The following is a 56,896-nucleotide window of genomic DNA, read 5'->3' as shown; positions in this document are numbered from 1 at the left end:
CGCCGCCGTACGAGCAGGTGCGGGTGCAGATCTCCGAGCAGGCGCGGGCGGGGGTGCTGCCGGTGGGGTACCGGCTGCCGACCGTGCGGGGGCTCGCGGAGTCGCTCGGGCTCGCCGCGAACACCGTCGCCAAGGCGTACCGGGCGCTGGAGAGCGACGGGGTGATCGAGACACGCGGCCGCAACGGCACGTTCGTCGCCGCGGCCGGTTCGGCGGCGGAACGGGAACTCGCGTCGGCCGCCCAGGCCTACGTGGAGCGGGCCCGGCGACTGGGGCTGACGGAGGGCGACGCCCTGGCGGCCGTACGGGACGCGCTGCGGGCGGCCTACGGTCGGGGCTGACCCAGAGACGCGAACAGCTTCGCGTTCCGCACGGCGGCACCGTTCGGATCGTTGTTGAAGTACACGTAGACGTCCTCGTCCCCGGCCCAGGTGTCCCCGATCCGCCCGGCCCAGGTCTCCAGGGACCGTCTGCCGTAGTGCGGCCACGCCTGCGCCCGGCCCTCGTGGAAGCGGACGTACCCCCAGTCGGTGGTGCGCCACAGGGGGCTCACCGGGCGGGCCCGGACGTCGGCCCAGCACAGGGCGGCACCGCGGGTCTCCAGGACCTTGCGGGTCCCGGGCGTCCACCAGGAGGCGTGGCGGGGTTCGACCGCGACCCGCGTCGACGCGGGGAAGCAGGCCAGGCAGGCGTCCAGCAGGTCCGTGTCGGCGCGCAGGGTCGGGGGCAACTGGAGGAGCACCGGGCCCAGTCGGTCGCCCAGCCCCTCCGCGTGGCTCATCAGGCGGCGCACCGGCTCCTCGGGATCCTTCAGCCGCTTGATGTGGGTCAGGTACCGGCTCGCCTTCACCGCCACCACGAAGTCCCCCGGCACCCGCTCGCGCCACGTCTCGAAGGTCTCCCTGCTCGGCAGCCGGTAGAAGGCGTTGTTGATCTCGACCGTCGGGAAGTGCTCCGTGTACTCCTCCAGCCAGAGCCGCACGGGGACGCCATCGGGGTAGAGGACGCCCCGCCAGTCCTTGTACTGCCACCCCGACGTGCCGACGAACAGGGTCATACACCCATCAAAGCACTACAGGTACAGCCCCGCGTCCGCCCCGGGCCGGGGCTCCGGCACCGCCGTCGGCGACGTGCCCCGGCGCAGCGCGTACAGCTCCGCCAGGGTCGCCCCCTCACGGCCCACGCCCTCCTCGGCGCCGAGCCAGCCCACGGCCTCCCCACGGGTCAGCGGGCCCACCTCGATCCGGGCCAGACAGCGGCCGGGGCGGACCACGGCGGGGTGCAGGCGCTCCAGGTCCTCGTTGGTGGTGACGCCGACCAGGACGTTGCGGCCCTGGCCCAGCAGACCGTCGGTCAGGTTCAGCAGCCGCGACAGGGCCTGGCCCGCCGTGTGCTTGGCCTCGCCGCGGATCAGCTCGTCGCAGTCCTCCAGGAGCAGCAGCCGCCAGCGGCCCTTGCCCGTCGAGTCGTCCTCGCCGATCGCGATGTCCATCAGATAGCCGACGTCGCTGAACAGCCGCTCCGGGTCCAGGACGCAGTCCACCTGGCACCAGTCCCGCCAGGAGCGGGCCAGTGTGCGCAGGGCGGAGGTCTTGCCGGTGCCCGGCGGGCCGTGCAGCAGGAGCAGGCGGCCCGCGATGTCCTCCGGGGTCGTCTTCATCAGGCGGTCCATCGCGTCCGCGACCGGCGCCGTGTAGTTCTGGCGGACCTCGTCCCAGGTGCCCGCGGAGATCTGCCGGGTCGTGCGGTGCGGGCCGCGCCTGGGGGAGACGTACCAGAAGCCCATCGTCACGTTCTCCGGCTGGGGTTCGGGCTCGTCCGCCGCGCCGTCGGTGGCCTGGTCGAGGACCTTCTTGGCCAGCTCGGGCTCGGTCGCCGTGACGGTGACGTCGGCGCCGCGGTTCCAGCGGGAGACCAGCAGGGTCCAGCCGTCGCCCTCGGCGAGCGTCGCGCTGCGGTCGTCGTCGCGGGCGACGCGCAGCACCCGGGCGCCCGGCGGCAGGAGGGTGGCCCCGGTGCGGACCCGGTCGATGTTGGCCGCGTGGGAGTACGGCTGCTCGCCCGTCGCGAAGCGGCCGAGGAACAGCGCGTCGACGACGTCGGACGGCGAGTCGCTGTCGTCGACGTTGAGCCGGATCGGCAGAGCGTCGTGTGGGTTCGCAGACATGCGGCCCATGATCCGGCACGGGACCCCCATACGCACCCGGTTTCCGGAGTGCGCGGATCGTGTCGCCGGCGTCCGGTGTTTCCGGTCTGTCCGCTACCTCCTGTTACAAGGCTGTGCATCTCCGACATCTGCCCGCGCAGGTGTGTTCGCGGATACCGTTGCCCCCGATGGGACGTCATGAGTGGTATTCGGGGGCACGGCGGTGGCGGCTCACCGCTCTGCTCGGGGTGGGCGCGGTGGCTCTGGCGCTGGTCGTGACCCTCCTCAACACGCTTCCGGGCGGCGGCGCGGGCACCGACGGCACCTCACGCAACGGCGACCGGGTCCACGGCACCCCGACGACCACACCGGACGCGGACACCCCGGACGTCGGCTGGGGCTTCACGCACACCCAGTTCAGCGCCGACGAGGGCAGCTCCGCGGCCGGCGAGCGGGTCGGACAACGGATCGAGGACGCGGGCGGTCTCCCGCAGAACCAGCACATCATGGGCTGGGGCGCCGACAACCCCGAGCCGGTCAAGGGGCGGTACGACTTCGAGGACCTGGACCGGCGCGTGGACTTCATCCGCGCCTCCGGGTCCACGCCGACCCTCACCCTGTGCTGCGCGCCGGACTGGATGAAGGGCGGCGAGGCGGGCGTCGGCAAGACCGACTGGAGCAAGGCGGCGCTGGAGACCGCGCCGGACCCCGCCCACTTCGAGGACTACGCCGCGCTCGCCGCGACCGTCGCCAAGCGGTACCCGGACGTACGCCACTTCATCGTCTGGAACGAGTTCAAGGGTTTCTGGAACGACGCGAAGGCCCGCTGGGACTACGAGGGTTACACCCAGCTCTACAACCTGGTCTACAAGGCGCTGAAGAAGGTCGACCCCAAGATCATGGTGGGCGGGCCGTATCTCGTGATGGACAGCGTCGACCCGCGCTCCGGGGACGCCTCCGCGACCTTCAAGGGCGCCTGGGGCGCGATGGACCAGCGGATCCTCGACGCCTTCGACTACTGGAACAGGAACAAGGCCGGTGCCGACTTCGTGGTCGTGGACGGCTCCAGCTACACCAACGACGACGAGCTGTTGCCGAACGAGTTCGCGGCCACCGACAAGTTCACCGCGGTGAGCACCTGGGTGCGGCAGCGGACCGGGAACCTGCCCCTGTGGTGGGCCGAGTACTACGTCGAGCCCGCCGACAGCCAGGACGAGCGCGAGGGCTGGTCGGAGAACCGCCGGGTCGCGGTGCAGGCCGCCGGAATGATCGCGCTGGCCAAGGGCGGCACCACGTCCGCCTTCTACTGGAACCCGGAGAACGAGAAGGGCACGGACTGCGCGGGCTGTCTCTGGACACCGACGGACAGCGGGAGCGGAGGACGGAAGCTGCCGATGTTCGACCTGCTCAGCCGGTTCAACAAGGCCTTCGCGCCGGGGAGCACGTACGAGAACGTCTCCGTCGCCGCCGATGACGTGCCCAACGTCCGGGTCCTCGCCACCGACCGGACGGTCCTGGTGGTGAACACCCTGAACCGGCAGATCAGCGCCGATGTCGACGGGAAGAGGTTCGACATGCAGGCATATGAGGTCAAGTGGCTCACCCGCTGAGCCACTTGACCTCCGAAAGAACCTCCGAAGGCGTCACTTCATCGTCAGGAACCGCTGCACCAGCGCCGCCAGGAACACCGCGAGCAGTGGCAGCGCGAACCAGAAGCTGCTCTGCAGCCACCGCAGCTGCCGCACCCCCGGCCGCACCGCGACCCGCACCACCTCCCGGGCCGAGAGCAGCAGGATCAGCGCCAGCGCGGCCAGCGCCCCCACCACCGACCACGGCGTCCAGGTCACCTGCGGTCCGATCGGCCCCGGATCGGCCCTGGGAACCTTCCCGGCGGGCTGGTCCCGCAGCGCGTACATGGTCACGTCGTCGTTGGTGAGGACCCGCTTGAGCTCCTTGCGGCCGTCGAGGTTGTCGAGCAGCCGCGGTTCCCACGTCCGCGAGTAGCCCACGTCCAGACGCAGATAGGTGACCTGGCTGACGTTGACCATCAGATACGAGTTCGGGCCCGCGTCCTTCAGCGCCTTGACCAGGCTCGACACCAGCACCGGGTCGGTCGGCGCGAGCGTCGGCACGTAGGACACCTTCTCCATGTCCTTCGCGCCCCACGGCATCGCCGGCGTCACGTTGTTCAGCGTGTCATTGGACAGCCACAGCACCCGGACCGTCGGATCGTCGTGGGCGTAGACGTAGTCCATGGCGGCGACCTCGCCGGGCTGGATCCGCTCGAACGGCTCGTTGCCCCAACGGGCCACCAGGAAACCGCCGATGAGCAGCAGACCCGCCATCAGCGCGGCCACCGGGGCGAGAGAGACCCGGTCCTTCTCGCGTTCCTTCGCGGTGACCCCGGTGCGCGGGAAGAGCGCCAGCGCGGCGAGCAGACCGGCACCCGGCAGGGCGAACATGAAGACCCGCAGCGCCATCTCGCCGCCGTACGACTGCATGCCGAAACCGAGGAACGGGACGAAGGTGAGGACGAGCAGCGCGGCTTCCCGGTACTTGTGCTCGCGCCGCCGCCACCAGCCGTAGCAGGCGAGGGCCATGACCCCGCCGGCCAGCAGCACGCGCACGTACAGGACCAGCTTGTGCGTCGAACTGCCGCCCTCGATACGGCCGGAGACCGACGAGGAGACGTTGCCGCCGACGCCACCGACCCCGCCGAAGAGGTCGTCGAAGTGGCCCGACCAGTACGGCTCGGCCATCCAGCCGATCCAGGCGGCGACCATGACGGCGAACAGGATGGGCAGACCGCGCAGTTCGCTGCGGCCGATCAGGACGAGCACCGCCAGCACGCCGAGCATCACGAACGGGGTGAGCTGGTGGGCGGGCACGCTCGCCGCGAACAGACCGATCAACACCGCGAGCAGTACGGCCCGTTGGCGGCGGTTCGTCGGTTCGACCTCCGCCTCGCCGGGCCGCCGCTTCGTCCAGATCACGCGCGGGGCGCGGAACCAGACCAGCAGGACCGCCACGAACACCAGATACAGCAGATAGGTGAACCCCTGCGGGGAGAAGTAGTCCTGGCCGACCCAGCCGCTGAGTACGAAGATCCAGATGCCGGTCCACTTGGCCCGCCAGCTCGCCCGCATGTGCCGTACCAGCAGGAACATCGGCACCAGGTAGGCGAGTTGGATCGCGGTGGGCCACCAGCGGATGATCTCGGTGAAGTCTGTGACCCCGCAGGCCTGCCCGACGAACGAGGCCACCGCGAAGAAGCCCGGCCAGCTCCAGCGGGCGTCCAGGTCGGGCACCGCGGAGCCGGTCCGGTCGATGTAGTCGAGGAACCCGAGGTGCTGCCAAGCCGTCGCGAACCGCGGTTCGGCCTCGATCACCGCGGGCAGCGCGTGCAGCGAGAACACGGTCGCCACCAGAGTGAGCAGCAGCAGCGCCTTGTGCTCGCGGCCCAGCCAGAGCAGCGAGGCGAAGACCACGACCAGGAGCGCCGCGCCGGCCAGCGTGGGCAGCGGCAGGACCGAGATCAGCCCTAGCCCGCCCATCCGGTCCAGGTCTGCCTCGCCCAGACCCAGGGCCGGCACCCAGTACAGGAGCAGCGCGACGGCCAGCAGACAGCCGAGGAACACCCCGAGCCAGGTGGGCTGGAGCCGTTCCCGCCACGACAGGGGCCGCGGCGGCTCGGCGGGCTGTGGCGCCTCCTCCGGTACGGCGGGCTCCTCCGGTACGTCGACCTCCTTGCCCGCGTCGAAGGCCACCTCGAACGGCGCGTCCACCTCCGTCTCGGCCGGTCCCACGGAGGACTCGGAGCCCGGTTCCCGTGCCTCCACGGGCAGCCCGAGCTCGGGCGGCTTCCGCAGCGCCCACGTCGGCCGGTCGCGCGTCACGCCGGTCACGGGTGTGCCGGTGGGCGGGGTGCCGGGTCCCGGGCGTACGTCCGGACGGCGTTCCTGGTGGTCGAAGTCGACGTGGATACCCAGCGCGAGGGTGTCCTGGTCGAGCGCCCAGCCGGGACGGCGGGCACGGCCCGCGGCCGGTACCTCGCGCGCCCCGAGGTCGGCGAGGTCGCCGTCGGGAGCCGCGGTCGCGGGCACCTCGGCCGGTGCGAGCCGGACCGTCCGGTACAGCCTGGGCGCGGCGATCGCGACGATCACCGCGAGCGAGGAGATCTCGGCGACGCCCGCTCCGGTCAGCCCCATGCGGGGCAGGAGCAGCAGCGTCAGACCGAGCACCATCACGCACAACAGGCCCTGCAACCAGGCGAGTCCGGAGGTACGGCTCTGTGCGCGCAGCACCGCGAAGTACGTCTCCATGACGACCCGGAGCACCGCGCCGACGGCGAACCAGCGCAGCAGCGGGGTGGCCGCGTCCGCGTACCCCGCCCCGAACACGCCGAGGATCCAGGGCGCCCCGAAGAACAGGACCCCGGCCACCGGCAGCATGATCCGCGCCATCCGCTTCAGCGCGGCCCGGGTGTTGGCGGCCAGCCGGCCCGGGTCGTGCGAGCCCTCGACGGTCAGGGAGGCACCCATGTTGATGGCGAGCAGGTTGCAGGTGCCGCCGATCGTCGTGGTGATGTAGAAGTACGCGTTGTCCTGGGAGCTGACCTGGGAGGCCACGATCACCGGGACCAGGTAGACCACGGCGAGCGAGAACAACGAGCCGGTGTAGTCGCCCGCGAGGAAGCGCCCGATCTCCCTGAGGGAGGGCGGCTTCGCGTGGCCCTCGGTCGCCTTCACATGGCGCGGCGCCAGACGCCGGAACACCATCCAGCCCAGCGGCAGCACCGAGACGGCGATCGCCGCGACCCACGACACGAAGACACCGGCCGTCGGGATCGCCACCGCGAACGCGACCAGGAGTCCCAGCTTCACCGCGGAGAACACGGTGTTGCCGACCGGCACCCACAGCGCGCTGCGCAGCCCCGTCAGCACCCCGTCCTGGAGGGTGAGCACGTTCCAGGCGACGACGGCGGCGATGAAGCCGAGCCCGTTCACCGGCCCGTGCAGGAACCGGTACGACGGCCCCCACGCGTCCAGGGTGAGCAGGAAGACGACGGCGGCGATCGCCACGAGCACCGAACTGCCCGCGTACGTGCGGGCGATGAGGCGCCCCGTGGCCCGGCCCGCGACCGGTATGAAGCGGGCCAGCGCTCCGGTCAGGGTCACCGCGGTCAGTCCCGCGAGGAGTTTCATCGCGGCGATCGCGGCGGAGCCCTGGCCGACCGCCGACTCGGAGTAGTAGCGGGCGGCCGCCAGCCAGAAGCCGAGGCCGAGCACCGCGGAGATACCGGTGTTGAGCATCAGGGCGTAGGCGTTGCGGAACAGCTGGTTGCCGCCCCCACCCAGTCCGGGCAGCCGAAGACGGCGCCCCGACTGCTCGGGCGCCTTGGCCGCGGTCGACTCGGGCTCGGTCGTGGTCGTCGTGTCAGACACGGGAACGGGAGACCTTCCGGCGGACCTGTCGTGCTCTTCGGACCAACGCGTACCCCTTGGTGAGGGCACGGTCCCTGGCGAAGTCCCGGGCGATCGCACGGCCCTGGACGAGCCGCTCGAACTCCTCGGCCGTGGTGGCGCGGCGCACGGTCAGCCGCGTCAGCGCGTACGGCCCCTGGCGGCGCCGCGCGAGGGCGTTGTTCACGGCCAGAGCCTGGCCGTACCCGGTCTCGCGGGCCGCCTCGCGCACCCGGCGGCTGGAGTAGCCGTACGGGTAGGCGAGCGAGACCGGCGCGGTGCCGACCTCGTCGGTGACGATCTCCCTGGAGTGGATCAGCTCGTGGCGCAGCGCGCCGTCGTCGAGCTGGTCGAGCTGCGGGTGCGTGTGGGTGTGGCCGCCGATCTCGACGTCCGCCGCGGCGAGTTCGCGGACCTGGTCCCAGTCGAGCATGGTGTCCAGGCCGCCGCCCGTGTCGTACGCGCCCCGGAGCCAGCCGGTGGAGACGAACACCGTCGCCGGGTAGCCGTGCTTGGCGAGCACGGGCAGGGCGTGCCGGTGGACGCCCTCGTAGCCGTCGTCGAAGGTGATCAGGACGGGCCGCGCGGGCAGCGGCCGGCCGTCGCGCCAACGGGCCGCGAGATCCGCCGTCCTGACCGGGGTGAGTCCCGACTCGCCGATCAGTTCCATCTGTTGGGCGAAGGCCTCCGGGGACACCGACAGCACGCGGGTGGCGTCGTTCGGGTCGGTGGCGACCGCGTGGTACATGAGGATCGGTACGGGCGGCTCAGCCATGTCTGTCCCCCTCAATTTTCACGACCGAGAAGGTGGCTCCTCCCCGCCACGCCCGGACGGTGCCGACCACGTACCCGCCGGCCGCGGTGAGCACCCCGGCGACGATCGCGCCCGCCCGGCCCGCGCCGCCCGGCCGGGCCAGCGCGGCGTCCCGCAGCCCGCGCACCACCCCGGCCGGCAGCACCCGGGTGGCGTACCGGCGCTCCGACTCAAGTCCCTTGTCCGCGCCCACGCTTCGGGCCACCAGCGCCTTCGACAGGCCCTCCGCGTACGCGCGCGTGCGGAAGTACCCGAAGTGCTCGCGCACCTCTGGCACCCGGTGGTGGATCACCGCCCGGTCGTCGATCAGCAGGACCGCGTCCGGTCTGGCCCGGCTCAGCCGGATGCACAGTTCCGTCTCCTCGCAGCCCAGCGGGCGCTTGTCGCCGTCCCGTCCGATGCCGGTGGCGAAGCCGCCCGCCGCGTCGAACGCGCTGCGGCGGAAGGAGGCGTTGCCCCCGAGGACGTTGCGCACCCGGACCAGGCCGGCCGGGATGCCCTTGTAGGTGCAGCCGACCACCCAGTCGAATTCCCGCGGGAACCAGGCCGGCCGGCGCCCCGACGCCCAGATCGGCACCGTTCGGCCGCCGACCGCCATGACCCGCGGGTCGGCGTAGGCGGCGGCGAAGTGCCGCAGCCAGTCGCGCTCGGCGACGGCGTCGTCGTCCAGGAAGGCGATCACCTCCCCTCGCGCGGCGGCGATCCCCGTGTTGCGGCCTGCGGACAGGCCGCGGGGGCCCGCGTTGGCGAACACGCGGACCTCCCGGACTTCCTTGTACTCCTTGGTCAGGCGGTCCAGGAGCGTCGCATTGTGGTCGACGACCAGCAGCGTCTCCAGGGCCGGATACGACTGCGTCCGCACCGAGGCGACCGCCGCGAGGATGTCCTCCCAGCGGTCCTCGGTGTACACGCAGATCACGACGGAGATGTCGGGATCGCTCAAGACACCTCTCCCCGGCGCGAGTCGAGCAGCGGCGAGTGGTGGGTGCGGCGGCGCAGCGCACGCCGGTTGGACCGCTCCCCGAGGATCACCTTGAGCACCCGGAACCCGTCCCGGACGGCCCGCAGATTGCTCGCGCCGTGGATGCGCAGGTACTCGTAGCTCGGTATCTCCTGCACCTTCAGCCCCGCCTTGACGACCCGGATGTTCATCAGGGTCTCCACCTCGAAGCCGGTGCAGTCGAGGTCGATCTTGTCGAGGCAGTGCCGCCAGAAGGCGTTGTACCCGTAGCACAGATCCGTGTAGCGGGCGCCGAACTTGTGGTTGACGATGGTGCACAGCGCCCAGTTGCCGAGCTTGCGGATGAAGGTCATGTCGTCGGTGCCGCCGCCGTTGGCGAAGCGGGACCCCTTGGCGAAGTCCGCGCCCGAGACGAGGGCGGACACATAGGAGACGATCTCGTTGCCGTCGGCCGAGCCGTCCGCGTCGATCATGACGACGATGTCACCGGTGCAGGCTTCGAACCCGGTGATCAGGGCGTCTCCCTTGCCCTTGCCGTGCTGCTCCACGACCTTGACCTCGGGCCACAGCTCGCGGGCCACCGCGACGGTGTCGTCCGTGGAGTTGCCGTCCACCAGGACCACTTCGTGGATCCAGTCGGGCAGGGTCTTGAAGACGTACGGAAGGTTCTCCGCCTCGTTCATGGCGGGTATGACCACGCTCACCGGTGGCGCGATGGCCAGGTGGGTGGAGATCGGCCGGTACTGGCTGGCTGTCGGCACATCCTGGCCGGCAGTCGCCGGGCGCAGAACTGAACTCATGAGTCTGGTTCCCTCTCGTCCGGTGGACCGCCCTCCCCTGGGCGGTCCGGCTTGTTGCTCCGGTTCGAAAGGGGGGTTCTCACACACGGCATGCCGGAAGGAATCTCCGTACGTGCCGGGTGAGCTGGCAAAGCTGGCCGACCGCCGTCGTGCTGTGCTTGTTCAGGAAAACGACAGCCGGTCGCGCGGCACGACTCGGTCACCTGTGCGGTCACCGAGCACGGCACCCCCCTACCGCGCCCCGCGCCCCCGTCGCGGTTCTTGAGCCCTCCCCTAGAGCCGCTTGATGACGGGACGGTGCGGGTGTGATGTATGACGGTATTGACGATTGAACCCGTATGGCAAGACCTGGAACGAGGCCTCACGTTTTTGTTGGTTTGACCGTTACAGTCCTTCCTGAGCGGATCTTGCCCACCTTCTTCAACAGTCTGTCGGCGGGTTCGAACAGCTCCGGCCGTGCCACCACGGCGTTGCGCAGTGTCCGCACCGGAACCCGGCGGACGCGGTGTCCGACCGCGACCGGGTGCCGGCGGGTCACCCACCCCTCCGACACGGTCAGTTCCCGTGTCTTCAGGGAGTCCTTGTACTCCTTCTGCCCCCGGCCCAGGTCGAGGTACGCGACACCGTCGGCGGCGGCCGCCTCGGCCATCCGCAGATGCAGGACCAGGCCCGGGGAGTACTTCGCGTACTCCGGGTCGTACGCCGGGAACCAGCACGCGAGGACGCGCTCGGTGCGCAGCCCGAAGTGGGCGGCGACCGGCTTCCCGTCGGCGTACAGCACCGAGAGGATCCCGGCGAACGGCTCGGAGCGGGTGTGGAACAGCCGCTCCACGAGCCGGGCGATCCACTCGTGTGCGAAGCGGTCGCTGCGGCCGGTCCTGCGGTACTGGGCGGACTTCCAGCCCATCAGGGTGCGCAGGGCGGCCGGGTCGCGCTCGTCGTGGACGTAGCGCAACTCGCTCGCCGTACGGGCCAGTCGGCGCTCCTTGGCGAGGGTGGTGCGGGTGAACTTCGGCGAGCGCTCCCGCAGTCCGGCCAGATAGGCCGCGTACCCCTGCTCGACGTCCATGACCGGAGAGGGGAACCTGCCGGAGGCCTCCGCCTCGAACGGCCCCTGGCCCTCCACCAGATGATCGAACTCCCAGACCGCCAGCCCGCAGGCGCGCAGCAGCTCCCGGGCGTCCCAGGTGAATCCCGGCCGGTGTACCAGTCCTTGGGCATCCGAGATGCCGAGGCCGACTGCCCGGCCGACACCGGCGGCGGTTCTCTGGAAGGGGAGGAACGCGGCGGGCTCGCCCTGTTCCCGTACGACGGCGATCCGCACGCCCCGTCTGCACCGGCCCACCGCGAGCGCGAACTCGGGGGACAGGAACGGGTTCGCGAGACCCGGCGCCCCGTGCAGATGGGCCTTGGACTGCACGGCGGTCCACGCCACCCGGTCGGCCGCGCTCAGCTCGCCGGGGCGGTACACGCTGATGTCCACGTCAGAGGTCCTGCCCCTGCACCGCGCGGTGCCGCCGTATCAGCACCAGCAGCAGGATGAGGACGCTGATCACGGCCATCGCCGTGACACCGCCGCGCGCCGACCAGCGGTGCGTGGCCAGCATGCCCTGGGCCACCAGCATGTTGAGGACGACCGAGCCGGCCAGCGAGGCCAGCGCCCGGGCGAAGGGATCGAAGCCGCGCAGGGCGGCGGCGATACCGGCGGCGGGTGCCGCGAGCAGGAAGAAGAGCGTGAGCGGGGCGCGCAGCGGTGAGTCGGAGCCGGTGAGCGCGAGCAGGGCACCCCATCCCCCCACGGTGGTCGCGGCGCCCGCGAGCAGTGGCGTGAGGTCTCTTCCGGACGCACGCGAAGGTCTCCGGATACGTGTTGTCTGCATGGGCGACGTTTCCCCCCAGAAAGCGCCGGATGCCGGACTTCAATGTCGCGCAGTGCCTGGGGGAGCGTCAAGAGCGCACGGCGGCGCGGGCCGTGGTGCCGGCACCGATTTTGGCATGAACACTTCCCGTTGGTGCGTGTCGTTGCTACGACGGATACGGCAGAGATCCTGCTAAAGGGAGGTTCCATGAGACGTTCCCGATTTGCCGCGTACGTCGGCTCACTCCTCCTCGCCCTCGCCGCAGTCCTCACCGGGACAGGCACCGCCCACGCCGCCCAGGGCCCCTATGTGGCCCTGGGGGACTCCTATTCCTCGGGTGTCGGCGCGGGCAGCTACATCGGTTCGAGCGGCGACTGCAAGCGCAGCACCAAGGCCTACCCCTACCTCTGGGCGGCCGCCCACTCACCCTCGTCGTTCACGTTCGCCGCATGCTCGGGCGCCCGTACGGGTGATGTTCTGGCGAATCAGCTGACCCCGCTCAGCTCCGCCACCGCACTCGTCTCCATCAGCATCGGAGGCAACGACGCCGGTTTCTCCGACGTCATGACGACCTGTGTGCTCCAGTCCGACAGCTCCTGCCTCTCCCGGATCAACACCGCGAAGGCGTACGTCGACTCGACGCTCCCGGGCCAACTGGACACCGTCTACGCGCAGATCAGCGGCAGGGCCCCCAACGCCCACGTGGTCGTCCTCGGCTACCCCCGCTTCTACAAGCTCGGCACCACCTGCCTCGGCCTCTCCGAGACCAAGCGGAAGGCGATCAACGACGCCGCCGACTACCTCGACACCGCGATCGCCAAGCGGGCCGCGAACCACGGCTTCGCCTGGGGTGACGTCCGCTCCGCCTTCACCGGCCACGAACTCTGCTCCGGCAGCGCCTGGCTGCACAGCCTCAACCTGCTCAACATCGGCGAGTCCTACCACCCGACCGCGGCCGGCCAGTCCGGCGGCTACCTCCCGGTCCTGAACAGCGCGGCCTGATCACCCCTCACGGGGACGCAGTGGGGGAGGCCTCGCCGGTGCCGGTCGGGGTCTCCGCCACGTATGTCAGCGAGAAGGGGACCGAGTTGGACGTCTTCTCGACGGGGTCGCGGACCTCCACGCTGATGGTGTCCTCGAACGTCCCGCTGTCGTCCTGCGTGGTGACGAACCGCCTGTCCTGCTGAGTTTTTCCGCCCCCGGCCGGGAACGTGAGCGTCTTCCAACTGCCGTTCACCGAGCCGTTCTTCGACACCCAGCGGTAGGTCACCGTCGCCGGGAGCCGCCCGACCTCCAGCGTGACCGTGAAGGTGGGGGCCGCCGATCTGTCCGGCGGACAGCTGCCCGTGTAGTCGGTGTTCGAGCCCGACAGCGAGACGGCCACCGACTGCGGCGGGGGCGCGCTCGTGGTGCTCTTGCTCGGACTCGGGGACGGGGTGTCGCTTGGCTCGTCCGTCTTGGTCTGCGCGGGTGAACTCACCGCCGGACCACTGTCCTTGGCGGTCTGTCCGCCCTTGTCGCCGTTGTCGCGGTTCAGCAGCGCGTACGTCAGCCCCGCGATCGCCAGCGCGAGGGCCAGCACGCCCGCGACCAGGACGACGGTCGCGCGACGGTTGCGCTCCGGGGGCCCGGAGGCCGCGACGGGGGTGGAGGTGGGCGTGGGCGCCGGCCGGTACGGGGCCGTCGGCGGCTCCTGCGGGAAGGGCGCCGCCATGGTCGGGGCGTAAGGGCCCGCCTGCACGGCATCCGCCCGGGGCGTGCCGCCCGCCCCGATGATCCGCAGCTCCTGCTCGGCCCGGTCGGCCGGCAGCCGCTGTGCGGGATCCTTGCGCAGCAGCCCCTCGATCACCGGCGTGAGCGGACCGGCCCGGTACGGCGGCGGCAGCTCCTCGTCCACGATCGCGCGCAGGGTGCTCAGCGGGGTGTTCTGCCGGAAGGGGGAGTTGCCCTCGACGGCGGCGTACAGCAGCACGCCCAGCGACCACAGGTCGGACTCCGGGCCCGGGGTGCGGCCGAGCGCCCGCTCCGGGGCCAGGAACTCGGGCGAACCGATCACCTCGCCGGTCATCGTGAGCGCGGAACTGCCCTCGACCTGGGCGATGCCGAAGTCGGTGAGCACCACGCGGCCGTCGTTCGACAGCAGCACGTTGGCGGGCTTCACGTCCCGGTGCAGCACCCCGGCCTCGTGCGCGGCCCGCAGCGCGGAGAGCACCTCGGCACCGATGTGCGCGGTCCGCTGCGGGTCGAGCGGGCCCTCCGCGTCCAGGAGCTCGGCGAGCGAGATGCCCCGCACCAGTTCCATGACGATCCACGGGCGGCCGTCCTCGGTGGCCACGTCGTACACCGTGACCACATTGCGGTTGGCGACCCGCGCCGCCGCCCACGCCTCGCGTTCGAGGCGGGCGTACAGCCGCTCGACCTCGTGCGTCGCCAGGCCGTGCGGCGCGCGCACCTCCTTGACGGCGACCTCGCGGTGCAGCACCTCGTCACGGGCGCGCCACACGGTTCCCATGCCGCCCTCGCCGAGCGGGGACAGGAGGCGGTAGCGGCCCGCGATCACTCGTTCACTGCCCGGTTCTTCGGACACGGGCGTCCCCCATTCGCATCCGGGCGAAATCTCCACTCCGCGTGATGTCGCACGAGAATTCTGTACAAAAGTAGCTCAGCCGAGTGCGGATGCCGCCCCCTTGAGCACCAATCCTGCCCCGAGAGCCACCACGACGAACGCCGACATCAGGGGCGCGGTCCTGCGCACCAGGGCGGTCATCGGGCTCGCGGCCAGGCGGGGGCGCCTGTCCAGCAGCCGTGTGACTCCACTGCCCAGCCTGACGACGGCGAATCCGGCCGCGGTCAGCGTCAGGGCGAGCCCGACGCCGTACGCCACGACGAGCAGCAGCCCGAACCAGGCCTGTCCCAGCGCGGCGGCCCCGACGAGCACGACCACGGCGGAGGGGCTGGGCACGAGACCGCCCGCGAAGCCGAGCAGGATCGTGCCGCGGACGGTGGGGGCGACGGCGTGGATGTGGGTGGAGCCGCCGTGGGTGTGCTCCAGGGCGTGGGAGTGGTCGTGGGGGTGCGGGTGGTCGTGCCCGTGATGGTGGTCGTGCTCGTGGTCGTGTGTGTGGCTCGGTGCGTGGGCATGTGTGTGCGTGGCCGCCGTTGCCGGGGCCGTCTGTGTGTGGGCGGAGACCAGGACCAGGGAGCGCTCCACGTGCTTCTCGGTGTCATGCGGATGGTCGTGCGTGTGCCCGTGTCCAGGCCCGTGTCCGTGCTGGTGCGCGCGGGTGCGCAGGGCCCGGCGCAGCAGGGTGACGCCCGCCGCGGTCACCATCACCCCGCTCGCGATGCCCAGCCACGCGATCACCGAGGGCGCCGCCGCCGAGCCGGCCGTGACGAGGAGGCCCAGGGTGACCACGCCCAGGGTGTGGGTGACGGTCACGGAGGCGGCAAGCGGCAGGACGTCCTTCATCCGGGCCCTGCCGCCGCGGGCCGCGGCCACCGCGGCCATCAGGGTCTTGCCGTGGCCCGGCGCGAGGGCGTGCATGGCGCCCAGGACGACCGCGATGAGCAGGGCGAGCGCGGCGAAGCCGAGGGTGAGGTCGTGCCGTGCGACCAGGGAGTCCAGGGCGCGGGTCCAGCGGTCGGCGCCGCGGGGCAGCACGGAGGCGGCGGGGGCGTTCGACCGCTCCTCGGTGAGGGCCGGCCCGCCGGGCCGTACCCGCAGGGAGGCGGTCACGGTGTCAGCGGAAGAGGAGAGCAACTCCTGCGGGTACGTGGTCAGTTCGTCCGAGACCGACTTCGTGGGGACGTCCGACCTCGCGAGTGTCATGCGGTCGCCGCGCGCGGTGATCTCGCGCCAGCCGGGCCCCGAGTCGGTGCCCGCGCTGTGGAACCCGAGCGTGACGGTGGCGTCCTCGGGCAGCGGGGCGGTCAGCCGGCACTCCACGCGCAGGGTGTGGAGCCCTGCCTGACCGGGACGCACGCGCGCGTGGCCGGTCTTCACGGCCAGAGCGGTCGTGCGACCGTCGACGGTGACCTTGGAGCCCTCCGCCGCCTTCTGGCAGCGCTGGGCCGCCCACTCCGTCATGCCGAGCTTGTCGATGTCAGGCTTGGCCTGGGTGGCGGGGATCTCGGCGAGGTCCTCGACGTGGTCGACGCGGAGCAGACCGGGGGCGGCGACGAGACCGTCGTAACGGTTGACGGTGAAGTTGCCGAGGGGGTGGGCGCTCGCGCTGCCGGAAGGGAGCAGCGCGAGCGCACAGGCCGCCGTCAGGACGGCCGTGAGGGACGCGAACAGACGGCGGGGCTTCACTTCGACGCCTCCTTGAGGGCCTTGCGGGCCTCACGGGCGCCGAGGGGGGAGAAACCGGGGTTGAGCTTCAGGGCGGAGGTCAGATGGCTCCGGCCGGCCTTCCGGTCGCCCGTCGCGAGCTCGATGATCCCGCGGTGGTAGAGGAAGGAGGCGTTGCGGTAGCCGGTGGCGGTGGCCTGCCGGGTGTACGGCAGGGCCTCCTTGTCGCGGCCGTTGACGTGCAGGGCCCACGCGAGGGCGTCCGCGGTGTGCACGGTGTGCCGGCGGGCCCACTCGGCGCGGGCGGCCTTCAGGGCGGAGCCCTTGTCACCGTGGTCGGCGGCGGCGAGCGCGGTGTCGAGGTCGGCGTTGACGCCGTTGGCGCGGGCGAGCGCGATCCAGGCGTCGACGAGCGCGTACTGGTCGCCGGCCCTGGCCTTGTCCCCGTCGGCACCCCGGTCCTCGTACAGTTCCCCGAGCGCGACGAGCGGCCCGGGCAGCGGATACCGGGCCACGACGGCCTCCATGCCCTTGACCGCGGCGGCCCGGTGGCCGCTCGCGGACTGGGCGCGGGCCCTGCCCTCCAGGGCGGGGAGGTAGGCGTCGTCGGCGGCGAGGGCACGGGCGTAGTCGGTCAGGGCCGTGTCGTAGTCGCCCTGGTTCCAGGCGAGTTGGCCCAGCGCGGCGGCCACGTAGGCGATGTCGCCCGGAGTGGTCGCGGTGGACAGGGCCCGCTCCAGGACGGCGCGGGCGGTGCGGACGTCGCCGCGCAGTTCGTGGACGTAGGCGTAGCGGGTGAACACCGGGATGCCGGGCCGCCGTTCGTCCGCGAGGTCGGCGGCCTTCGACGCCTCGGCGTAGCGGCCGAGTTCGACGAGGGCGTCGATCCGGGAGCAGAGGGCGCGCTCGTCGTACGGGTTCTGCTTCAGGGTCCTGTCGGCGTACGTGAGGGCGCCCTTGAAGTCGTGCCGGGCCGCGGCGAGGGCGGCGAGACCGGCGAGCCCCTGGTCGTTGTCGGGCGCCAACTCCAGTGACTTCTTGAGGGCTTGTTCGGCCTGCGGGTACCGGGACGGGTCACCCTTGGTCCGTGCCTGCTCGACGTAGGCGAGCCCGAGGGTGGCCCAGCTGCCGAAGTCCCTGGGCTGGCCGCGCAGATGGGCCTGGATCGCCTTGATGCCGGCGTCGAGGTCACCGCTCGCCATGAGACCGGGGGAGACGGCCGACGAAGAACTCGCGACGGTGGCCGTGCCGCCGTCCCGCAGCGCCCCGAAGGCGATCGACCCGCCCGTCAGCGCGACCGCCAACAGGGCCGCGCACCCGGCGAGTTGAGCGGCCTGCCAGCGCCGGCCGGCCGCCGAGACCCGCCGCACGGCGGCGATCTTCTCTTCGGCGACCGTCTCGTCGTCGGCCTGAGCAGAGGGCTCCACGGTCTCCGACGAACCGCTCTGCTCGTCCTCGGGTGCGCTGTCGGTCGTAGACCCGGACATGCCCTCTCCTGATTCGTTCGTGATCGATCGTGTACCGCGGCGCGGCCCGCACCGTGGGGGATGGAGTCGTGCGGGCCGCGCCAGTAAGGGGGGGTGGGGGGATCGGCGGGCCTAGTAGGCGCGCCGCCGCATCCGGCGCCACCACATCAGCGCCAAACCGATGAGCGCGATACCCGCAGCCCCCGCACCCGCGGACCCCGCGATCAGGGACATGTTGTCCGAGCCGGAGGTCCCCGCCGGGGAGAGCGCGTCCCCGAGCTGGTTGCGGACGTCGTTCCCGCCGGACGTGCCCTTGGCGAGCGGACCGCGCGAACCCTCCGTCGGCAGCGCCACGTACGGGAACGACTTCTCGAAGTCCTTGTCGTTCTTGTCGACGGCGTCACCGAGGTCGTTCTTGGACCCGACCAGCTCGCCCTCGACGACCTGGAGCGAGGCGTCGATCACGTCGTCGGTGAGCCGACGGCCGTTCGGGAATCCGGCGTTGTCGCCATCAAGCACACCGAGCCGCTTCGGAGAATCGGTGGGCTTGATGGACGTGTTGAGGCGCAGCTCCTCGGCGGGGCGGACGTGGGGCGGCTGGTTCAGCCCCTTCACACCCTTGAGGAACACGTCCACGAGGTCGTTGCGGGGCTCCTTCGGGGCCGGGATCTTGTAGATCGCCTCGATGAGCTTCGGCAGTTCGGGGTTGGTCACGTTCTTCAGGAACTGACCGTCCTGCCAGGGCGAGGACGCGTTGAACTTGTCCTTGTCCTTCAGCGGGTTGACTACCTCGTTGACGAGCGGGTTGCCGAGGCGCGAGACCTGGGAGTAGTACCCCTGCGCGTTCCTGCGCTGGGTCGTCGACCAGATGCCCACGACCGGCTGGTGCGAGGACTCGGCGATCATGTCCGTCGGGACCTGGAGGGCGATCGAGTTGACGTTGTAGCCCTTGAGCGTGTCGTTGCCGACCTCGGTGAGGTTTCCGCCGTACAGCAGGTCGAAGACGCGCAGGTCGGCGAAGAACGGGTCGTCGGCCTGGCCGGCGAAGGCCGTCGCGTCGCCGGGAAGCTTGTAGACCGCCTGGTCGCGCAGCTTCTCGTAGTTCGGCATGGACGCCTTGCCGACGTTCGACGGCGCCACCGGGATGTCGTCGGCGACCTTCGTCTTGTACTGGACCTTCCCGTACTTCAACCGGAAGAGCTCGATGTCGTACGTCTGGGTGACGTTCAGGTCCGGGTCGTCGAGGCTCTCGACCACGCCGGTGTTGTACAGGAACGACTTCTTGTTCTTGACGTGCGTCTTGAAGGTGAAGCGGTAGAGCAGGTCGCCCTGTCCGTCACCGTTGTTGTCGATGTGGAGGTCGTACTGGGCGTCCTCGGCGAACTGGTAGAAGTTCGGGCCGCCGCCGGGCTCCTCGAACGGGATCCAGTTGGCGACGATCGTCGTCGAGTCCGGCTTGTCGGGGCTGACGAACGCGTAGAGGTCCGTGTTGTCGTGCTGGGGGTCGCCCGAGATCAGCGGGGCCTCCCGGTGACTGGAGGCGGAGGCCGCCCCAGGTTCCAGCGTGGCCACACCGGCGGCTGCGAGCCCTCCGGCGGCCAGCGCACCACATACGAGGGTCGCGAGACTCCTGCGTCCCGAGCCACTCCTGGAGATAGGTGTCATGCCGTCCGTCCTCAGTCCAACTTGCCTGACGCCGGTGATTCGGAGTGGTGGGCGGGCCGGATTGGTCGAATCTCAAAACTTCTTTTCTGCTGCTCGACCCGCGTTTTCGGCCTTCTGATCCGTAACCCCATCCGGAGGTGTGTTCGTTGCGAATACCTCGTGGGACGGGACGGCCCAGGTGCGGCTTTGCGGGAGGGGGCGGCGAGTTGGAAGCGGATGAGCTTCTGTTGCTCGTGGCGGGCGGGGACCAGATGGCATTCGAGGAGCTCTACGGGCTCGTGGCCGGGCCGGTGTTCGGGCTGGTACGGCGTGTGGTGCGTGATCCGGCGCAGTCGGAGGAGGTGTCGCAGGAGGTGCTGTTGGAGACCTGGCGGTCCGCCGCGCGGTTCGACCCCCGCCGCGGCAGCGCGCTGTCCTGGATCCTCACCCTCGCGCACCGCCGTGCCGTCGACCGGGTGCGCAGCGCCCGCGCGGCCGGTGAACGCGAGCAGCGCGAGGCACGCCGGGCCCACCACACCGCCTTCGACCAGGTGACCGAGGAGGTCGAGGCGGGCCTCGAACGCGAGTGGGTGCGCCGGTGCCTGGAGCGCCTGACCGAGCTCCAGCGGCAGTCCGTCACCCTCGCCTACTACGACGGCTACACGTACCGTGAAGTGGCCGAGCGGCTCTCGCTGCCGCTCGGCACGGTGAAGACGCGGATGCGTGACGGACTGACCCGCTTGCGGGAGTGCCTGGGAGGTGCGGCATGAGCCTCTTCCGCCGGGAAGATCTGCACTCCCTCGCGGCCCCGTACGCCCTCGACGCGCTGGAGCCCGCCGAGCGGGCCCGCTTCGAGCGGCACCTCAAGGACTGCGACAGCTGTGCGGCGGAAGTGCGTGCCCTGTCCGAGGACGCGGTACGGCTCGCGTGGTCGGCCGCCGCTCCGCCGCCGACCGCGATGCGCGACCGGGTGCTGGCCGCCGTACGCACCATCCCGCAGGAGTCGGCCGTGCGGCCCGAGCCGGCCCGCGCGCGGCCGGAGCCGGTACGGGCGCGCAAGTCGCAGCTGCCGCCGCATGTCTGGGGGGTCCAGCCGCCGCCCAGGCAGCGTCAGCGGCGTCCCCTGTTCGTGCCCTTCGCGACGGCCACCGCGGCCGCGGCTCTCGTCGTCGCCTCGCTGTTCGCCGTCCAGGCCAACCGGACCCAGGACGAACTGGATGCGCAGAAGGCCCAGGCCAGTGAGATCGCCCACGTTCTCCAGGCCGGGGACGCGCGGGCGACCCGAGGACAGGACGCACAGGGCCGGACGATCGGAGTGATCGCTTCCGCATCCGAGGGGCGCGCGGTCGTCACCCTGAGCGGGTACAGCGCCCCTCCGAGCGGCCGGGTGCGCCAACTGTGGCTCATGCGCCCCAACGAGCAACCGCGCTCCCTCGGGCTCTTCGCCGCCGACACGCCCTTGGTCGCGAGCGGACTCGACAAGTCCGCCACATCACTCGCTGTGACGGTCGAACCCGACGGGGGATCACCACAGCCCACTACCCAGCCGGTTGTCCAACTCGCCCTGAAATCGGTCGGATTCGGAGAGTAATCATGGAGGCGTCGTCAACGCCCTTGCGGGGAAGGTGAATCCTGTGACGCCGATACACGTGTGCCCCGACGGGGCGATAGGGTTACCCTGCCCGGGCCGGGTGGACTCGTACGGGTGGGGAGTGACATGGAACAGATAGCAGTGCGCAGGGCGAGGGTCCCTGCGATCACCTGCGGGAGCAGCGCGACCAGTTCGCGCCTCGACCGCCATCTCTCGGTGCTGTCGGGACCTGCCGTCCCGCAGCGGGAGACGGCTGAGGCGACGTCGCTGATGCTTGAGCTGACCGCGCGTGACACCAGCGAGCAGGAGCGCAGTGACAGGGGTGCCCGGGTACGCCGCGTCTCGCTGTTCGCGCCGCTGCGCCGACTGCGCCGTTCGCTGTTCGGCGGGCACTGAGCTCTGGTCGCCCGGTATCGTGCTGCGATCCTGCCCGTCATCCCCACGGCATGCAGCACGATCCAGGTGAGTCGGCCGAGCGTGGGACACGTCCCGCGGCTCGGCCTCCCGGTACGCACCATCTTCGGCATGCACGCCCCCGAGGTCGGCCCGGGCCCCGATGGGCCCGAACTCCCCTCCCGGCAAGCGGTGTTCAGTCCTCCCCGCGTGCATACCGCCGTACGGCGAGCGGTGCGAAGACCGCGATCAGCAGCGCACACCAGATCAGTGACCCGGCGATCGGGTGTGCGACCGGCCAGGCGGCCCCCTCCGGCACCGGGGCGTTGCCGAACAGGTCCCGCAGGGCCGTGGTCACCGCGCTGATCGGGTTCCACTCGGCGAGAGCGCGCAGCCACCCGGGCAGCCCCTCGGCCGGGATGTACGCGTTGGACAGCAGCGGCAGGACGAAGGTCGCCCCGCCCAGCTGGCCCGCCGCCTCCTCGCTACCGGTGAGCAGGCCGAGGAAGATGCCGATCCAGGTGGTCGCGAACCGGAACAGCAGCAGCAGTGCGAGCGCGCCCGCCGCCCGGAGCGCGGACCCCTCGACGCGCCAGCCCACCGCGAGTCCCACCAGCAGGAACGGCACCAGGCCCGCCGCGGTCACCAACACGTCTGCGACCGACTGGCCCAGCGGCACGGCCGCCCGGCTGATCGGCAGGGTGCGCAGCCGGTCGGTCACGCCCCGGTGGACGTCCTGGGCCGCCTGGAACATCCCGGTCATGATCCCGTTCGCCGCCGTCGCCACCAGCAGGCCCGGCACCAGGAACGACCGGTACTCCTCGCCCGGCATCGCCAGCGCGCTGCCGAAGACGTAGCCGAAGAACAGCAGCATGGTGATCGGCATGGTCTGGGTCAGGATCAGCAGCCCCGGGTTGTTCCGGACCCGCCGCAGCTGACGGCCCAGCATCGCGGTGCCGTCGTAGGCCAACATGCTCATGTCGCAAGCTCCTTGGTGAGTCGCAGGAAGACGTCGTCGAGGGTCGGCGGCCGGATGCTCGCGTCGAGCAACGGCACGCCCGCCGCGTCCAGTTCGCGCACCAGCCGGGGCAGGGTGAGCGTGGAGTCCCGGGTGATCGCGCCGATCGCGTTCCGGTCGTGGTCGAACGACGGTTCGCCGCCGGTGAGTTGGTCGAGCACGCCGGCCGCCTTCACCAGGAGGTCCGCGTCCGTGACGACGATCTCGACGTGCGCCCCGATCAGCGCCTTGAGCTGGGCCGGCGAACCCGTGTGCGCGACCCGCCCCTTGTCCACCAGGGCTATGTCATGGGCGAGCCGGTCGACCTCCTCCAGGTACTGCGTGGTCAGCAGCACGGTCGTGCCGTCCGCCGTCAGATCGCGCACGGCCTCCCAGACGATGTTGCGGCTGGCCGGGTCGAGTCCGGTCGTCGGCTCGTCGAGGAACAGGATCTCGGGGCGCCGGATCAGGCTCGCCGCGAGATCGAGACGGCGCCGCATCCCTCCCGAGTAGGTGGACGCGGCCCGGTCGGCGGCCTCGGTCAGTCCGAAGCGGTCGAGCAGCTCGGCGGCCCGCTCGGCCGGCCCCCGCACCCGGTGCAGCCGGGCGAACAGCCGCAGGTTCTGGCGCCCGGTGAGGTCCCCGTCGACCGACGCGTGCTGCCCGGTGACGGCGATGGCGCGGCGCACCGCCTCCGGCTCCCGGACGAGGTCGTGCCCCGCGACCCGCGCGGAGCCGGCGTCCGGCCGCAGCAGCGTGGTCAGCAGCCGTACGGCCGTGGTCTTGCCCGCGCCGTTGGGGCCGAGGATGCCGCAGACCGTGCCCGGGGCCACGGCGAGATCCAGGCCGCGCACGGCATGGACCTCCCCGAACCGCTTTTCCAGACCTTCACTAAGTACAGCGTACGTAGAAGTCATGGCAGGACCATAGCGCACTACGTACGCTGTACGTAACTAGGATGGTGGCCGAGGTGATGATCGATGGCGGGCCGAGCGGCCGTACCCGAAGTGATCTGGGCCCGTCCCGAGCGGACGGGGCGTGGGCCGAAGCCCGCGTTCACCAGGGCGGACATCGCGGCGGCGGCGGTGCGGCTGGCCGACGCCGGCGGGCTGGACGCGGTGTCGATGCGCCATGTCGCGGCCGAACTGGGCTGCGGGACGATGTCCCTGTACAACTACGTCCCCCGTAAGGAGGACCTGTACGAGCTGATGGTGGACGCGGTCAGCGGGGAGCACGAGCTGTTCGAGCCGACCGGTGACTGGCGGGCCGACATGCTGCGCAACGCGCGCCAGACCAAGGCCCTCATGCACCGGCATCCCTGGATGGTGCGGCTGATGTCAGGGGTGTACGGCTTCAGCCCCAACGCCCTGCGCTACCTGGAGCACTGCCTCGCCTGCCTCGACCCGCTGGACGCCCGCGCCGGCACGAAGATCGAGCTGGTCGCGATGCTCAACGGGTGTGTGACGACGTACGTCTCCAACGAGCTCTCCACCGCCGAGCGCGTGCGGTCGCTGCCGTGGTCCGAGGAGCAGGAGAACGCGGTGCGGATCGCCTACCTGGGCAGTCAGGTGGCGTCTGGGGCGTATCCGCGGCTGGCGGCGTCGTTCATGGAGGACGCGGGGCCGATCGATCTGGACGCGGTGTTCGAGCGGATGCTGGAGCGGGTCCTGGACGGGTTCTCGCCGCGGGGGTGACTGTTCGGTGCCGGGTGCGGCGCCGTGGTGGCTGGTCGCGCGGTTCCCCGCGCCCCTAGCGGGGTTACAGCAGCGCGAACTGGCCTTCTGGGCCCTCCTCGTGGTGATCGAAGACAGACGCCGGCTTCCGCGCGCTCTCCGGCACCGGCAATACCCCCGCCTCACGCAGGTCGCTCGCCGAGATCTGTGAAGTCACATCGTCCTCCAACGGCTGGAGATCCGCCAGCAGGGCCAGCACCGTGATCAGTTCGAGCAGCTCCGACGTCCATGCCTGCGGCCAGGTCGCCGGGCGGATCGCGGACAGGGTGCCCGGCTCCGGTTCCGCGACCCGAGCCGCGAACCACTGCTCCAGCACCCGGACGCCGCCCGCCTGGAAGTCCCAGGCCTCCGGCGGTACGGGAGAGACGCGGCCCTCGTCGAGCAGCAGGGCCTCCTCGTCGCGGTCGTAGTCCAGGATCAGGGGGCGGGACGGCAGCGGTGCGCGTACGTACGGACGGCGACCTCCCGGCAGCTTCGGCCGGTCGCCGTCGCGGCGCATCAGCCACAGCGTGCGGCGGCCCGACTCGACGCCGCGGCACCACAGTTCGGGGTCGTCGGTGAGCGGGACGGTGAGGCCCGGGCGGACCGCCGTCACGATCCAGGCGAGGACGTCCAGAGGTGCCACCGGGATACCGAGCCGGGTGCCCAGGTGCTCCAGGAGGCCCGGAGCCAGGTTCGGTTCGGCGCCGCCCGGGCGGCGGTACAGCGGGCGGATGCGGCCCGGGCGGAGCAGGGGGAGCACCGAGGTCGCCAGGAGCTGGGGGCCCCGGCCGTCCGTGGGGGTCTCCACCACGAACACCTGCTCGTCGTCCGCCACCCGCCACAGCTCGGGCCGGGCCGCGTCGATCAGCCGCTGGTCCGGGATCAGCCACTGCTCGTCGAAGGGCCCGGACAGGACCCGTACCGGCTCCGGGCACGGGCCGGAGGCGCGCGTGAGCCTCTCGGTGCCGCCCGTCCGCCCCGGCAGCTGTCCGAGAGCCGAGCGCAGGGTGCGGGAGCGGGTGGGCTCGAACAGGGCCTCCCGGTCGGGCCCCTCGGCCTTCAGCAGGGCGTCCCAGCGGGCTTTGAGGGATGCCGCGTCGGGGCCCGTCGGCCACCCTCGGCCGAGCCGCGGCGGTGCGACGGACCACGGCATGAGGTCCGCCAGCGGCGGAGCGTCGTCGTGCGTCACGCTGGGCATCGTACGACCTCTCGCCGACAGGCGGCCGGGGCCAGTGGGTTCACGTGGCGTCCAGAGTCACCGAGAAGGAGAACCGGTCGCCCCGGTAGTGGATCACCGCCGCGTCGAGCACCCGGCCGCCCGTGTCGTAGGTGACCCCCGTGTAGTGCAGGATCGGGCTGAGCAGCGGGACTTGGAGCAGCCGGGCGGTCTCCGGGTCCGCGAGCCGTGCCTCCACGGTGTCCGTGATGCGGCCGATGTCCACCCCGACGACGTCCCGCAGCACCTTCGTCATCGGCCGGCGCGCCAGGTCCGACGGGTCGATGCGGGCGGCCAGTTCGGGGCGGACGTAGTTGCGGGCATGGTTGGTCGGCTCGCCCGTCTTCTCGTCGCTGCGCAGCCGGTGGTACGACGCCACCTCGTCCAGGTCCGGGAAGTACTCGGCGAGTTCGGGCGGCACGGGCGACTTGCCGTGTTCCAGCAGTTCGGTCGTCATGCCGGACTGCTGGGCCACGATGGCGTCCACGGAGCCGAGCAGCCGGACCGGGGCGCCCCTTCGCGCGTCGGGCTCGATGAAGGTGCCCCGGCGCCGGTGACGGGTGATCAGCCCCTCGTCCTCCAGCTCCTTCAGCGCCTGCCGCATGGTCAGCACGCTCACGCCGTAGTGGCCCGCGAGCTGTTCCTCGGTGGGCAGGCGGAGCGGGTCCTGGAGGGAGCGGCCGAGTATCGAGGCGCGCAGGGACTGCGACACCTGGTACCAGAGCGGCAGCTTGCGGTTCAGGACGATCGAGTCCGGGGCGAAGGAGGTCACGGGCTATCCGTACCTTCCGCGGATCGGTCAGTGCAACGGGCGGAAGTGACGTTCCAGGCCCCGCCACACGTCGTCGTAGTGCGACTGGAGGTGGTCCGCCCGGGCCGCCTGCGCCGTGAGCGTCACCGGCCAGCGGGTCTCGAACATGAACGCGAGCCCGTCGTCGACCTTCTGGGGCTTGAGCTCGGCCGCGCTCGCCCGGTCGAACGTCTCCCGGTCGGGTCCGTGCGCCGACATCATGTTGTGCAGCGAGCCGCCGCCGGGCACGAAGCCCTCCGCCTTGGCGTCGTAGGCGCCCTCGATCAGGCCCATGTACTCGCTCATCACGTTCCGGTGGAAGTACGGCGGCCGGAAGGTGTCCTCGCCCACCAGCCAGCGTGGCGCGAAGACCACGAAGTCGACTCCGGCCAGGCCCGGCGTGTCCGACGGGGACGTCAGCACGGTGAAGATCGACGGGTCGGGGTGGTCGTAGGAGATGGAGCCGATGACATTGAAGCGGCGCAGGTCGTAGACGTACGGCACATGGTTGCCATGCCATGCGACCACGTCGAGCGGGGAGTGGTCGTAGGTCGCCGTCCAGAGGTTGCCGCAGAACTTGTTGACCACCTCCACCGGCCCCTCGACGTCCTCGTAGGCGGCGACGGGGGCGAGGAAGTCACGGGCGTTGGCGAGACCGTTGGCGCCGATCGGGCCGAGGTCGGGGAGCTGGAAGGGGGCCCCATAGTTCTCGCACACATAACCGCGGGCGGTCGGGCTCTGCCCGCGATTCGGCGCAGTGTCGAGCAGCTCCACACGGAAGCGCACCCCGCGAGGGATCAGCGCCACATGGCCCGGCTCCACATGCAGCAGCCCGAACTCCGTGCGCAGCAGCAGCCCGCCGCGCTCCGGGACGATCAGCAGCTCGCCGTCGGCGTTGCTGAAGACGCGGTCCATGGAGTCGGTGGCGTGGTAGAGGTGCACGGCCATGCCGGTGCGCTGGGTGACGTCGCCGTTGCCGCCGAGGGTCCACAGGCCGGCGAGGAAGTCGGTGCCCTCGACGGGCTCCGGCAGCGGGTTCCAGCGCAGCCGGTTCGGGTCCGGGACCGACTCGGTGAAGGGGGCCGTGCGGAGGTGGCCGTTGTGGGTGTGCGTGAACGCCGGATGCGCGGCGGAGGGGCGGATGCGGTACAGCCAGGAGCGGCGGTTGTGGGCGCGGGGCTCGGTGAACGCCGTACCGCTGAGCTGTTCCGCGTACAGGCCGAGGGGGGCGCGCTGCGGGGCGTTGCGGCCCACGGGGAGGGCGCCCGGGACGGCCTCCGAGGCGTGCTCGTTGCCGAATCCGGAGAGGTGGGCCAGGCCCTCGGCGGTCTTGCGTGCGTCGCCGCGCGCGAGCGCTGCGTCCCCGTTCATGATCGCTCCCTTGCGGTCTGATTCCTATGGAACACCGTAGGATTGTGGTGTCCTCGGCGCAAGAGCACGTTCCGTGGAACCGATGTCCCCCTCGTGACCTCCTCAGGGAGGAGGACGAGAACCAGACCCCAGGGGGATTCGCGTTGTCGGACCTGTGTTCTACGCTCCCCGGCATGTCGTGGACGCGGGGACTCCTTGCCCTGCTCGCGGTCTGTGTCCTGCTGGTGACCGGATCCGTGAGCTGTGGCGCCGATGGGGCACAGAAGAACAAGGACGGACAGTCGGTGTCACCGGTGGGCAAGGTCCTCGGCGACACCGATCACGAGGGCCGCCACTACCGCGAGGTGGACAAGGACAACGCCCCCGACGTCGGCATAGTGGTGCAGCCGGACACCGACGACAGCTGGTCCGTGCGGCTGACCGTCGAGAACTTCACCTTCTCGCCCGCCGCGACGAAGGCGAAGGCGGCCTCCGGCCGCGGTGTCGCCGTCCTCTTCGTGGACGACCGCCCCGTCACCACCCTGCGCGCCCCGTCCTACCGCCTCGCGGCCGCGTACGTCCCGCAGGGCACCCACACGGTCACCGCCCGCCTCTACGCCGACGACGGCACCGTCTGGGCCGTCGACGGCGCCCCGGTCGAGAGCACGGCGGACGTGACGGCGTCGGAACCCCAGCCGACGGGGAGCGGTGCTTCGGAGTCGGGGGCCAGGGGGAGCGTGGGCGGTGGTTCGGGGGCGCGGTTCGTCACGGGCGGGGGTTCGGAGGGAGGTGCTTCGGAGGCCCGGCCCGCTGTGCGCGCGAGCGGGGGCGGCGATGTCCCGGGATCGCAGCCGGTGGCCGCCGCCGACGGTGGCGTCGCGGTCGCGCGGGCCGGTGGGCGTGCAGGTGGCGGCGTCCTGACCGCGCTGGCCGGCACCGGCACCGGCGTCGGCGGCGCAGGCCCGGAATCCCGGACCGTGGGGCGCATGAGTGAGGGTGTCTCCCTCCTTCGGACCGGCAGCACGGCCTCGCAGGCGCGGCCCGCGGCAAGCGCCGACGGTGCCCGGTGAGTGCCGCAGGCCTCCCGCCCCGTACCAGGTGGCAGGGTTCACCGGACCGCGGCGGAAAGGCATCATGAAGCCCGTGCCCCAAGCGACCTCGCTTCGCCGCGCCCCCGTGCAGCGGCGCAGTGCCGAACGGCTGACCAGAATCCTCGACGCCTGCGCCGACCTGCTCGACGAGGTCGGCTACGACGACCTGAGCACCCGCGCCGTCGCCCTGCGCGCCGGTGTGCCCATCGGCTCGGTGTACCGCTTCTTCGGCAACAAGCGGCAGATGGTCGACGCCCTCGCCCAGCGCAACCTGGAGCGTTTCACGGTCGGCGTCACCGAACGTCTCAAGGAGTCGGGCGAGGAAGGGGGCTGGCGTACCGCGATGGACGTCGTCCTCGACGAGTACCTCGCCATGAAGCGCACCGCCCCCGGCTTCTCCCTCGTCGACTTCGGCAACCAGATCCCCGTCGGTGCCCGGCACGCCGAACCCAACCACCGTGTGGCCGACCGCCTCACCGAGCTCCTCTCCGGCTACCTCTCCCGCGAACCGGACGACGACCTGCGCCGCACCTTCCTCATCGCCGTGGAGACCGCAGACACCCTGGTCCACCTGGCCTTCCGGATGGCGCCCGAAGGGGACGAGAAGATCATCCAGGAGGCCCGGGAGATGTTGCGGGCCTATCTGGCGAGGGTCCTGGACTGACGCTCCCGCGGAATTCGCCGGTGAAGGCCTCCCACACGTGCATACCGGTCGGTATGCTCACTGGGTCAGGCACCGCCGCCCCGGGAGGACCCGTGTCCCGCACCGCTCTGCGTATCTGCCCCCTGTGCGAGGCCACCTGTGGTCTGACGCTCACCGTCGAGGGGACCCGGGTCACCGGCGCCCGCGGGGACCGCGACGACGTGTTCAGCAAGGGGTTCATCTGCCCGAAGGGGGCCTCCTTCGGTGCCGTCGACGGGGACCCCGACCGGCTGCGCACCCCTCTCGTACGACGGGACGGTGAGCTGCGCGAGGCCACCTGGGAAGAGGCTTTCGACGCGGTCGCCGCCGGCATCCGGGCGGTCGTCGACGGGCACGGGGCGAACTCCGTCGGGGTCGTCCTCGGCAACCCCAACGTCCACACCGTGGCCGGCGCCCTCTACCCGACGGTCCTGCTGGCCGGACTCGGCACCCGCAGCATCTTCACCGCCTCGACGGTGGACCAGATGCCCAAGCACGTCTCCAGCGGCCTGCTGTTCGGCGACGCCAACGCCATCCCCGTGCCCGACCTCGACCACACCGACCACCTGCTCCTCATCGGCGCCAACCCCCTGGAGTCCAACGGGAGTCTGTGCACCGCCCCCGACTTCCCCGGCAAGCTCAAGGCGCTCAAGGCCCGCGGCGGCACCCTCACCGTCATCGACCCCCGCCGCACCCGCACCGCAAAGCTCGCCGACCGGCACATCGCCGTCCGGCCCGGCACCGACGCCCTGCTGCTCGCGGCGATGGCGTACGTGCTCTTCGAGGAAGGGCTCGTGGACACAGGGGAGTTGACCCCGCATCTCCAAGGGGTCGACGAACTCCGGGAAGCCGTCGGGGACTTCACCCCCGAGGCCGTCGCCGGCACCTGTGACGTCGAAGCCTCCGAGATCCGCGCCCTCGCCCGCGAACTCGCCGCGGCCCCAACCGCCGCCGTGTACGGCCGCATCGGCAGCTGCACGGTCCCGCACGGCACCCTGGCCAGCTGGCTCGTCGACGTGCTCAACATCCTCACCGGCAACCTCGACCGTCCCGGCGGCGCGCTCTTCCCGCAGGCGGCCACCGACCGGACCCCCCGGCCCGCGGGACCCAGCCACGGGTTCGCCCTCGGGCGCTGGCACTCCCGGGTGAGCCGACACCCCGAGGCCAAGGGGGAGTTGCCGCTCTCCGCGCTCGCCGAGGAGATCGACACCGCGACCGAGGAGGGCGAGCCGATCCGGGCACTCGTGGTCGTCGCCGCCAACCCCGTGCTGTCCGCCCCCGACGGCAACCGGCTCGACAAGGCCCTCGGCTCGCTCGACTTCATGGTCAGCGTCGATCCGTACCTGAACGAGACCTCGCGCCACGCCCACGTCGTGCTGCCGCCGCCCCCGCCCTCCCAGAGCCCGCACCACGACTTCGCCTTCAACACCCTCGCCGTGCGCAACCAGGTCCGCTACACCCGCCCCGCCGTCCCGCTGGAGCCCGGCCGGATGGCGGAGACGGAGATCTTCGCCCGGCTGATCCTCGCCGCGACCGGCATGCACGGCGCCGACCCGTCCGCGGTGGACGACCTGGTCATCGGCCAGACCCTCGGCAAGGCCGTCAAGGACGCCCACTCGCCCGTGCGCGGCCGCGAGCCGAGTGAGCTCAGCGCCGCACTCGCCGGCGACACCGGCCCCGAGCGGCGGCTCGACATGATGCTGCGCCTCGGCCCCTACGGCGACGGCTTCGGCGTACGCCCGGACGGGCTGAGCCTCACCAAGCTGCTCGCACACCCGCACGGGATCGACCTCGGACCGCTGAAGTCCCGGCTGCCGCAGCCGCTGAAGACCAGGAGCGGCAAGGTCGAGCTGCTGCCGCGGCCGATCGCGGACGACCTGCCCCGGCTGCGCGAGGCCCTGCGCCACAAGGCCGACGGGCTCGTCCTCGTCGGCCGCAGGCATCTGCGCTCCAACAACAGCTGGATGCACAACGTCCCCGCCCTCACCGGCGGCACCAACCGCTGCACCCTGCACATCCACCCCGAGGACGCCGAACGGCTCGGTCTGAAGGACGGCGGCGCGGTACGGATCAAGGGCGCCGGGGGAGAGGTGGTGACCGAGGCCGAGGTCACCGACGGCGTGCGCCCCGGCGTGGTCAGCCTGCCGCACGGCTGGGGTCACGACCGGCCCGGGACCCGGCTCGGCCATGCCGCCAAGGACCCCGGCGTCAACGTCAACCAGCTCCTCGACGGCAGCCTGCTCGACCCGCTCTCGGGCAACGCGGTCCTCAACGGCATACCCGTAGAACTGGCCGCCGTGGCGGCGCTGTGAGCAGCCCAAAGCTGTGACCAGCAGTTTTGCGCTTATTGCTCGCATGTCAACGTCTTGTTAACGCCACTTGACGGGTCCTAACGTCATCGCACTGCCGACTCCGGTGGGAGTTCAAGGGCGAACGTTAGGTATCCACTCATGTTGACCATCCTCGGCTTCGCCATGATCGCGACCTTCCTGGTCCTGATCATGATGAAGAAGATGTCGCCGATCGCGGCGCTCGTACTGATCCCGGCCCTGTTCTGCGTCTTCGTCGGGAAGGGCGCCAAGCTCGGTGACTACGTCATCGACGGCGTCACCAGCCTCGCCCCCACCGCGGCGATGCTCATGTTCGCGATCGTCTACTTCGGTGTGATGATCGACGTCGGCCTCTTCGACCCGGTCGTGCGCGGGATCCTGAAGTTCGCGAAGGCCGACCCGATGCGGATCGTCGTCGGTACGGCGATCCTCGCCGCGATCGTCTCGCTGGACGGCGACGGCTCGACCACCTTCATGATCACCGTCTCGGCGATGTACCCGCTGTACAAGCGGCTGAAGATGAGCCTGGTCGTGATGACCGGTGTCGCCGCCATGGCCAACGGCGTGATGAACACCCTGCCCTGGGGCGGCCCGACGGCCCGCGCGGCCACCGCGCTGAAGCTCGACGCCAGCGACATCTTCGTCCCGATGATCCCGGCCCTGGCCGTCGGCCTGCTGGGCGTCTTCGTCCTCTCGTACGTCCTCGGCATGCGCGAGCGCAAGAGGCTCGGCGTGCTCACGCTGAACGAGATCCTGGTGGACGAGAAGGTCGAGGAGACCGAGACCGTCCTGGTCGGAGCCGGCACCGGCTCCGGTGCCTCCGGCACGGGCAAGGCCCCGGCGGCCAACGGCGGGTCCGGCTCGGGCACCGACGCCGAGGACGACGAGGCCGGCGACGCGGAGCGCTTCCAGGTCCTCGACCCGAACCGCCCCACCCTGCGCCCCAAGCTCTACTGGTTCAACGCGCTGCTCACGGCCACCCTGCTGACCTCCATGATCATGGAGTGGCTGCCGATCCCGGTGCTGTTCCTGCTCGGCGCCGCGCTCGCGCTCACCGTGAACTTCCCGCACATCCCCGACCAGAAGGCCCGCCTCGCCGCCCACGCCGACAACGTCCTCAACGTCTCCGGCATGGTCTTCGCCGCCGCCGTCTTCACCGGCGTCCTCCAGGGCACCGGCATGGTCGACCACATGGCCCGCTGGATGGTGGACGTCATCCCCGAGGGCATGGGCCCGCACATGGCCCTCGTCACCGGCGTCCTGAGCCTTCCGCTCACCTACTTCATGTCCAACGACGGCTTCTACTTCGGTGTCCTCCCGGTCCTCGCCGAGGCCGGCGCGGCGCACGGCGTCTCGCCGCTGGAGATGGCCCGTGCCTCCCTCGTCGGACAGCCGCTGCACATGTCGAGCCCGCTCGTCCCGGCCGTCTACGTCCTGGTCGGCATGGCCAAGGTGGAGTTCGGCGACCACACCAAGTTCGTGGTCAAGTGGGCCGCGCTCACATGCCTGTTGATCCTCGGGGCAGGAATCCTCTTCGGAATCATCTGATCCGCTTCTTTCACGTCCACGGAGGACTCGCACATGGCGCCCGGTGGGAACCGCGGCTGGCTGCTCCGCCTCGTCATCGCCTTCAGCTTCGCGCAGGGGGCGGTGTCGATGGCCCGGCCCGCCGTCTCCTACCGGGCTCTCGCGCTGGGCGCGGACGAGCGGGCGATCGGCGTCATCGCCGGTGTGTACGCGCTGCTGCCGCTCTTCGCCGCCGTACCGCTGGGCCGCCGTACGGACCACGGGCGGTGCGCGCCGCTGCTGCCGGTCGGCGTGGTGCTGATATCCGGCGGCTGCGCGCTCAGCGGCCTCGCGGGCTCTCTGTGGACCATGGCGGTCTGGAGCGGGGTGATGGGCCTCGGCCACCTGTGCTTCGTCATCGGCGGCCAGTCGCTCGTCGCCCGCCAGTCCGCCCCGCACGAACAGGACCGCAACTTCGGCCACTTCACCATCGGTGTCTCCCTCGGCCAACTGGTCGGCCCGGTCGCGGCGGGTGCGTTGATCGGGGGTGCGGACAGGGCGGGCACCAGCGCGCTCGCGCTGTTCGTCGCGGGCGCGGGAGCGGCGTTCGCGTTCACCTCGCTGTGGTGCATCGAGGACCGCGACACGGCGGCCAAGTCCCGTGCCGGGCAGGGCGACCGGGTCCCCGTCGGGCGCATCCTCGGCTCCCGGGGCGTGACCGGGGGCATCTTCGTGAGCCTGTCCGTGCTGTCCGCGACGGACATCCTCACCGCGTACCTTCCGGTGGTCGGCGAGCACCGGGGCATCGCCCCCTCGGTGATCGGCCTGCTGCTGAGCCTGCGCGCGGCGGCCACGATCGCCTGCCGTCTGGTGCTGACCCCGCTCCTACGGCTGCTGGGGCGCGCGTTGCTCCTCACCGTGACGTGTCTGCTGGCGGCCGTGCTGTGCGCGGGCATCGCGCTGCCGGTCCCGGTGTGGGCGCTGGCGGTCATGCTCGCGCTGCTCGGCTTCTGCCTCGGCGTGGGACAGCCGCTGTCCATGACCACGGTCGTCCAGGCCGCCCCCGACGGCGCCCGCTCCACCGCCCTCGCCCTGCGACTGACCGGCAACCGCCTCGGCCAGGTCGCCGCACCGGCCACCGCGGGCCTGGTCGCGGGAGTGGCGGGGGTGGCCGCCCCGTTTGTGATGCTCGGGACCTTGCTGCTGCTGTCGGCGGGGGTGGCCCTGCGGTCGTCGGAGCGGACCGAAGGGTCCGGACCGACCGCCGGGAAGCGGCCGAAGCGCCCGGGATTGCGCCGCACGAGCGATATCTGACGGCGCGCCGGACGTCGATGCGGCCGACCGTCGCGCGCATGAAGGAGAGTGCTGCCGAAAGAGCGATTTGTATGGAAATCGTCTGAATCGGAGGAGCGCGCATGCCCACCCTGAAACTCCCACGTACCTTCCGCGTCCGCACGGGCGCCTCGGTCGTCCTCACCGCCCTCGCGGCGGCCGGCGCATCGTGGGTGGCGGCGCCGACCGCATCGGCAGCGGGCGAGAACGGCGACATCCGGATCCACCACGTGGGCGTGCCTTTCGGCGTCTCCAAGGACGATCCCCGGGTCTGCAAGTTCTACCTGGATGCCGTCAACTTCGACGTCCTCACCACCATCGCCTACACCATCACGCCCCAGCCTCCGCTGCCCACCGCCGCCACCGTCGCGGGCACCATCCAGCTCGCGGGGGGCGCCGGCCACACCGACCCGCTGGGGGTGGCGGACGGACAGTACAAGATCACCTGGATCGTGGCGGGCGCCCCCAAGGAGAAGGTCTTCCGCGTCAACTGCCATGACGGCAAGCGCGACGCGGAGCGCCGGCCGGGCGACCAGATCGAGGACCAGCGCGACGGCGGGGGCTGGAGCAAGAGTGACCCCAACGGCCCGAAGGGCGGGGTGCACGCGGGTGGCGGCGGTCTCGTCGACACCGCGGCCGCCTTCGCGCCGGTGACCGCCGCGGGAGCCGTCGGCCTGGTGGCGGTCGGCGGTGTCGCGTACTTCCGGCTGAACCGCCGTCGGCCCAATGGCGCCGCGTAGGCGCAGACGCAGGCCCTGGTACCGGACCCGCGCCTACCGCCTCACCAGGACGGCCCTGCTCACGGTCGTCCTGGTGACGGTGGGGGTCCGGTGTACGGGTGACGACAAGTCGACAGCGCCGGACGGGCCCGACGGTCCGGACACCGTGGCGGCCGCAGGCCCGGACGCGGCGGCGCCCGACGAGCCGGCCCCCGCCGCCCGCACCGCACCCACCCGCACGCCTCCGCCCCGCCCGCTGCCCCGGTCGCGGCCGACGACGTTCCGCATCCCGTCCCTGGGCATCAGCGCCCCGGTCATGGGCCTCGGACTCACCAAGGGCCGGGAGTTGTCGACACCGCCGGTCGACAAGCCGAAGCTCGTGGGCTGGTACCGGGGCGGGCCCACGCCCGGCGAGTCCGGCGCGGCGATCGCCGTCGGCCACCGCGACACCATGACCGGCCCCGCCGTCTTCGCCGCCCTCGCCCAGGTGAAGCCCGGCAAGGTGATCGAGGCGGGACGCGCGGACGGCCGTACCGCGGTCTACACCGTGGACCGGGTGAAGGTCTTCGACAAGTCGGGCTTCCCCGACAAGGAGGTCTACGGCCCGGTCCGGCGCCCGGAGCTGCGCGTGATCACCTGCGGTGGACTCTTCACCCGGCGGACGGGCTACACCAGCAACGTCGTCGTCTTCGCCCACCTCACCCAGACCCGCGAGCCCGGGCCGCCGAAGAACGCGACGGTGGGTTGAAGGTGTGACGGCGTGCTGAATCCGGGCGTCCGTTATCTCGCAGGCTGGACGGTTGCGTCCGATCCCGCCCAGTCTCTTCCCCCGGCCGCATGCATTCCGTTAACTTCCGTGACTCACAGCCCCGTACGACCCGCACGGGGCCTCTCCACCGCGGAGCACCAGCGCCTGAACCAGCCCTCGGGGGCACCCTCATGACACGCGCCATATCTCTGCACCACGTCAGCAAGACCTACACCCGGGGCGTCCGGGTGGTGGACCGGCTCTCGCTGGACATCGTGCCCGGCGAGTTCCTCGTCCTGCTCGGTCCCTCCGGCTGCGGTAAATCCACCGTGCTCAGGATGATCGCCGGGCTGGAGGAGATCACCGAGGGCGAACTCAGGCTCGACGGCGAGTACGCCAACGAGCTGCTGCCCGCCGAGCGGCGGATGGCGATGGTGTTCCAGAACTTCGCCCTCTACCCGAACATGACCAGCCGGGGGAACATCGGCTTCCCGCTGCGCATCGAGGCACCCGGCGAGGACCCCCGGGCCCGCGTGGACGCCACCGCCCGCATGCTGGGCATCGAGGACCTCCTCGACCGCTACCCGGCCCAGCTCTCGGGTGGCGAACGCCAGCGGGTGGCGATGGGCCGGGCCATCTCCCGCCACCCCTCCGCCTTCCTCATGGACGAGCCGCTGTCCAACCTCGACGCCAAGCTCCGCAACCACCTGCGCGCCGAAATAGCCGCGCTCACCCGGGAGCTGGGCGTCACCACGGTCTACGTCACCCACGACCAGGCCGAGGCCATGTCGCTCGGCGACCGGGTGGCCGTCCTGCGCGGCGGCGTCCTCCAGCAGGTCGACTCCCCGCGCTCGGTGTACGCGCTGCCCCGCAACGTCTTCGTCGCCGCCTTCATCGGCACTCCGCGCATCAACCTGCTGCGCGGGGTGGTCCGGGCCCCGCTGGACGGGGCGATGACCATCAGCCTCGGCAAGCAGTACCTGAGGCTGCCCGAGCCCCTCTCCCTGGACCACCAGTTGCTCCGCGTGCAGCAGGGGCGCGAGGTGATCGTGGGCCTGCGCTCGGAGGCGATCCGCATCGCCAAACGGACCTCCGCCCGCCCCGGGGAGATGCCGATCACCGGCTTGGTGGAACACGTCGAGTTCCAGGGCCACGAGGTCCTGGTCCACTTCGACACCGGTTCCCGCCCCGCCTTCGTCGCCGACCTGGAGGCCCCGCGCCCCGCCTCGCGCTCGCCCCGGCGCCGCCGCCGCGACGGCACGGTCCTGGACCGCCTGAGAGAACGCGCGGTCTCCCTGCGCGCGGGCCCCGTCGTCGTCCTGGAGGACCCGCCGGACCCCGACCCCGCACCCGCCCCCTCCGACGCACGCCTCCCCGGCGACCTCGTCGTCCGCACCACCCCGGACATCGACCTGCGCCGCGGCATGCAGGTCCCCCTCCTCGTGGACATCTCCCACCTCTTCGTCTTCGACCAGCACGGCGACCGCATCTGCCCGTCCCCGGACCGGTTGCCGGACCTGGACGAGTGAGGAGGGCGACGGCGGGGCGGAGAGGGCGTCAGTCGTGGGAGCACGGGTGAGATCGCGGGGAGGGCGCGGCTCGGGGCGTGTCCGCGGCGTGGCACGGTCCAGTTCGGGCGTAAGCCGTGGTGCCCGGGGCCGGAGGGGGGTGCGGGACGCTGTGATCTCGACGCGGAGCAGCCCGGTTTCAGCGTGGGGACGGCGTGACACCGGCCACCCCCCCCCCTGCCGCTCGGCCCCGGCCGGGCCCCCACCCCACCCCCCGTCGACCTAATGGAGTGAACCAAGGGCACGGCACCCCGACTCATCCCCGCCCTCCCGCTAGGCAGGTGCGCATGACCATGCACCTCACCCGGGCCAGGGCCCTCCTCGCCGGTGCCGCGCTTCTGCTCGCCGCCGCACCCACCGCCTGTGCCGGCCTCGCCGAGGCCGATTCCTCGGTGCCGGAGCGCGGGGCGCCGTACATCGAGACGCAGCTCTTCTTCGGTACCGCGCGGCCCGGCGGCGGAGCGGCCGTCACCGACCGGCAGTTCATGGCCTTCGTCGACGAGGAGGTCACCCCCGGCTTCCCGGACGGTCTCACCGTGCAGAGCGGGCGCGGGCGGTGGCGGGACGTGAGCGGGAGGATCGAGAAGGAGCGGTCGTACGAGCTGGTCCTGCTCTACCCGGTGGAACAGACCGCCGCGAGCGACCGGAAGATCGAGGAGATCCGGCGGGCGTACGAGAAGGAGTTCGGGCAGGAGGCGGTGGCGCGGGTGGACGAGCGGGTCCGAGTCGACTTCTGATGTCCGTGGCGGGTCCGGCCCCGCTCTGGCGCGAAAAAACTATCGTCGCTAGTTTATGAGGCCGGACGACAACACGGCACGGCCCAGCCCGGGAGGACGCACCATGAAGGCGCACGACGGCATGTACATCGAGGGCGAGTGGCGCCCGGCCACCGGCCCGGACGTGATCGAGGTCGTGAACCCGGCCGACGAGCAGGTCATCGCACGGGTCCCGGCCGGCACCGCCGAGGACGTCGACCTCGCTGTGCAGGCCGCCCGCACCGCACTCCCGGCCTGGGCCGCGACCGCACCCGCCGAGCGGGCCGCCCGCCTGGCGGCCCTCAGGGACGTCCTCGCCTCCCGCACGGACGAGATCGCCGAGACGGTCACCGCCGAACTCGGCTCGCCGCTGAAGTTCTCGCAGAACGTCCACGCCGCCGTCCCCGTCGCGGTCGCCGCCTCCTACGCCGAGCTCGCCGCGACGCACCCCTTCGAGGAGAAGGTCGGCAACTCCACCGTCCACCAGGAGCCGATCGGCGTGGTCGCCGCGATCACGCCCTGGAACTACCCGCTCCACCAGATCGTCGCCAAGGTCGCCCCGGCCCTCGCCGCGGGCTGCACGGTCGTCCTCAAGCCCGCCGAGGACACCCCGCTGGTCGCCCAGCTCTTCGCCGAGGCGGTCCACGAGGCCGGCGTCCCGGCCGGCGTCTTCAACCTCGTCACCGGACTCGGCCCGGTCGCGGGGCAGGCCCTCGTCGAGCACCCGGGCGTCGACCTGGTCTCCTTCACCGGCTCCACCGCGGTCGGCCGGCGGATCGGCGCGAGTTCTGGGGCCGCGCTGAAGAAGGTCGCCCTGGAACTCGGCGGCAAGTCCGCCAACGTCATCCTGCCGAGCGCCGACCTCGCCAAGGCGGTCAACGTCGGCGTCGCCAACGTGATGTCCAACTCCGGCCAGACGTGCAGTGCCTGGACCCGGATGCTGGTGCACCGGGACCAGTACGACGAGGCCGTCGAGCTCGCCGCCGCGGCCGCCGCGAAGTACGGCGAGCGCATCGGGCCCGTCGTCAACGCCAAGCAGCAGGCGCGGGTGCGCGGTTACATCGAGAAGGGCGTGGCGGAGGGGGCCCGGCTGGTCGCCGGAGGCCCCGAATCCCCGCGCGAGCGGGGCTACTTCGTCGCCCCGACCGTCTTCGCCGACGTCACCCCCGACATGACGATCGCGCAGGAGGAGATCTTCGGCCCGGTCCTGTCCGTCCTGCGCTACGAGGACGAGGAGGACGCCCTGCGCATCGCCAACGGCACGGTCTACGGCCTCGCGGGCGCCGTCTGGGCCGGCGAGGAGGCGGAGGCGGTGGCCTTCGCGCGCCGGATGGACACCGGGCAGGTCGACATCAACGGCGGTCGCTTCAACCCCCGTGCCCCGTTCGGCGGTTACAAGCAGTCCGGCGTGGGCCGCGAGCTCGGCTCGCACGGTCTCGCCGAGTACCTCCAGACCAAGTCCCTCCAGTTCTAGGAGCCTTCCCGTGGTTCGTGCCGCCGTCCTTCCCGCCGTGGGCGCTCCCCTGGAGGTCACCGACATCGACCTCCCGGACCCCGGTCCCGGCCAGGTCCGGGTCCGTCTCGCCGCCGCCGGGGTCTGTCACTCCGACCTGTCCCTGTCCAACGGCACCATGCGCGTCCCCGTCCCGGCCGTCCTCGGCCACGAGGGCGCCGGCACGGTCGTCGCCGTGGGGGAGGGGGTGACCGGGGTGGCGCCCGGCGACGGAGTCGTCCTCAACTGGGCTCCCTCCTGCGGCAGTTGCCACGCCTGCTCGCTCGGCGAGGTCTGGCTGTGCGCCAACGCCCTGAACGGCGCCGCCGACGTCTACGCCCGCACCGCCGACGGCACCGACCTCCACCCCGGCCTGAACGTCGCCGCGTTCGCCGAGGAGACGGTCGTCTCCGAGTCCTGCCTCCTGCCCCTCCCCGACGGCATCCCGCTCACCGACGCGGCCCTGCTGGGCTGCGCGGTCCTCACCGGCTACGGCGCCGTCCAGCACGCGGCGCGGGTCCGGGAGGGCGAGACGGTCGCGGTGTACGGCGTCGGAGGCGTGGGCCTGGCCGCGCTCCAGGCGGCCCGGATCGCGGGCGCCTCGCGGATCGTCGCGGTCGATGTCTCCCCGGAGAAGGAGGAGTTGGCGCGCGCAGCCGGGGCCACCGACTACGTGATCGCCTCCGACACCACCGCCCGCGAGATCAGGGGCCTGACCGGCAAGCAGGGCGTCGACGTCGCCGTCGAGTGCGTGGGCCGCGCGTCGACCATCCGTACCGCCTGGGACTCCACCCGCCGCGGCGGCCGTACGACCGTCGTCGGCATCGGCGGCAAGGACCAGCAGGTCACCTTCAACGCCCTGGAGATCTTCCACTGGGGCCGCACCCTCGCGGGCTGTGTCTACGGCAACTCCAACCCCGCCGAGGACCTGCCCGTGCTCGCCGAGCACGTCCGGGCGGGCCGCCTCGACCTCGGCGCCCTGGTGACGGAGCGGATCGCGCTGGACGGCATCCCGGCGGCGTTCGACAACATGCTGGCGGGCAAGGGCGGCAGGGCGCTGGTGGTGTTCTGACCGACGGTGCCCGGAGCCCCGCCCCAGGTGCTCCGGGCAACCTTCCCGCACAACCGTTGACCCCATACCGTCCGGTCAGTATGTTCAGCCGCCAACGTCCCCACGCACCCACCGGAGTGTGCACCGCATGGACACGGCCCCTACCGCTCAGCCCACTTCCGTCACCGCGCCTGCGTCTCCCCAGCGCCGTCGCGTCGCCACCGCGGCCGCCCTGGCCTCCGCAGTCGAGTGGTACGACTACTTCGTCTTCGGCATAGCCGCCGCCCTCGTCCTCGGCGATCTGTACTTCCCCGCGGGCAGTTCCTCCGCCGGCGTCCTCGCCGCCTTCGCCACCTTCGCCGTCGGCTTCCTGGCCCGCCCGATCGGCGGCATCGTCGCCGGTCAGATCGGCGACAAGCGCGGCCGCAAGCCCATGCTGGTCCTCGCCCTGACGCTCATGGGCCTCGCCACCACGGGCATCGGCCTGCTGCCGACGTACGACACGATCGGCGTCGCCGCCCCGATCCTGCTCGTCCTCCTGCGTGTCGTCCAGGGCGTCGCGGTCGGCGCGCAGTGGGGCGGTGCGATGCTGCTGGCCACCGAGTACGCCCCCGAGGGCAAGCGCGGGCTCTACGGCAGTGTCGTCCAACTGGGCGTCCCCATCGGCGTGGTGACGGCCAACACGGTCTTCCTGCTGGCCGGGGCCTTCACCACGGACGCCGGGTTCGCGGCCTGGGGCTGGCGCATCCCGTTCCTCATCGGCCTGTTCGTCCTCGCGCTCGCCTGGTACATCCACGCCAAGGTCGAGGAGACCCCCGAATTCCGCCAGGCGGAGCGGGAGTTGGCCGAGCAGGAGAAGACCGCGCAGAACTCCCCGCTGCGCACGGTCCTCCGTCACCACCTCGGCACGGTCCTGCTCGCGGGCGGCTCCTTCGCCGTGAACACCGCGACCTTCTACATCCTGATCACCGGCGTCCTCGACTACACCACCCGCGAACTCGGCATGAAACGCAGTGCCGTTCTCACCGTCTCGCTCTGCATCAGCCTCACCCAGCTGGTGCTGATCCCGGCCGCCGCCGCCCTCTCGGACCGACTCGGCCGGATCAGGATCTACGCCCTCGGCGCGGTCGGCATCGCCCTGTGGGCCGTACCGATGTTCCTGCTGATCGACACCGGGTCGCTGCTCTGGCTGGCCGTCGCCACCTTCGTCGCCGGATGCTTCCTGAGCATCATGTACGGCCCCCAAGCCGCCCTGTTCGCCGAGCTGTTCACGCCCGAGATGCGGTACACCGGCGCTTCCCTCGGCTACCAGATCGCCGCGGTGCTCGGCGGTGGGCTCGCGCCCTTCCTGATGGTGCTGCTGCTGGAGGCCACCGGGACCTCGATGGCGGTGTCCGGGTACATCATCGTGCTCTCGGTGATCGCGCTGCTCTGTATCAAGGTGCTTGCGGGCAGGGCGCGTTCACGCGGAGTCTGACGCCTTCTCGGGCTGCGGCTCCGGTGCCGGCACCGGAGCCGCAGCCGCCCGTGCGCGGGACCGGGACACCGCCACGCCCGCCAGGCACAGCACCCCGCCCGCGAGCGTGAACAGACCCGGGACCTCGCCGAGCGCCAGCCATGACATCAGGACGACCAGGGCGGGCACCGCGTAGGTGGTCGCGCCCATGCGGCTGGCGGTCGTACGGGCGAGGGCGTAGGCCCAGGTGGTGAAGGCCAGGGCGGTCGGGAAGACGCCCAGGTAGACCATGTTGAGGGTCGCCGAGGCGGGGGCGTCGGCGGCATCCGAGACCAGCCGGCCGGCGAACGGCAGGCAGACGACGGCGCCCACGAGGCAGCCGAACGTCGTGGCCTGCAGGGGGGTCGCCGAGCCCAGGACCGGCTTCTGGGCGACGACTCCGCCGGCGTAGGCGATCGCCGCGAGCAGGCACAGGACCACGCCGAGTACCGAGGACCCGCCGTCGTCCGACATCGACAGGCCCACGGTGACCGCGCCCGCGAAGGACACCGCCATTCCCGCCAGCAGGCGGGGCGGCATCGCGTCTTTGAGGAGACGGGCGCCGAGCAGGGCGATCAGGATCGGGCCGATGTTCACGACCAGCGCCGCGGTGCCCGCGTCCACCTGCTGTTCGCCCCAGTTCAGGACGACCATGTAGAAGCCGAACCAGAGGACGCCGGAGACCGCGATGCCGCGCCAGGCGGAGCGCGGCGGAAGCCCTTCCCGGCGTATCAGGCAGATCACGGCCAGGGCGAGGGCGCCGGACAGGAGGCGGCCGAGGGCGAGCGCGCCGGGGGAGTAGGCGGCGCCCGCGCTCCGGATGGAGACGAAGGCCGAGGCCCAGAGGATGACGGTGACGGTGGCCGCGCCGGCGGCGAGGAGTTCGGTGCGGCGGAGGTTCATCATGCTCCTGAGGTTAGGGACGGTGGGTTTCGGAAGCTCGCGGTTTTCGGACGGGTGCGTTGCCGTCTGCGGGGCCGAGGGGCTGGTCGCGCCCCGCGGCGGAGCCGCAAATTGGACACAGCCCCGCGCCCCTGAAAGCGCTCAGCGCAACGTGTCCGCGTCAATGCCCAGGAGCTCGGTCAATGCCAGTGAGCCCGTCGACGTCACCTTCACCGCCCGCTCCGAACCGATGCGTACGCACCAGCCCTCGGCGAGGGCGTGGCGGCACAGGGCTGCCCCCGCGACCCCCGCCAGGTGCGGGCGGCGTTCCGTCCAGTCGAGGCAGCCTCGGGCCAGGGGGCGGCGGCCTTTGCGGTCGAGCGGGATGCCGGCGTTCTCGAACCAGGCCAGGCCCGCGTCCGTGAAGGCGAAACCCGTGTCCTGGCGCAGGAGGTGACGTGACGTCAGGGCGTCGGTCAGGGCGATGCCCAGGCGGCCCGCGAAGTGGTCGTAGCACGTGCGGCCCCGGGCCATGGCCGAGCCCGCGCTCGACTCCCGCAGGTTTCGCGGGCGCGGGGCCGCGTCCGGGTCCGGGTCCGGGGAGACCTGTGCCGCCAGGTCCTCCACCAGGTGGGCCACCCTCGCGTCGGCCAGCCGCACATACCGGTGGCGGCCCTGGCGCTCCTGCGTCAGCAGACCGCCCGCGACGAGTTTGCCCAGGTGCTCGCTCAGGGTGGACGCGGCGACCCCCGCCTGGCGGGCCAGCTCGCCCGCGGTCCAGGCCCGGCCGTCGAGCAGGGCCAGGAGACAAGCTGCCCGGGTCTCGTCGGCCATCAGGGCGGCGAGCCTCGCCAGCCGGGGTGCCTGCGGGTCCTTGGTCATGCGTTCCAGCATGGGGCAGCAACGCTTCGGCGCCCACCGAAATGTGGCTACCCGGCGCCTGTGACCTGCTCGTACTGCTGCGCGAGACCGTCCAGCAGAGCCCTGAGTCCGGTCTCGAACGCCCGCTCGTCGATCTTCTCCTGCTGCTCGGCGAGCAGGTGCGCCTGGCCGAGGTGCGGATAGTCCGCGGGGTCGTACGCGCTGGCGTCGTCCACGAAGCCCCCGGCGAACGAACCGAGCGCGGAGCCCATGATGAAGTACCGCATCAGCGCGCCGATGGACGTGGCCTGCGCCGGTGGCCAGCCCGCGTCGACCATCGCGCCGTAGACCGCGTCGGCGAGACGCAGCCCCGCGGGGCGGCGGCCGGGGCCCCGGGCCAGGACCGGGACGATGTTGGGGTGGTCGCGCAGGGCGGCGCGGTAGGAGACGGCCCAGTCGTGCAGGGCGGTCCGCCAGGCCCGGCCGTCCTCGAACATCGACAGGTCGACCTGGGCGCTCACCGAGTCGGCGACCGCCTCCAGGATCTCGTCCTTCGTCCGGAAGTGGTTGTAGAGGGACGGGCCGCTGACTCCGAGTTCCGCCGCCAGTCGGCGCGTGGACAGGGCCGCGAGGCCCTCCGCGTCCACGAGCGCGCGTGCCGTCTCGACGATCCGGTCGGTGCTGAGGAGGGGCTTGCGCGGTCGGGCCATGGCGCACATAGTAGGGCTGCGGACAGTAAACTAGCAGTGCTAATTTAAAGGTGTCCTACTCAAGTGAGGTGATCTCGTGGTCGACCTGGGGCTCAGCGAGGAGCAGGCCGCCGTCCGGCGGCTGGCGCGGGACTTCGTGGACCGTGAGATCGCCCCCCACGTCATCGCTTGGGACCGCGCCGAGGAAGTCGACCGGTCGATCGTCAAGAAGCTCGGCGAGGTCGGCTTCCTCGGGCTGACGATCGACGAGGAGTACGGGGGCTCGGGCGGCGACCATCTCGCGTACTGCCTGGTGACCGAGGAGCTGGGGCGCGGGGACTCGTCGGTGCGCGGGATCGTGTCCGTCTCGCTGGGGCTCGTCGCCAAGACGGTCGCCGCGTGGGGGACCGAGGAGCAGAAGCGGCACTGGCTTCCCGGGCTCACCTCCGGCGCCTACGTCGGCTGCTTCGGCCTGACCGAGCCCGGCACCGGCTCCGACGCGGGCAACCTCGCCACGCGCGCGGTGCGGGACGGCGACGACTACGTCATCGACGGCACCAAGATGTTCATCACGAACGGCACGTGGGCCGACGTGGTGCTGCTGTTCGCCCGGTCGACGGACGCCCCCGGCCACAAGGGCGTCTCCGCCTTCCTCGTACCGACGGACACCCCCGGCCTCACCCGCCGCACGATCCACGGCAAACTCGGGCTGCGCGGCCAGGCGACCGCCGAACTGGTCCTGGAGGGGGTCCGGGTGCCCGCCTCCGCGATGGTCGGCGAGGAGGGCAAGGGGTTCTCCGTCGCCATGTCCGCGCTGGCCAAGGGGCGGATGTCGGTGGCGGCGGGGTGCGTCGGCATAGCCCAGGCCGCCCTGGACGCGGCTCTCCGGTACGCGGGCGAGCGTGAGCAGTTCGGAAAGCCGATCGCCGGGCACCAACTGGTCCAGGAGCTGATCAGTGACATCGCTGTCGACGTGGACGCGGCCCGGCTGCTGACCTGGCGGGTGGCCGACCTGATCGACCGCGGCGAGCCCTTCGCGGTCGCGTCCTCCAAGGCCAAGCTGTTCGCCTCGGAAGCGGCCGTGCGCGCCGCGAACAACGCGTTGCAGGTGTTCGGCGGCTACGGCTACATCGACGAGTACCCGGCGGGCAAACTGCTGCGCGACGCCCGGGTGATGACCCTCTACGAGGGCACGAGCCAGATCCAGAAGCTGGTGATCGGGCGGGCGTTGACGGGGGTCTCGGCGTTCTGAGTACCGTGTGAGTACCTGAGCGGATGTGGCCGGGGCCATGGACGGCCGAGACTCTGGCCATGAGTGACACACCGGTCAAGCAGCAGAACACGGCGGCCTTCTACGGTCAGGCCGTCGCCTCCTTCGCCGTGGCCATGGCCGCCACGGCCGTCGGCATATTCCGCCTGAACGCCGACGCGTGGGTGCGCGGCTTCCTCGCGATCGCCGTCCTGTACCTCGTCACCTCCGCCTTCACCCTCGCCAAGGTCATCCGCGACCGCCAGGAGGCGGGCCAGATCGTCAGCCGAGTCGACCAGGCCCGCCTGGAGAAGCTGCTCGCGGAGCACGACCCCTTCGAGAAGCTCTGAGCGGGGGCGGTGGGGAGGGGGTCTGAGCTGGGGGTGGGCTTCGGGGGTTCCCGTCCAGGGTCTTGAGCGGGTCTGGGCCGGGTCTGGCTCCACGGCAATCTGATTGCGTACGGTGCCCGGTGCCCGGTGCCCGGTGCCCGGTGCCCGGTGCCCGGTGCCCGGTGCCCGGTGCCCGGTGCCCGGTGCCCGGTGGCTCGCGCCGAGCTGCCGGCCCGGCACCCTGAGGCTCCCTGGGCGCCGTTCCGCCCTGAGGCCGGCGCGAGCACGGAAGGGCTGGCGCCCAGGCCCCCTTGCCGGCGATTCCGGTCCCCTCGGCTCGCGCCCGCGCCGAATGGCTCCGCCTCGTCCCTCCTGGCGTGCGGTTCCGGCCCTGCGGGCTCGGCGCCCGCTCGGAGCAGCTGCCCCTCGCGCCTTCGTGCGTGCGGTTCCGGTCCCCATGCCTGGCGCGCGCCCGGAACACCTGCCTTGGTGCACCCTTGCGCGCGGTTCCGGCCCCCGTCGCAGGGACTCGCACCGACCAGCACCTGCTCACGTCCCCGTGCGTTCCGTTCGGGGTTGCCCCCGGCGTTCGCAGCGAACAGCTCGCGCTCGCTCACGTTCCCGTACGCCACGTCCGGGTCCGCCGCAGGCGTTCGCAGCGAACAGCTCCCGCTCGCGTCCCCGTACGGCCACGTCCCGGCCCGCCGCAGGCGCCCGCGGTGAACAGCTCCCGGCCCGCGCCCCCTCGCGCACTGGTCCGGCTCGCCGCAGGCGCCCGCTGAGCGGGCAGGCTAAGCGCTCGCTCAGGTTCGGCGGTATGGTGGGGGTTCTGAACTGCGGAGAGGGGCGTGCGATGAGTACGGCGGAGGAGACGGCCGACGGCGAGCTGTCGGCGTGGGGTGAGGTCACGCCGGACGCGGCGCGGCGGCTGCTCGTCGCCGCGGTGGAGGCGTTCGCCGAGCGCGGCTACCACGCCACCACGACCCGGGACATCGCGGGCCGGGCCGGTATGAGCCCCGCCGCGCTCTACATCCACTACAAGACCAAGGAAGAGCTGCTGCACCGCATCAGCCGGATCGGTCACGCGAAGGCGCTGGAGATCCTCCGGGTCGCCGCCCGCCGCGAGGGCACCGCCACCGAGCGACTCGCGGACGCGGTGAGCTCCTTCGTGCGCTGGCACGCGGGCGGTCGTACCACCGCCCGGGTCGTCCAGTACGAACTGGACTCCCTCGGCCCTGACGCCCGCGCCGAGATCCTCGCTCTGCGCCGGCAGTGCGACGCCGAGGTGCGCGGGATCATCGAGGACGGCGTGGCCTCCGGCGAGTTCGACGTGCTCGACGTGAGGGGCACCACCCTCGCCGTCATGTCGCTCTGCATCGACGTGGCCCGCTGGTTCAACGTTGACGGCCCCTGGACGCCCGACGAGGTCGGCGCGCTCGACGCCGACCTCGTGCTGCGCATGGTGGGCGCGGCCAAGTGACCCTCGCGAGGGCGAAGTGACCCTCTACAGGTAGTACCGGGACACCGACTCCGCCACGCACACCGGCTTGTCGCCGCCCTCGCGCTCCACGCTGAAGGCGACGGTGACCTGGACACCGCCCGCCACGTCGTCGACGCCGGTGATCTGCGCGGTGGCGCGCAGCCGGGAGCCTACGGGTACCGGCGCGGGGAAACGCACCTTGTTCGTCCCGTAGTTGACGCCCATTTTCACACCTTCGACCTTGATCAGCTGCGGTCCGAACAGCGGCAGCAGCGACAGGGTGAGATAACCGTGCGCGATGGTGGTGCCGAAGGGCCCCGCGGCGGCCTTCTCCGGATCGACGTGGATCCACTGGTGGTCACCGGTCGCGTCCGCGAACAGGTCGACGCGCTTCTGGTCGACCTCCAGCCAGTCGGTGTACCCCAGCTGCTCGCCCACCGCCGCCTTCAGGTCGTCGGCGCCCGTGAAGATCCTCGGCTCTGCCATGTCCCGGCCTCCTTGCCGCAAAATATCTAAGCGACTGCTTAGCATGGTCGGCCGGGAGGCCCCTGTCAACGGACCGCGAGGGTGACGGCATGGGTAGGCTTCGAGGGGTGCCCCAGATTCCCGAGAAGATCCATGAACTCACGGTCGGCCAGCTCGCCGCCCGCAGCGGCGCCGCCGTCTCCGCCCTGCACTTCTACGAGTCCAAGGGCCTGATCAGCAGCCGCCGCACCACCGGCAACCAGCGCCGCTACTCCCGTGACGCGCTGCGCCGGGTCGCGTTCGTGCGGGCCGCCCAGCGCGTCGGCATTCCCCTGGCCACGATCCGCGACGCCCTCTCCGAACTCCCCGAGGAACGCACCCCCACGCGCGAGGACTGGACTCGCCTCTCCGAGGCCTGGCGCTCCGAACTCGACGAGCGCATCCAGCAGTTGAACCGTCTCCGCGACCACCTCACCGACTGCATCAGCTGCGGCTGCCTCTCTCTGGACACCTGCGTCCTGTCCAACCCGGACGACGTCTTCGGCGACCGGCTGACGGGCTCGCGACTGCTGATGGAGCGGAGCGGAAGCCGGCGCGGGAACGGGCGCGGTGATCCGGAGCGGCAGGAGACGGCGCACGAGTGCCGCTGAGCCGTACAGGCGGTGCGGCCTCCGCCCCAGCGGGCGGTACCGGAATCCCCTCGTGCCTCCTCCCCGTGCCTGGTAGCGTCGCGCTCTTCGGCCCGCGGCGACACCGCGCCCGGAGTCCTGACGGGATCAACTCGCATGACGTCAACGGCCCTTGACGCGGCCCTCGCTGACATCGACACCGTCTTCAACGGCTTCGCCGGCCCCACGGAGGCCGGCTGCGAGCGGTATCACCTCCCCGAGGAGACGGCATGTCTGCGGACGCCGTACACCCGGATGCCCGTCGATCTGGTCCGCCGGTTCGTCTTCGAGAGCCCGGGGAACTTCGAGGATCACGCGGCGGTGATGCGCCGTCTCCTGCCGCAGACGGCGCACGCCATGGCCGACGGCGGCCTTTACGGCACCGGCTGGGAGGAGCACGGACTGAGCCGGGTGCACTGGCGGGCCTGGCCGTCCGAGCAGGCGGCGGCCGTCGAGGCGTTCGTGCACGCGTGGTGGGACGACACACTCACGACGCCGGAGCCGCCGTATCCCGTCAGGGACGTGTTCGAGACCTGCGCCACGATTCTGGGCGACCTGACCCCGCTTCTCGACCGCTTCCGGAGGCGGCCGATCGTCGAGGTGCACGTGGTGAGTTGCACGAGGGCCTGGATGTTCGACCTGATCACCGACGGCTCGCCGTTCCGCTGGTGGTATCGCGGTGACGACGGCGCCCTGGTGACCGCGCTCCAGTCCTGGCCGGCGGCCCACGCGCCCGCCGTCCTCCGCGCCCAGGACGAGCCCGGCCTGGCGAAAAAGGCCGGACTCCTCGCCCTGCCCTACGACGACCGCTGGGACCACCCGAACTGGACCAGTGCCTCCGCCACCAACTGAGCGTTGGACAGAGCGGGTTGACCCTCCGGCAGGAGCAGCGTGTCCTCCAGGCCGATCCGGGTCGCGAGGCCCAGCCGGCCGGCCAGTCGCAGTACCGGCCAGGCGCCGTCGTCCTCGCCGTGCAGCAGCACCGGACGGCCGTGGGCCGCACCGAGCTCGGCGAGCAGTGTGTGCGCGGCAGCTTCCGCCGCCCGGGAGTCCGTCACCTCCGCGAGGACGCGCAGCACCTTCGGCCCGAGCGCGGACACCGCGAACCGCTCGGCCGCGTCCGTGCCCGACCAGATGCCGGCCTCCACGCCGACCCCCAGGTCGATCAACGCCGCGGCCAGCGACTCGGCCCCCGGCTCGTGCCAGTTCACCGAGGCGTGGTCGGGCAGCACGGTCCAGCTCCGGACCCGGGCCAGGCGGGCCCTCGGGTCCGGTTCCGCCCAGGCGCCGGTGGTCACACCGACCGGGACCGACACCCGCGCACGGATCGCCTCAAGTGTGGCCGCGACCACCCGCGGCGACAGACTGTCCTGCCCGCACGGTGTCTTGGGGTGGACGTGGATGTCCGTGGCGCCCGCCGCGACGGCCTCGGCCGCCGCCTGCGCCAGGGACTCGGGAGTGAGCGGCACCGCCGCACCGTCGGCGGCCCCGCGCGGGCCGTTGAGACACACCTGCACCATTCCTCGATGGTGCCAGGCGGCACCGACAGTTCAACGCTGTCAAAACAGGGGGTGCGGCATCCCCGGCGCACCCCCGGCGCGCTCGTACGCTCTAGGCCGACATCAACAACCGCCCGCGCCTGGCGTCCGCCAGGGCCTCGGGGGTGAGAACGGGCCGCGGCACCAGGATTCCGCAGTCCACGCAGACCGGGCCGGTCGAGGGTTCGTGATCCAGTTCGTACTTCCACACGAGCCGCTCCCCGTCGCACACCGGGCACACCGCGCCCGGCTCGCGCTCCAACGCGGAGATCAGCCTGCGCAGCACCTCGGCCAGCGAGTCATCGGGGTGCACCCGGGGGTCGTCGCACCATGCGACTCCGAACCCGCCCCAGGTCAGCCGGTGCCAGTCGTCCACACTGCCCGGCCTGCGCAACCCGTCGTGCTTCTCCTTCTTGCGCCGCTCGGCGAACTCGACCTCGTAGGCAAGCCAGACCGAACGGGCCTCCTCCAGCTCCTCCAGTGCGGCCACGAGCCGCGCCGGGTCGGGGGAGCGGTCCTCGGGAGCGAATCCCGCCCGGGAGCACAAGTGGTCCCAGGTCGCCCTGTGCCCGTAAGGAGCGAACCGCTCAAGGCACTTGCGCAGCGAATAGCGCCGAAGCGCCAGATCGCACCGCGGATCCCGCACCTGTCTCGCCAGACTCCGGAAACCGGCCATCGCCCTGCACCTCCGTCACAACTACACCTGTACTTCGGTCACTTCGGCGGTCGCCGCACGGACTTCGCACGGCGTTGCCGAATAGACGTATCGACAAGCGATTTGGCTCCATCCGATTTCCGATGCCCCCCATAAGCTCGAGAACCCCTGCCAAAACTTGACGCATGTTCATCTTCAATCCCGGGGATACCGGCGGTAACGTCCGGCCACACCCCCGTCGGTTGGAGCTGCCATGCCACGGCGCACCTCACGCACCGCACTCGACAGACTGAGAACTCCCGGCAGACTCACCGGGTTCCTGAAGTCCGCATCCATATGCGTCCTGATTGCCGGTCTTTTGTCCCCGCTTGCGCAGACCGCCTCGGCGGCCGAGGCCGCGGCGCCGAACGACTACTGCGGCGGCCAGTGTTCCGACATCCTGCCGCCCGGCGAGAACGGCAACGCGACCCTCGCGCAGGTCCTCCTCAACCAGGCCTTCGGCACCCAGCCCGACCACGCCGAGGACCAGCTCGGCCCCTACGCCAACCTGGCCAAGGGGTACCCCGCGCTCACCAACTCGACGATCGACACCTTCTTCAACGACGCGTCCTTCGGGGTCGCGTCCGACCAGGTCGCCTCCACCCTGAGCCCGGCCGGCCGCACCGACGTGACGATCGTCCGTGACAAGAAGACGGGTGTGCCGCACATCACCGGCACCACCAGATACGGCACGGAGTTCGGCGCGGGCTACGCGGCCGCCCAGGACCGGCTGTGGCTGATGGACGTCTTCCGGCACGTGGGACGCGGCCAGCTGACCGCCTTCGCCGGCGGCGCTCCCTCCAACCAGGGCCTGGAGCAGCAGTTCTGGCGCAACGCGCCCTACAGCGAGGCCGACCTCCAGGCGCAGATCGACAACGCGGTCGCGGCCAACGGCGCCCGCGGGCAGCAGGCCCTCGCCGACGCCAACGCCTATCTCGCCGGCATCAACTCCTACATCGACGCCTCCGACAGCGGCCGCTACTTCCCCGGCGAGTACGTCCTGACCGGCCACAAGGACTCGATCACCAACGCCGGCACCATCGACCACTTCAAGATCACCGACCTGGTCGCGCTGGCCTCCGTCATCGGCTCCCTGTTCGGTTCCGGGGGCGGCGGCGAGGTCAACAACGCGATCTCGCTGATGGCCGCCCAGGAGCGGTACGGCGTGACGAAGGGCACCGAGGTCTGGGAGTCCTTCCGCGAGCGCAACGACCCCGAGGCCGTCCTCACCGTCCACAACGGCGAGAGCTTCCCGTACGCCACCAAGCCCGCGAACGCGCAGGGCGAGGCGCTGCCCGACGCCGGTTCGGTGAGCACCGAGCCCCTGGTCTACGACCCGACGGGAACCGGCGCCGACCAGAGCGCCTCGGCGGCCTCCGCCACGGCGACCGCGAACGCCCTCACCTCCGCCAAGCGCGGCATGTCCAACGCCCTGGTCGTCAGCGGGAAGTACACCGCCAGCGGCCACCCGGTCGCCGTCTTCGGCCCGCAGACCGGCTACTTCGCCCCCCAGCTCCTCATGCTCCAGGAGATCCAGGGCCCCGGCATCAGCGCTCGCGGCGCCTCCTTCGCGGGCCTGAGCATGTACGTGGAACTCGGCCGCGGCCAGGACTACTCGTGGTCCGCCACGACCTCCGGCCAGGACATCATCGACACCTACGCCGTCGAACTGTGCCAGGACGACTACCACTACCTGTACCACGGCACCTGCACGGCCATGGAGAAGATCGAGCAGAAGAACTCCTGGGCCCCGACCACGGCAGACAGCACCGCCGCGGGGTCGTACACGATGAGGGTCTGGCGCACGAAGTACGGCCCCGTCGAGTACCGGGCGACCGCCGGCGGCAAGAAGGTCGCCTACACCACCCTGCGCTCCTCCTACCTGCACGAGGCCGACTCGATCATCGGCTTCCAGATGCTGAACGACCCGGACTACGTCAAGAGCCCGCAGACCTTCCAGAGCGCGGTGCAGCACATCAACTACACCTTCAACTGGTTCTACGCCGATTCCACGCACACCGCGTACTACAACAGCGGGAACAACCCGGTGCGCGCGTCCGGCGTCGACGCCGAGTTCCCGGTGTGGGCGCAGTCGGCGTACGAGTGGAAGAACTGGAACCCGGCGACCAACACCGCCGACTGGACGCCGGCCTCCGCGCACCCCAACTCGATCGACCAGGACTACTACATCTCCTGGAACAACAAGCAGGCCAAGGACTACGCGACCGCGTCCTGGGGCGACGGTTCCGTGCACCGCGGCAACCTGCTTGAGGACCGGGTGAAGAAGCTGGTCGCCGCGGGCGGGGTCACCCGGGCCTCACTGGTGAAGGCCATGGCGGACGCGTCCCTCGCCGACCTGCGCGCGGAGGACGTCCTCCCGGACCTGCTCAAGGTGGTCAACAGCTCGACGGTCACCGACTCCACGGCCGCGGCCGCGGTGAGCAAGCTCCAGGCGTGGCTGACGGCCGGCGGCAAGCGCACCGAGACCTCGGCGGGTTCGAAGAAGTACGCCGACGCCGACGCGATCCGCATCCTGGACGCGTGGTGGCCGCTGCTGGCCAAGGGCATCTTCGAACCGGGCCTCGGCGCGAGCCTGTACACCGCCATGCAGGCCAACCTGCCCGTCGACGAGTCCCCGTCGGCCGCGCACGGCCCCACCGGCGCCCACGCGGGCAGCTCCTTCCAGTACGGCTGGTGGAGCTACCTCGACAAGGACGTGCGCGCGGTGCTCGGTGAGAGCGTGCAGGGCCCGCTGGCCGACAAGTACTGCGGCGGCGGCAGCCTCACTGCCTGCCGGGACATCCTGATCAGCACCCTGAAGACCGCGGCCGGCAAGACCGCGGCCCAGGTCTACCCCGGCGACACGCTGTGCTCGGCGGGCGACCAGTGGTGCGCCGACTCGATCGTGCAGCGCACCCTGGGAGGCATCAAGCACTACAACATCAGCTGGCAGAACCGTCCCACCTTCCAGGAGGTCGTGGAGTTCACCTCGCACCGGTAGAAGTACCGGCGGACGTACGGCTGTTGGCGGCGGGTCAGTGGATACGGCCCGCCGCCAGCACCAGCCGGGCCAGCTCGCGGTGGCAGATGTCGCTGTGTGCTCCCGCGGGTGGCCCGCCCCGTCTGACGACGGCGGCCGCGTCGACGTTCACGCAGCCCTTCACGGGCAGCTTCGCCAGGGCCTCGGCGAGCTTCAGGGACGCCGTACCCGGCACGGCCTGCACCCCGTCGTGCCCCATGGCACCCCACTTGGGGCCCAGCGTCCGGCCGATGTCGAAGGCCGCGACACCCTGGGCGTCGCCCGCCATCCGCGAGGCCAGCGGATACAGGGTGCCGAGAGCCGAGTCATGGCTGGAGTAACAGCACACCAACGGCCCGTCGACGCGGTTCTGCTGGCCCTGGAGCACCCCTCCCGCCCGTGCGTCGTGCGGCAGCCGGGTCGCGAACGCGTAGTGCGAGAAGGCTCCTTGGAGCAGCGTGACGGACTTGACCGTGCGCACCCCTTGGGGGAGCCCGCGCAGGGCGAACGACACCAGCCGCGCGCCGAAGCTGTGCCCCACGAGGTGCACCCGCACCCCGGGCGCCGCCTGCGCGAGCTGCCCGACCACCCGGCCGAGCCCGCGCTCGCCGACCGTGCCCGCGCGCCGCTTCATCGCGTAGTACGTCCCCTGCCGCAGCAGTTCGTGCGCCCCGTCCCACGGGTTGGGGATCGTGAACTCCTGTGCCCCGCCGGGCGATTCGAGATGGGTGAGGGCCTGAGCGAACTCCTCGCACACCGCCGCCGCCGACCCGGCCAAGATCTCCGGCTCGTCCTGCGGCACCCCCTCCGCCAGCGTGTCCGCCGCGAACAGCGCCTGCGGCCCCGGCGGCACGACCTCCACCAGCATCCGCACCAGGCGTCCGAACTCCTCCAACTCGGCTTCCGCACGCGGCTGCTGGTCCAGCAACCGGGCCAGCCGGTCGATCACGGTGGCCCGGCCCGGGAAGGTTTCGAGCAGCGCGTGCCGGGTGTCCTTGTCGAGCACCGGACGCGGCGGAAGTTCGGCGGCCACCGCCCGCGGGAAGTCCGGGATCGGCTCGTCCGAGAACCGCATCGACGGCCATACGACCCCCACGTACCCGAGCCCCGCCGTCGGCGCGAGCTCCGGGAACGGCTCGAAGAAGCGGTTGCAGAGCCGGGTCGCCGCCGAGCGGTCGCTGTTCCAGCCGTGCGAGAGGAAGACCAGGTCCCTGACCCCCCGGTCCACCGTCTCCGCGAGCAGCCGGTCCCGCCGGCCGGGATCCGGATCCCCGTCCGCGTCGAACGTCAGCTCCCAGTACGGCGTCACACTCATCGCCGGATCCGCCATCACCGACCACCTCGTCCCCCGTAGTGGTGCGTATCGTCCTGCTACCGGGCGAAGTTGGCCATACTCGACGGCCCATCCGTACTCGACGGCTTCATCTGTAGAGGAGGTAGTTCTTCCGAACCCGCCGGAAGGCGCCCAGCTCCTCCCGCCAGCCCGCCATGACCTCGTCGGTGCTCGCGCCGGCGTCGATCATCGTGCGGACCCGGGTCGAGCCGGTGAGCTTGTCGATCCAGTTGTCCGCGCGCCAACCGAACCCGGGCCAGGTGTGCTTGGCGGTCACGAGCAGGGCGATGCCGGTGCGGACGGGGTCGTACGCGGGCCTGTCGTGGACGTGGATCTGGATGCCGCCGATCGTCTTCCCCTGGAACTTGGAGAACGTGGGGGCGAAGTAGGCCTCCCTGAAGTGCACGCCCGCAAGGCCGAGTTCGTTCGCGGCCGCGGCCCAGCGGCCGTCCAGGCCCTCGGCGCCCAGCAGTTCGAAGGGGCGGGTGGTGCCACGGCCCTCCGAGAGGTTCGTGCCCTCGAAGAGGCAGGTGCCTGAGTACACCAGGGCCGTGTCCGGGGTCGGCATGTTCGGGCTCGGCGGGACCCAGGGCAGGTCCCAGGCGTCGTAGAACTCCGACCGCCTCCAGCCCGTCATCAGGACCGTGTCCAGGGGGACGGGGGCGGTGAGAAACTCGCCGTTGAAGAGACGGGCCAGCTCCGCGACGGTCATGCCGTGCGCCTGGGAGATGGGCTGCCGGCCCACGAAGGTCGCGAACTCCCGGTGCAGGACCGGGCCTTGGGCCGCACGGCCGGTGACCGGGTTCGGGCGGTCCAGGACGACGAAGCGCTTTCCGGCGAGCTGGGCCGCCTCCATGCAGTCGTACAGGGTCCAGACGTACGTGTAGAAGCGTGCGCCGACGTCCTGGATGTCGAAGACGATCGTGTCCACGGCGGAGGCGGCGAAGATGTCGGCGAGGGCCTGGCCGCTCTTCAGGTAGGTGTCGTAGACGGGCAGGCCGGTCGCGGGGTCGTCGTAGCGGCCCTCGGAGCCGCCCGCTTGCGCGGTGCCGCGGAAGCCGTGTTCGGGGCCGAAGACGGCCCCCAGGTTCACTCTTTCGTCGGCGTGCATCACGTCGACGATGTGGCGGACGTCTCGGGTGACGCCGGTGGGGTTGGTGACGATCCCGACGCGTTGGCCTTGGAGCTGTGCGTAGCCGGATGCGGCGAGGTTCTCGAAACCGGTTCGTCTGTGGGGGTGGGCTGCCTGAGCGGGGGGTGCGGAGGTCAGTGACGCCGTTGCCGTTGCTGCTGCCAGTAGGGTTCGTCTGGATAGGCGCATGCAGTGCACGTTAGGTGCTCCCGCGGGTGGTGGGCAGGGGGCGGGTGCGTCGTGGCTGGTCGCGCCCACGCGGCGGAGCCGCACATTGATACAACCCCGCGCCC

At 71.4% G+C, this 56,896-nt stretch carries 50 protein-coding genes (1 of these 50 running past the window's edge); 25 read left to right on the top strand and 25 right to left on the bottom strand.

The annotated features are described in order from the left end of the window. Positions 1 to 341: the 3' portion of a GntR family transcriptional regulator gene (locus tag H293_RS0110470; protein ID WP_007380982.1), read on the top strand. 31 nt of this gene lie to the left of the window's left edge; the window shows 341 of its 372 coding nt (coding positions 32–372); the start codon falls outside the window, past its left edge; it ends in the stop codon at positions 339 to 341. On the opposite strand, the gene H293_RS0110465 is transcribed toward H293_RS0110470, so the two are convergent. Both H293_RS0110465 and H293_RS0110460 read right to left on the bottom strand, forming a co-directional pair. Further along, on the bottom strand, positions 326 to 1,057 hold the full coding sequence (locus tag H293_RS0110465; protein ID WP_020117823.1) for a DUF72 domain-containing protein: 732 nt from the start codon (positions 1,055 to 1,057) through the stop codon (positions 326 to 328). The two genes, H293_RS0110470 and H293_RS0110465, sit on opposite strands and share 16 nt — an antisense overlap. Positions 1,058 to 1,072: 15 nt before the next feature. Continuing rightward, positions 1,073 to 2,167, bottom strand: a complete 1,095-nt coding sequence (locus H293_RS0110460; protein WP_028807729.1) for a DUF5925 domain-containing protein — start codon at positions 2,165 to 2,167, stop codon at positions 1,073 to 1,075. 167 nt (positions 2,168 to 2,334) lie between these two features. On the opposite strand from H293_RS0110460, the gene H293_RS0110455 reads away from it, so the two are divergent. Further along, positions 2,335 to 3,756: a GH39 family glycosyl hydrolase gene (locus H293_RS0110455; RefSeq protein ID WP_020117821.1), complete on the top strand. Its 1,422-nt coding sequence runs from the start codon at positions 2,335 to 2,337 to the stop codon at positions 3,754 to 3,756. Between the two features lie 33 nt (positions 3,757 to 3,789). On the opposite strand, the gene H293_RS0110450 is transcribed toward H293_RS0110455, so the two are convergent. The 6 genes from H293_RS0110450 to H293_RS49315 all read right to left on the bottom strand — a co-directional run bounded on the left by H293_RS0110450 (position 3,790) and on the right by H293_RS49315 (position 12,063). Then, the gene (locus tag H293_RS0110450) at positions 3,790 to 7,590 is read right to left on the bottom strand and encodes a lipopolysaccharide biosynthesis protein (protein ID WP_020117820.1); all 3,801 of its coding nucleotides are present in this window, start codon (positions 7,588 to 7,590) and stop codon (positions 3,790 to 3,792) included. Next, positions 7,583 to 8,383, bottom strand: coding sequence for a polysaccharide deacetylase family protein (locus H293_RS0110445; RefSeq protein WP_020117819.1), 801 nt, complete (start codon positions 8,381 to 8,383; stop codon positions 7,583 to 7,585). The genes H293_RS0110450 and H293_RS0110445 overlap by 8 nt, the downstream gene beginning before the upstream one ends. Then, entirely contained in the window at positions 8,376 to 9,365 is a 990-nt protein-coding gene (locus H293_RS0110440) for a glycosyltransferase family 2 protein (protein WP_020117818.1), read from the bottom strand. The genes H293_RS0110445 and H293_RS0110440 overlap by 8 nt, the downstream gene beginning before the upstream one ends. Next, the gene (locus H293_RS0110435; protein WP_028807728.1) at positions 9,362 to 10,183 is read right to left on the bottom strand and encodes a glycosyltransferase family 2 protein; all 822 of its coding nucleotides are present in this window, start codon (positions 10,181 to 10,183) and stop codon (positions 9,362 to 9,364) included. Before H293_RS0110435 ends, H293_RS0110440 begins: the two co-directional genes overlap by 4 nt. Before the next feature lie 361 nt (positions 10,184 to 10,544). Beyond that, positions 10,545 to 11,666: a GNAT family N-acetyltransferase gene (locus H293_RS0110430; protein WP_020117816.1), complete on the bottom strand. Its 1,122-nt coding sequence runs from the start codon at positions 11,664 to 11,666 to the stop codon at positions 10,545 to 10,547. A 1-nt stretch (position 11,667) separates the two neighbouring features. Beyond that, positions 11,668 to 12,063, bottom strand: coding sequence for a hypothetical protein (locus H293_RS49315; RefSeq protein WP_028807727.1), 396 nt, complete (start codon positions 12,061 to 12,063; stop codon positions 11,668 to 11,670). A 186-nt stretch (positions 12,064 to 12,249) separates the two neighbouring features. Here H293_RS49315 and H293_RS0110420 point away from each other — a divergent pair, with 186 nt between their 5' ends. Further along, a complete protein-coding gene (locus tag H293_RS0110420) occupies positions 12,250 to 13,044 on the top strand; it encodes an SGNH/GDSL hydrolase family protein (RefSeq protein WP_020117814.1) in 795 nt (264 codons plus the stop codon). A gap of 7 nt (positions 13,045 to 13,051) precedes the next feature. Here the strand turns inward: H293_RS0110420 and H293_RS0110415 are convergent, their stop codons facing one another. The 4 genes from H293_RS0110415 to H293_RS0110400 all read right to left on the bottom strand — a co-directional run bounded on the left by H293_RS0110415 (position 13,052) and on the right by H293_RS0110400 (position 19,464). Beyond that, positions 13,052 to 14,629: a serine/threonine-protein kinase gene (locus tag H293_RS0110415; protein WP_028807726.1), complete on the bottom strand. Its 1,578-nt coding sequence runs from the start codon at positions 14,627 to 14,629 to the stop codon at positions 13,052 to 13,054. Positions 14,630 to 14,704: 75 nt separating this feature from the next. Continuing rightward, a complete protein-coding gene (locus tag H293_RS0110410; protein WP_020117812.1) occupies positions 14,705 to 16,354 on the bottom strand; it encodes an urease accessory protein UreH domain-containing protein in 1,650 nt (549 codons plus the stop codon). Next, on the bottom strand, positions 16,351 to 17,820 hold the full coding sequence (locus tag H293_RS0110405; protein WP_020117811.1) for a tetratricopeptide repeat protein: 1,470 nt from the start codon (positions 17,818 to 17,820) through the stop codon (positions 16,351 to 16,353). The genes H293_RS0110410 and H293_RS0110405 overlap by 4 nt, the downstream gene beginning before the upstream one ends. A 111-nt stretch (positions 17,821 to 17,931) precedes the next feature. Beyond that, on the bottom strand, positions 17,932 to 19,464 hold the full coding sequence (locus H293_RS0110400) for a DUF4331 domain-containing protein (protein WP_199790147.1): 1,533 nt from the start codon (positions 19,462 to 19,464) through the stop codon (positions 17,932 to 17,934). A gap of 206 nt (positions 19,465 to 19,670) precedes the next feature. Here H293_RS0110400 and H293_RS0110395 point away from each other — a divergent pair, with 206 nt between their 5' ends. The 3 genes from H293_RS0110395 to H293_RS0110385 all read left to right on the top strand — a co-directional run bounded on the left by H293_RS0110395 (position 19,671) and on the right by H293_RS0110385 (position 21,430). Next, on the top strand, positions 19,671 to 20,213 hold the full coding sequence (locus H293_RS0110395) for a sigma-70 family RNA polymerase sigma factor (RefSeq protein ID WP_028807725.1): 543 nt from the start codon (positions 19,671 to 19,673) through the stop codon (positions 20,211 to 20,213). After that, positions 20,210 to 21,034, top strand: a complete 825-nt coding sequence (locus H293_RS0110390; protein ID WP_020117808.1) for an anti-sigma factor — start codon at positions 20,210 to 20,212, stop codon at positions 21,032 to 21,034. The genes H293_RS0110395 and H293_RS0110390 overlap by 4 nt, the downstream gene beginning before the upstream one ends. 126 nt (positions 21,035 to 21,160) lie before the next feature. Next, positions 21,161 to 21,430: a hypothetical protein gene (locus H293_RS0110385; RefSeq protein WP_028807724.1), complete on the top strand. Its 270-nt coding sequence runs from the start codon at positions 21,161 to 21,163 to the stop codon at positions 21,428 to 21,430. A gap of 193 nt (positions 21,431 to 21,623) precedes the next feature. On the opposite strand, the gene H293_RS0110380 is transcribed toward H293_RS0110385, so the two are convergent. Continuing rightward, positions 21,624 to 22,406, bottom strand: coding sequence for an ABC transporter permease (locus H293_RS0110380; protein WP_020117806.1), 783 nt, complete (start codon positions 22,404 to 22,406; stop codon positions 21,624 to 21,626). Continuing rightward, entirely contained in the window at positions 22,403 to 23,341 is a 939-nt protein-coding gene (locus H293_RS0110375; protein ID WP_028807723.1) for a daunorubicin resistance protein DrrA family ABC transporter ATP-binding protein, read from the bottom strand. The genes H293_RS0110380 and H293_RS0110375 overlap by 4 nt, the downstream gene beginning before the upstream one ends. A gap of 63 nt (positions 23,342 to 23,404) precedes the next feature. On the opposite strand from H293_RS0110375, the gene H293_RS0110370 reads away from it, so the two are divergent. Further along, a complete protein-coding gene (locus H293_RS0110370; RefSeq protein ID WP_020117804.1) occupies positions 23,405 to 24,118 on the top strand; it encodes a TetR/AcrR family transcriptional regulator in 714 nt (237 codons plus the stop codon). 64 nt (positions 24,119 to 24,182) lie between these two features. Here H293_RS0110370 and H293_RS0110365 read toward each other — a convergent pair whose 3' ends face one another. The 3 genes from H293_RS0110365 to hmgA are packed head-to-tail and all read right to left on the bottom strand — an operon-like array spanning position 24,183 to position 27,516. After that, complete coding sequence (locus H293_RS0110365) at positions 24,183 to 25,337, bottom strand: type ISP restriction/modification enzyme (protein WP_020117803.1); 1,155 nt, start codon at positions 25,335 to 25,337, stop codon at positions 24,183 to 24,185. Between the two features lie 40 nt (positions 25,338 to 25,377). Then, complete coding sequence (locus tag H293_RS0110360) at positions 25,378 to 26,127, bottom strand: GntR family transcriptional regulator (RefSeq protein ID WP_020117802.1); 750 nt, start codon at positions 26,125 to 26,127, stop codon at positions 25,378 to 25,380. Positions 26,128 to 26,154: 27 nt separating this feature from the next. Further along, positions 26,155 to 27,516: a homogentisate 1,2-dioxygenase gene (gene hmgA / locus H293_RS0110355; RefSeq protein ID WP_020117801.1), complete on the bottom strand. Its 1,362-nt coding sequence runs from the start codon at positions 27,514 to 27,516 to the stop codon at positions 26,155 to 26,157. A gap of 173 nt (positions 27,517 to 27,689) precedes the next feature. Between hmgA and H293_RS61375 the strand changes: the two genes are divergently transcribed. From H293_RS61375 to H293_RS0110295, 12 genes are all read left to right on the top strand, one after another. After that, positions 27,690 to 28,565, top strand: coding sequence for a hypothetical protein (locus H293_RS61375; RefSeq protein ID WP_020117800.1), 876 nt, complete (start codon positions 27,690 to 27,692; stop codon positions 28,563 to 28,565). Between the two features lie 64 nt (positions 28,566 to 28,629). Beyond that, positions 28,630 to 29,250, top strand: a complete 621-nt coding sequence (locus H293_RS0110345) for a TetR/AcrR family transcriptional regulator (protein ID WP_020117799.1) — start codon at positions 28,630 to 28,632, stop codon at positions 29,248 to 29,250. A 92-nt stretch (positions 29,251 to 29,342) separates the two neighbouring features. Next, complete coding sequence (locus H293_RS0110340; RefSeq protein ID WP_020117798.1) at positions 29,343 to 31,580, top strand: molybdopterin oxidoreductase family protein; 2,238 nt, start codon at positions 29,343 to 29,345, stop codon at positions 31,578 to 31,580. Between the two features lie 138 nt (positions 31,581 to 31,718). Next, complete coding sequence (locus tag H293_RS0110335; RefSeq protein ID WP_020117797.1) at positions 31,719 to 33,146, top strand: CitMHS family transporter; 1,428 nt, start codon at positions 31,719 to 31,721, stop codon at positions 33,144 to 33,146. A gap of 33 nt (positions 33,147 to 33,179) precedes the next feature. Then, positions 33,180 to 34,418: an MFS transporter gene (locus H293_RS0110330; protein ID WP_020117796.1), complete on the top strand. Its 1,239-nt coding sequence runs from the start codon at positions 33,180 to 33,182 to the stop codon at positions 34,416 to 34,418. 101 nt (positions 34,419 to 34,519) lie between these two features. Next, positions 34,520 to 35,176, top strand: a complete 657-nt coding sequence (locus H293_RS0110325) for a hypothetical protein (protein ID WP_020117795.1) — start codon at positions 34,520 to 34,522, stop codon at positions 35,174 to 35,176. After that, a complete protein-coding gene (locus H293_RS0110320) occupies positions 35,163 to 35,903 on the top strand; it encodes a class F sortase (RefSeq protein ID WP_020117794.1) in 741 nt (246 codons plus the stop codon). Before H293_RS0110325 ends, H293_RS0110320 begins: the two co-directional genes overlap by 14 nt. Positions 35,904 to 36,094: 191 nt before the next feature. Continuing rightward, positions 36,095 to 37,432 (top strand): ABC transporter ATP-binding protein, encoded by a 1,338-nt coding sequence (locus tag H293_RS0110315; RefSeq protein ID WP_020117793.1) that lies wholly within the window; start codon positions 36,095 to 36,097, stop codon positions 37,430 to 37,432. A gap of 326 nt (positions 37,433 to 37,758) precedes the next feature. Continuing rightward, entirely contained in the window at positions 37,759 to 38,208 is a 450-nt protein-coding gene (locus tag H293_RS0110310; protein ID WP_020117792.1) for a DUF3574 domain-containing protein, read from the top strand. A gap of 103 nt (positions 38,209 to 38,311) precedes the next feature. Next, positions 38,312 to 39,700, top strand: a complete 1,389-nt coding sequence (locus H293_RS0110305) for an aldehyde dehydrogenase family protein (RefSeq protein ID WP_020117791.1) — start codon at positions 38,312 to 38,314, stop codon at positions 39,698 to 39,700. Between the two features lie 10 nt (positions 39,701 to 39,710). Next, positions 39,711 to 40,790 carry a Zn-dependent alcohol dehydrogenase gene (locus tag H293_RS0110300; RefSeq protein WP_020117790.1) on the top strand — a complete coding sequence of 360 codons (1,080 nt, stop codon included), beginning with the start codon at positions 39,711 to 39,713 and terminating at the stop codon, positions 40,788 to 40,790. Between the two features lie 127 nt (positions 40,791 to 40,917). Next, a complete protein-coding gene (locus H293_RS0110295; RefSeq protein WP_020117789.1) occupies positions 40,918 to 42,246 on the top strand; it encodes an MFS transporter in 1,329 nt (442 codons plus the stop codon). Here the strand turns inward: H293_RS0110295 and H293_RS0110290 are convergent. From H293_RS0110290 to H293_RS0110280, 3 genes are all read right to left on the bottom strand, one after another. Continuing rightward, the gene (locus tag H293_RS0110290; RefSeq protein ID WP_020117788.1) at positions 42,232 to 43,167 is read right to left on the bottom strand and encodes a DMT family transporter; all 936 of its coding nucleotides are present in this window, start codon (positions 43,165 to 43,167) and stop codon (positions 42,232 to 42,234) included. The genes H293_RS0110295 and H293_RS0110290 overlap by 15 nt on opposite strands. Positions 43,168 to 43,308: 141 nt before the next feature. Then, complete coding sequence (locus H293_RS0110285) at positions 43,309 to 44,040, bottom strand: ArsR/SmtB family transcription factor (protein WP_020117787.1); 732 nt, start codon at positions 44,038 to 44,040, stop codon at positions 43,309 to 43,311. Positions 44,041 to 44,075: 35 nt separating this feature from the next. Then, entirely contained in the window at positions 44,076 to 44,717 is a 642-nt protein-coding gene (locus H293_RS0110280; RefSeq protein WP_007380938.1) for a TetR/AcrR family transcriptional regulator, read from the bottom strand. Between the two features lie 76 nt (positions 44,718 to 44,793). Between H293_RS0110280 and H293_RS0110275 the strand changes: the two genes are divergently transcribed. The 3 genes from H293_RS0110275 to H293_RS0110265 all read left to right on the top strand — a co-directional run bounded on the left by H293_RS0110275 (position 44,794) and on the right by H293_RS0110265 (position 47,754). Further along, positions 44,794 to 45,948, top strand: coding sequence for an acyl-CoA dehydrogenase family protein (locus H293_RS0110275; RefSeq protein ID WP_020117786.1), 1,155 nt, complete (start codon positions 44,794 to 44,796; stop codon positions 45,946 to 45,948). Positions 45,949 to 46,007: 59 nt separating this feature from the next. Then, positions 46,008 to 46,295 (top strand): YiaA/YiaB family inner membrane protein, encoded by a 288-nt coding sequence (locus H293_RS0110270; protein ID WP_020117785.1) that lies wholly within the window; start codon positions 46,008 to 46,010, stop codon positions 46,293 to 46,295. 832 nt (positions 46,296 to 47,127) lie between these two features. Continuing rightward, positions 47,128 to 47,754, top strand: a complete 627-nt coding sequence (locus tag H293_RS0110265) for a TetR/AcrR family transcriptional regulator (protein ID WP_020117784.1) — start codon at positions 47,128 to 47,130, stop codon at positions 47,752 to 47,754. A 24-nt stretch (positions 47,755 to 47,778) separates the two neighbouring features. On the opposite strand, the gene H293_RS0110260 is transcribed toward H293_RS0110265, so the two are convergent. Next, on the bottom strand, positions 47,779 to 48,240 hold the full coding sequence (locus H293_RS0110260) for a MaoC family dehydratase (protein ID WP_020117783.1): 462 nt from the start codon (positions 48,238 to 48,240) through the stop codon (positions 47,779 to 47,781). 107 nt (positions 48,241 to 48,347) lie between these two features. Between H293_RS0110260 and soxR the strand changes: the two genes are divergently transcribed. Next, a complete protein-coding gene (gene soxR / locus H293_RS0110255) occupies positions 48,348 to 48,869 on the top strand; it encodes a redox-sensitive transcriptional activator SoxR (RefSeq protein ID WP_020117782.1) in 522 nt (173 codons plus the stop codon). Positions 48,870 to 49,004: 135 nt separating this feature from the next. Then, positions 49,005 to 49,739: a hypothetical protein gene (locus H293_RS0110250; RefSeq protein ID WP_020117781.1), complete on the top strand. Its 735-nt coding sequence runs from the start codon at positions 49,005 to 49,007 to the stop codon at positions 49,737 to 49,739. Here the strand turns inward: H293_RS0110250 and H293_RS0110245 are convergent. Continuing rightward, positions 49,685 to 50,407: a 3-keto-5-aminohexanoate cleavage protein gene (locus tag H293_RS0110245; protein ID WP_020117780.1), complete on the bottom strand. Its 723-nt coding sequence runs from the start codon at positions 50,405 to 50,407 to the stop codon at positions 49,685 to 49,687. The genes H293_RS0110250 and H293_RS0110245 overlap by 55 nt on opposite strands. Positions 50,408 to 50,498: 91 nt before the next feature. Next, positions 50,499 to 51,101, bottom strand: coding sequence for a hypothetical protein (locus H293_RS0110240; protein ID WP_020117779.1), 603 nt, complete (start codon positions 51,099 to 51,101; stop codon positions 50,499 to 50,501). Between the two features lie 232 nt (positions 51,102 to 51,333). Between H293_RS0110240 and H293_RS0110235 the strand changes: the two genes are divergently transcribed. Continuing rightward, positions 51,334 to 54,120, top strand: a complete 2,787-nt coding sequence (locus H293_RS0110235; RefSeq protein WP_028807721.1) for a penicillin acylase family protein — start codon at positions 51,334 to 51,336, stop codon at positions 54,118 to 54,120. A gap of 34 nt (positions 54,121 to 54,154) precedes the next feature. Here the strand turns inward: H293_RS0110235 and H293_RS0110230 are convergent, their stop codons facing one another. Both H293_RS0110230 and H293_RS0110225 read right to left on the bottom strand, forming a co-directional pair. Continuing rightward, a complete protein-coding gene (locus H293_RS0110230; protein WP_020117777.1) occupies positions 54,155 to 55,468 on the bottom strand; it encodes a hypothetical protein in 1,314 nt (437 codons plus the stop codon). A gap of 91 nt (positions 55,469 to 55,559) precedes the next feature. Beyond that, positions 55,560 to 56,792 (bottom strand): exo-beta-N-acetylmuramidase NamZ family protein, encoded by a 1,233-nt coding sequence (locus H293_RS0110225; RefSeq protein ID WP_028807720.1) that lies wholly within the window; start codon positions 56,790 to 56,792, stop codon positions 55,560 to 55,562. Positions 56,793 to 56,896: the final 104 nt, after the last annotated feature.

It is taken from the genome of Streptomyces canus 299MFChir4.1 (assembly GCF_000383615.1).
GTDB classification, from domain to species: domain Bacteria; phylum Actinomycetota; class Actinomycetes; order Streptomycetales; family Streptomycetaceae; genus Streptomyces; species Streptomyces canus_C.
Note: the sequence above shows the minus strand (reverse complement) of the source record. Positions and strands in the feature narration are given on the sequence as shown.

Coding starts and splice junctions, on each gene's coding strand:
- H293_RS0110280 (WP_007380938.1), bottom strand. CDS start 44,717: ATGGCCCGACCGCGCAAGCCCCTCCTCAGCACCGACCGGATCGTCGAG.
- H293_RS0110260 (WP_020117783.1), bottom strand. CDS start 48,240: ATGGCAGAGCCGAGGATCTTCACGGGCGCCGACGACCTGAAGGCGGCG.
- H293_RS0110445 (WP_020117819.1), bottom strand. CDS start 8,383: ATGGCTGAGCCGCCCGTACCGATCCTCATGTACCACGCGGTCGCCACC.
- H293_RS0110240 (WP_020117779.1), bottom strand. CDS start 51,101: ATGGCCGGTTTCCGGAGTCTGGCGAGACAGGTGCGGGATCCGCGGTGC.
- H293_RS0110435 (WP_028807728.1), bottom strand. CDS start 10,183: ATGAGTTCAGTTCTGCGCCCGGCGACTGCCGGCCAGGATGTGCCGACA.
- H293_RS0110270 (WP_020117785.1), top strand. CDS start 46,008: ATGAGTGACACACCGGTCAAGCAGCAGAACACGGCGGCCTTCTACGGT.
- H293_RS0110285 (WP_020117787.1), bottom strand. CDS start 44,040: ATGCTGGAACGCATGACCAAGGACCCGCAGGCACCCCGGCTGGCGAGG.
- H293_RS0110225 (WP_028807720.1), bottom strand. CDS start 56,792: ATGCGCCTATCCAGACGAACCCTACTGGCAGCAGCAACGGCAACGGCG.
- H293_RS0110370 (WP_020117804.1), top strand. CDS start 23,405: ATGGCGGGCCGAGCGGCCGTACCCGAAGTGATCTGGGCCCGTCCCGAG.
- H293_RS0110295 (WP_020117789.1), top strand. CDS start 40,918: ATGGACACGGCCCCTACCGCTCAGCCCACTTCCGTCACCGCGCCTGCG.
- H293_RS0110325 (WP_020117795.1), top strand. CDS start 34,520: ATGCCCACCCTGAAACTCCCACGTACCTTCCGCGTCCGCACGGGCGCC.
- H293_RS0110335 (WP_020117797.1), top strand. CDS start 31,719: ATGTTGACCATCCTCGGCTTCGCCATGATCGCGACCTTCCTGGTCCTG.
- H293_RS0110315 (WP_020117793.1), top strand. CDS start 36,095: ATGACACGCGCCATATCTCTGCACCACGTCAGCAAGACCTACACCCGG.
- H293_RS0110380 (WP_020117806.1), bottom strand. CDS start 22,406: ATGAGCATGTTGGCCTACGACGGCACCGCGATGCTGGGCCGTCAGCTG.
- H293_RS0110235 (WP_028807721.1), top strand. CDS start 51,334: ATGCCACGGCGCACCTCACGCACCGCACTCGACAGACTGAGAACTCCC.
- H293_RS0110405 (WP_020117811.1), bottom strand. CDS start 17,820: ATGTCCGGGTCTACGACCGACAGCGCACCCGAGGACGAGCAGAGCGGT.
- H293_RS0110320 (WP_020117794.1), top strand. CDS start 35,163: ATGGCGCCGCGTAGGCGCAGACGCAGGCCCTGGTACCGGACCCGCGCC.
- hmgA (WP_020117801.1), bottom strand. CDS start 27,516: ATGAACGGGGACGCAGCGCTCGCGCGCGGCGACGCACGCAAGACCGCC.
- H293_RS0110265 (WP_020117784.1), top strand. CDS start 47,128: ATGAGTACGGCGGAGGAGACGGCCGACGGCGAGCTGTCGGCGTGGGGT.
- H293_RS0110245 (WP_020117780.1), bottom strand. CDS start 50,407: ATGGTGCAGGTGTGTCTCAACGGCCCGCGCGGGGCCGCCGACGGTGCG.
- H293_RS0110230 (WP_020117777.1), bottom strand. CDS start 55,468: ATGGCGGATCCGGCGATGAGTGTGACGCCGTACTGGGAGCTGACGTTC.
- H293_RS0110250 (WP_020117781.1), top strand. CDS start 49,005: ATGACGTCAACGGCCCTTGACGCGGCCCTCGCTGACATCGACACCGTC.
- H293_RS0110400 (WP_199790147.1), bottom strand. CDS start 19,464: ATGACACCTATCTCCAGGAGTGGCTCGGGACGCAGGAGTCTCGCGACC.
- H293_RS49315 (WP_028807727.1), bottom strand. CDS start 12,063: ATGCAGACAACACGTATCCGGAGACCTTCGCGTGCGTCCGGAAGAGAC.
- H293_RS0110375 (WP_028807723.1), bottom strand. CDS start 23,341: ATGACTTCTACGTACGCTGTACTTAGTGAAGGTCTGGAAAAGCGGTTC.
- H293_RS0110420 (WP_020117814.1), top strand. CDS start 12,250: ATGAGACGTTCCCGATTTGCCGCGTACGTCGGCTCACTCCTCCTCGCC.
- H293_RS0110390 (WP_020117808.1), top strand. CDS start 20,210: ATGAGCCTCTTCCGCCGGGAAGATCTGCACTCCCTCGCGGCCCCGTAC.
- H293_RS0110460 (WP_028807729.1), bottom strand. CDS start 2,167: ATGTCTGCGAACCCACACGACGCTCTGCCGATCCGGCTCAACGTCGAC.
- H293_RS0110465 (WP_020117823.1), bottom strand. CDS start 1,057: ATGACCCTGTTCGTCGGCACGTCGGGGTGGCAGTACAAGGACTGGCGG.
- H293_RS0110455 (WP_020117821.1), top strand. CDS start 2,335: ATGGGACGTCATGAGTGGTATTCGGGGGCACGGCGGTGGCGGCTCACC.
- H293_RS0110290 (WP_020117788.1), bottom strand. CDS start 43,167: ATGAACCTCCGCCGCACCGAACTCCTCGCCGCCGGCGCGGCCACCGTC.
- H293_RS0110305 (WP_020117791.1), top strand. CDS start 38,312: ATGAAGGCGCACGACGGCATGTACATCGAGGGCGAGTGGCGCCCGGCC.
- H293_RS0110365 (WP_020117803.1), bottom strand. CDS start 25,337: ATGCCCAGCGTGACGCACGACGACGCTCCGCCGCTGGCGGACCTCATG.
- H293_RS61375 (WP_020117800.1), top strand. CDS start 27,690: ATGTCGTGGACGCGGGGACTCCTTGCCCTGCTCGCGGTCTGTGTCCTG.
- H293_RS0110345 (WP_020117799.1), top strand. CDS start 28,630: ATGAAGCCCGTGCCCCAAGCGACCTCGCTTCGCCGCGCCCCCGTGCAG.
- H293_RS0110310 (WP_020117792.1), top strand. CDS start 37,759: ATGACCATGCACCTCACCCGGGCCAGGGCCCTCCTCGCCGGTGCCGCG.
- H293_RS0110330 (WP_020117796.1), top strand. CDS start 33,180: ATGGCGCCCGGTGGGAACCGCGGCTGGCTGCTCCGCCTCGTCATCGCC.
- H293_RS0110385 (WP_028807724.1), top strand. CDS start 21,161: ATGGAACAGATAGCAGTGCGCAGGGCGAGGGTCCCTGCGATCACCTGC.